Source organism: Pseudarthrobacter sp. TE9888, assembly GCF_056279345.1.
Genome location: NZ_JBWBRD010000002.1, coordinates 1,012,477 through 1,068,721, shown reverse-complemented (window position 1 = coordinate 1,068,721; position 56,245 = coordinate 1,012,477). Strand labels below are relative to the sequence as shown.

The 56,245-nt window shown below is 67.1% G+C and carries 50 protein-coding genes, 1 pseudogene and 2 riboswitches (2 of these 53 running past the window's edge); of the genes and pseudogenes, 24 read left to right on the top strand and 27 right to left on the bottom strand.

Features of this window, described 5'->3' with window-relative positions:
- Positions 1-1,381 carry the 5' portion of an MFS transporter gene (locus ACZ9J7_RS05600; protein ID WP_476207739.1) on the bottom strand. It extends 20 nt beyond the left edge of the window, so 1,381 of the gene's 1,401 nt are visible here — the first part of the coding sequence; the start codon lies at positions 1,379-1,381; its stop codon lies beyond the left edge, outside the window.
- A gap of 195 nt (positions 1,382-1,576) precedes the next feature.
- On the opposite strand from ACZ9J7_RS05600, the gene ACZ9J7_RS05595 reads away from it, so the two are divergent.
- The 6 genes from ACZ9J7_RS05595 to mnhG are packed head-to-tail and all read left to right on the top strand — an operon-like array spanning position 1,577 to position 8,077.
- Positions 1,577-4,663: a Na+/H+ antiporter subunit A gene (locus ACZ9J7_RS05595; RefSeq protein WP_476207737.1), complete on the top strand. Its 3,087-nt coding sequence runs from the start codon at positions 1,577-1,579 to the stop codon at positions 4,661-4,663.
- Positions 4,660-5,262, top strand: coding sequence for a Na(+)/H(+) antiporter subunit C (locus ACZ9J7_RS05590; protein ID WP_476207736.1), 603 nt, complete (start codon positions 4,660-4,662; stop codon positions 5,260-5,262). Before ACZ9J7_RS05595 ends, ACZ9J7_RS05590 begins: the two co-directional genes overlap by 4 nt.
- Entirely contained in the window at positions 5,259-6,866 is a 1,608-nt protein-coding gene (locus ACZ9J7_RS05585) for a Na+/H+ antiporter subunit D (protein WP_476207734.1), read from the top strand. The genes ACZ9J7_RS05590 and ACZ9J7_RS05585 overlap by 4 nt, the downstream gene beginning before the upstream one ends.
- The gene (locus ACZ9J7_RS05580) at positions 6,863-7,408 is read left to right on the top strand and encodes a Na+/H+ antiporter subunit E (RefSeq protein ID WP_476207733.1); all 546 of its coding nucleotides are present in this window, start codon (positions 6,863-6,865) and stop codon (positions 7,406-7,408) included. Before ACZ9J7_RS05585 ends, ACZ9J7_RS05580 begins: the two co-directional genes overlap by 4 nt.
- Positions 7,405-7,683, top strand: a complete 279-nt coding sequence (locus ACZ9J7_RS05575) for an MrpF/PhaF family protein (RefSeq protein ID WP_387561462.1) — start codon at positions 7,405-7,407, stop codon at positions 7,681-7,683. Before ACZ9J7_RS05580 ends, ACZ9J7_RS05575 begins: the two co-directional genes overlap by 4 nt.
- Entirely contained in the window at positions 7,673-8,077 is a 405-nt protein-coding gene (mnhG, locus tag ACZ9J7_RS05570; RefSeq protein WP_476207731.1) for a monovalent cation/H(+) antiporter subunit G, read from the top strand. Before ACZ9J7_RS05575 ends, mnhG begins: the two co-directional genes overlap by 11 nt.
- Positions 8,078-8,093: 16 nt before the next feature.
- Here mnhG and ACZ9J7_RS05565 read toward each other — a convergent pair whose 3' ends face one another.
- Complete coding sequence (locus ACZ9J7_RS05565; protein ID WP_476207729.1) at positions 8,094-8,357, bottom strand: DUF4235 domain-containing protein; 264 nt, start codon at positions 8,355-8,357, stop codon at positions 8,094-8,096.
- Between the two features lie 160 nt (positions 8,358-8,517).
- Positions 8,518-8,658, top strand: a riboswitch (TPP riboswitch).
- A 67-nt stretch (positions 8,659-8,725) separates the two neighbouring features.
- On the opposite strand from ACZ9J7_RS05565, the gene ACZ9J7_RS05560 reads away from it, so the two are divergent.
- The 4 genes from ACZ9J7_RS05560 to ACZ9J7_RS05545 all read left to right on the top strand — a co-directional run bounded on the left by ACZ9J7_RS05560 (position 8,726) and on the right by ACZ9J7_RS05545 (position 13,332).
- Positions 8,726-9,349, top strand: coding sequence for an ECF transporter S component (locus ACZ9J7_RS05560; protein ID WP_476207727.1), 624 nt, complete (start codon positions 8,726-8,728; stop codon positions 9,347-9,349).
- A complete protein-coding gene (locus ACZ9J7_RS05555) occupies positions 9,349-10,893 on the top strand; it encodes an ABC transporter ATP-binding protein (RefSeq protein ID WP_476207726.1) in 1,545 nt (514 codons plus the stop codon). Before ACZ9J7_RS05560 ends, ACZ9J7_RS05555 begins: the two co-directional genes overlap by 1 nt.
- Positions 10,890-11,690, top strand: coding sequence for an energy-coupling factor transporter transmembrane component T family protein (locus tag ACZ9J7_RS05550; RefSeq protein WP_476207724.1), 801 nt, complete (start codon positions 10,890-10,892; stop codon positions 11,688-11,690). Before ACZ9J7_RS05555 ends, ACZ9J7_RS05550 begins: the two co-directional genes overlap by 4 nt.
- Before the next feature lie 118 nt (positions 11,691-11,808).
- On the top strand, positions 11,809-13,332 hold the full coding sequence (locus ACZ9J7_RS05545) for a UDP-N-acetylglucosamine 1-carboxyvinyltransferase (RefSeq protein ID WP_476207722.1): 1,524 nt from the start codon (positions 11,809-11,811) through the stop codon (positions 13,330-13,332).
- 187 nt (positions 13,333-13,519) lie between these two features.
- Here the strand turns inward: ACZ9J7_RS05545 and ACZ9J7_RS05540 are convergent, their stop codons facing one another.
- Positions 13,520-15,079 carry an IS1182 family transposase gene (locus tag ACZ9J7_RS05540; protein ID WP_476207720.1) on the bottom strand — a complete coding sequence of 520 codons (1,560 nt, stop codon included), beginning with the start codon at positions 15,077-15,079 and terminating at the stop codon, positions 13,520-13,522.
- 145 nt (positions 15,080-15,224) lie between these two features.
- Here ACZ9J7_RS05540 and ACZ9J7_RS05535 point away from each other — a divergent pair.
- A pseudogene (locus tag ACZ9J7_RS05535) lies at positions 15,225-16,453 on the top strand (glutamate--cysteine ligase 2).
- A 103-nt stretch (positions 16,454-16,556) separates the two neighbouring features.
- On the opposite strand, the gene ACZ9J7_RS05530 reads toward ACZ9J7_RS05535, so the two are convergent.
- Genes ACZ9J7_RS05530 through ACZ9J7_RS05520 form a run of 3 tightly spaced genes read right to left on the bottom strand, consistent with a single transcriptional unit; the run spans position 16,557 to position 18,448 of the window.
- The gene (locus ACZ9J7_RS05530; RefSeq protein WP_476207719.1) at positions 16,557-17,765 is read right to left on the bottom strand and encodes an O-succinylhomoserine sulfhydrylase; all 1,209 of its coding nucleotides are present in this window, start codon (positions 17,763-17,765) and stop codon (positions 16,557-16,559) included.
- A complete protein-coding gene (locus ACZ9J7_RS05525) occupies positions 17,766-18,176 on the bottom strand; it encodes a rhodanese-like domain-containing protein (protein ID WP_476207717.1) in 411 nt (136 codons plus the stop codon). It abuts the gene before it with no gap.
- Complete coding sequence (locus ACZ9J7_RS05520; protein ID WP_476207715.1) at positions 18,173-18,448, bottom strand: DUF1737 domain-containing protein; 276 nt, start codon at positions 18,446-18,448, stop codon at positions 18,173-18,175. The genes ACZ9J7_RS05525 and ACZ9J7_RS05520 overlap by 4 nt, the downstream gene beginning before the upstream one ends.
- A gap of 13 nt (positions 18,449-18,461) precedes the next feature.
- Positions 18,462-18,577: riboswitch (SAM riboswitch) on the bottom strand.
- A gap of 167 nt (positions 18,578-18,744) precedes the next feature.
- On the opposite strand from ACZ9J7_RS05520, the gene opgC reads away from it, so the two are divergent.
- Positions 18,745-21,213: an OpgC domain-containing protein gene (opgC, locus tag ACZ9J7_RS05515; protein WP_476207713.1), complete on the top strand. Its 2,469-nt coding sequence runs from the start codon at positions 18,745-18,747 to the stop codon at positions 21,211-21,213.
- Between the two features lie 122 nt (positions 21,214-21,335).
- Here opgC and ACZ9J7_RS05510 read toward each other — a convergent pair whose 3' ends face one another.
- The gene (locus ACZ9J7_RS05510; RefSeq protein WP_476207711.1) at positions 21,336-21,590 is read right to left on the bottom strand and encodes a hypothetical protein; all 255 of its coding nucleotides are present in this window, start codon (positions 21,588-21,590) and stop codon (positions 21,336-21,338) included.
- Between the two features lie 224 nt (positions 21,591-21,814).
- On the opposite strand from ACZ9J7_RS05510, the gene ACZ9J7_RS05505 reads away from it, so the two are divergent.
- On the top strand, positions 21,815-22,519 hold the full coding sequence (locus ACZ9J7_RS05505; RefSeq protein ID WP_476207709.1) for a TetR/AcrR family transcriptional regulator C-terminal domain-containing protein: 705 nt from the start codon (positions 21,815-21,817) through the stop codon (positions 22,517-22,519).
- Between the two features lie 38 nt (positions 22,520-22,557).
- Here ACZ9J7_RS05505 and ACZ9J7_RS05500 read toward each other — a convergent pair whose 3' ends face one another.
- Together ACZ9J7_RS05500 and ACZ9J7_RS05495 are read right to left on the bottom strand one after the other, a co-directional pair.
- Complete coding sequence (locus ACZ9J7_RS05500; RefSeq protein WP_476207707.1) at positions 22,558-23,022, bottom strand: pyridoxamine 5'-phosphate oxidase family protein; 465 nt, start codon at positions 23,020-23,022, stop codon at positions 22,558-22,560.
- Between the two features lie 60 nt (positions 23,023-23,082).
- Positions 23,083-24,012 carry an aminodeoxychorismate lyase gene (locus ACZ9J7_RS05495; RefSeq protein WP_476207705.1) on the bottom strand — a complete coding sequence of 310 codons (930 nt, stop codon included), beginning with the start codon at positions 24,010-24,012 and terminating at the stop codon, positions 23,083-23,085.
- Between the two features lie 94 nt (positions 24,013-24,106).
- Between ACZ9J7_RS05495 and cls the strand changes: the two genes are divergently transcribed.
- The gene (gene cls, locus ACZ9J7_RS05490) at positions 24,107-25,582 is read left to right on the top strand and encodes a cardiolipin synthase (protein ID WP_476207704.1); all 1,476 of its coding nucleotides are present in this window, start codon (positions 24,107-24,109) and stop codon (positions 25,580-25,582) included.
- 22 nt (positions 25,583-25,604) lie between these two features.
- On the opposite strand, the gene ACZ9J7_RS05485 is transcribed toward cls, so the two are convergent.
- The 7 genes from ACZ9J7_RS05485 to ACZ9J7_RS05455 all read right to left on the bottom strand — a co-directional run bounded on the left by ACZ9J7_RS05485 (position 25,605) and on the right by ACZ9J7_RS05455 (position 32,461).
- Positions 25,605-26,873 carry a multidrug effflux MFS transporter gene (locus ACZ9J7_RS05485; protein WP_476207702.1) on the bottom strand — a complete coding sequence of 423 codons (1,269 nt, stop codon included), beginning with the start codon at positions 26,871-26,873 and terminating at the stop codon, positions 25,605-25,607.
- Positions 26,874-27,016: 143 nt separating this feature from the next.
- Positions 27,017-29,128 carry an aminodeoxychorismate synthase component I gene (gene pabB / locus ACZ9J7_RS05480; RefSeq protein WP_476207700.1) on the bottom strand — a complete coding sequence of 704 codons (2,112 nt, stop codon included), beginning with the start codon at positions 29,126-29,128 and terminating at the stop codon, positions 27,017-27,019.
- A 33-nt stretch (positions 29,129-29,161) separates the two neighbouring features.
- Positions 29,162-29,713 (bottom strand): DUF2231 domain-containing protein, encoded by a 552-nt coding sequence (locus ACZ9J7_RS05475; protein WP_476211805.1) that lies wholly within the window; start codon positions 29,711-29,713, stop codon positions 29,162-29,164.
- A 74-nt stretch (positions 29,714-29,787) separates the two neighbouring features.
- Positions 29,788-30,321 carry a low molecular weight protein-tyrosine-phosphatase gene (locus tag ACZ9J7_RS05470; RefSeq protein ID WP_476207698.1) on the bottom strand — a complete coding sequence of 178 codons (534 nt, stop codon included), beginning with the start codon at positions 30,319-30,321 and terminating at the stop codon, positions 29,788-29,790.
- A gap of 136 nt (positions 30,322-30,457) precedes the next feature.
- Positions 30,458-31,081 (bottom strand): LysE family transporter, encoded by a 624-nt coding sequence (locus ACZ9J7_RS05465; protein WP_476207696.1) that lies wholly within the window; start codon positions 31,079-31,081, stop codon positions 30,458-30,460.
- 30 nt (positions 31,082-31,111) lie between these two features.
- Positions 31,112-31,930 carry a methyltransferase domain-containing protein gene (locus tag ACZ9J7_RS05460; RefSeq protein WP_476207694.1) on the bottom strand — a complete coding sequence of 273 codons (819 nt, stop codon included), beginning with the start codon at positions 31,928-31,930 and terminating at the stop codon, positions 31,112-31,114.
- A 30-nt stretch (positions 31,931-31,960) separates the two neighbouring features.
- A complete protein-coding gene (locus tag ACZ9J7_RS05455; RefSeq protein WP_476207692.1) occupies positions 31,961-32,461 on the bottom strand; it encodes a MarR family winged helix-turn-helix transcriptional regulator in 501 nt (166 codons plus the stop codon).
- 206 nt (positions 32,462-32,667) lie between these two features.
- Between ACZ9J7_RS05455 and ACZ9J7_RS05450 the strand changes: the two genes are divergently transcribed.
- On the top strand, positions 32,668-34,869 hold the full coding sequence (locus tag ACZ9J7_RS05450) for an MMPL family transporter (RefSeq protein WP_476207690.1): 2,202 nt from the start codon (positions 32,668-32,670) through the stop codon (positions 34,867-34,869).
- 19 nt (positions 34,870-34,888) lie between these two features.
- Here the strand turns inward: ACZ9J7_RS05450 and ACZ9J7_RS05445 are convergent, their stop codons facing one another.
- Positions 34,889-35,818, bottom strand: coding sequence for an NAD-dependent epimerase/dehydratase family protein (locus tag ACZ9J7_RS05445; RefSeq protein ID WP_476207688.1), 930 nt, complete (start codon positions 35,816-35,818; stop codon positions 34,889-34,891).
- Between the two features lie 125 nt (positions 35,819-35,943).
- On the opposite strand from ACZ9J7_RS05445, the gene ACZ9J7_RS05440 reads away from it, so the two are divergent.
- A complete protein-coding gene (locus ACZ9J7_RS05440) occupies positions 35,944-36,690 on the top strand; it encodes a TetR/AcrR family transcriptional regulator (protein WP_476207686.1) in 747 nt (248 codons plus the stop codon).
- Positions 36,691-36,783: 93 nt separating this feature from the next.
- A complete protein-coding gene (locus ACZ9J7_RS05435) occupies positions 36,784-37,080 on the top strand; it encodes a hypothetical protein (RefSeq protein ID WP_476207684.1) in 297 nt (98 codons plus the stop codon).
- Between the two features lie 18 nt (positions 37,081-37,098).
- On the opposite strand, the gene ACZ9J7_RS05430 is transcribed toward ACZ9J7_RS05435, so the two are convergent.
- Positions 37,099-38,346 (bottom strand): MFS transporter, encoded by a 1,248-nt coding sequence (locus tag ACZ9J7_RS05430; protein WP_476207682.1) that lies wholly within the window; start codon positions 38,344-38,346, stop codon positions 37,099-37,101.
- Positions 38,347-38,443: 97 nt separating this feature from the next.
- Here ACZ9J7_RS05430 and ACZ9J7_RS05425 point away from each other — a divergent pair, with 97 nt between their 5' ends.
- The 6 genes from ACZ9J7_RS05425 to ACZ9J7_RS05400 all read left to right on the top strand — a co-directional run bounded on the left by ACZ9J7_RS05425 (position 38,444) and on the right by ACZ9J7_RS05400 (position 43,827).
- Positions 38,444-38,767 carry an ArsR/SmtB family transcription factor gene (locus ACZ9J7_RS05425; RefSeq protein ID WP_043453649.1) on the top strand — a complete coding sequence of 108 codons (324 nt, stop codon included), beginning with the start codon at positions 38,444-38,446 and terminating at the stop codon, positions 38,765-38,767.
- Between the two features lie 173 nt (positions 38,768-38,940).
- Positions 38,941-40,809 (top strand): molecular chaperone DnaK, encoded by a 1,869-nt coding sequence (gene dnaK / locus ACZ9J7_RS05420; protein ID WP_476207679.1) that lies wholly within the window; start codon positions 38,941-38,943, stop codon positions 40,807-40,809.
- A gap of 3 nt (positions 40,810-40,812) precedes the next feature.
- On the top strand, positions 40,813-41,514 hold the full coding sequence (locus tag ACZ9J7_RS05415; protein ID WP_476207677.1) for a nucleotide exchange factor GrpE: 702 nt from the start codon (positions 40,813-40,815) through the stop codon (positions 41,512-41,514).
- A 315-nt stretch (positions 41,515-41,829) separates the two neighbouring features.
- Complete coding sequence (locus ACZ9J7_RS05410) at positions 41,830-42,801, top strand: DnaJ C-terminal domain-containing protein (protein WP_476207675.1); 972 nt, start codon at positions 41,830-41,832, stop codon at positions 42,799-42,801.
- A gap of 75 nt (positions 42,802-42,876) precedes the next feature.
- Positions 42,877-43,329: a heat shock protein transcriptional repressor HspR gene (locus ACZ9J7_RS05405; RefSeq protein ID WP_476211804.1), complete on the top strand. Its 453-nt coding sequence runs from the start codon at positions 42,877-42,879 to the stop codon at positions 43,327-43,329.
- A gap of 111 nt (positions 43,330-43,440) precedes the next feature.
- Positions 43,441-43,827, top strand: a complete 387-nt coding sequence (locus ACZ9J7_RS05400) for a hypothetical protein (protein ID WP_476211803.1) — start codon at positions 43,441-43,443, stop codon at positions 43,825-43,827.
- A gap of 34 nt (positions 43,828-43,861) precedes the next feature.
- Here the strand turns inward: ACZ9J7_RS05400 and ACZ9J7_RS05395 are convergent, their stop codons facing one another.
- Positions 43,862-45,271, bottom strand: coding sequence for an aldehyde dehydrogenase family protein (locus ACZ9J7_RS05395; protein WP_476207674.1), 1,410 nt, complete (start codon positions 45,269-45,271; stop codon positions 43,862-43,864).
- A 381-nt stretch (positions 45,272-45,652) separates the two neighbouring features.
- Between ACZ9J7_RS05395 and ACZ9J7_RS05390 the strand changes: the two genes are divergently transcribed.
- Positions 45,653-47,218: a right-handed parallel beta-helix repeat-containing protein gene (locus tag ACZ9J7_RS05390; protein ID WP_476207672.1), complete on the top strand. Its 1,566-nt coding sequence runs from the start codon at positions 45,653-45,655 to the stop codon at positions 47,216-47,218.
- Between the two features lie 83 nt (positions 47,219-47,301).
- On the opposite strand, the gene ACZ9J7_RS05385 is transcribed toward ACZ9J7_RS05390, so the two are convergent.
- The 8 genes in view from ACZ9J7_RS05385 to ACZ9J7_RS05350 are tightly spaced (at most 55 nt apart) and all read right to left on the bottom strand, a layout consistent with a single transcriptional unit that may run on beyond the window.
- On the bottom strand, positions 47,302-48,702 hold the full coding sequence (locus ACZ9J7_RS05385; protein WP_476207670.1) for an MFS transporter: 1,401 nt from the start codon (positions 48,700-48,702) through the stop codon (positions 47,302-47,304).
- 32 nt (positions 48,703-48,734) lie between these two features.
- The gene (locus ACZ9J7_RS05380) at positions 48,735-50,240 is read right to left on the bottom strand and encodes an NAD-dependent succinate-semialdehyde dehydrogenase (RefSeq protein WP_476207668.1); all 1,506 of its coding nucleotides are present in this window, start codon (positions 50,238-50,240) and stop codon (positions 48,735-48,737) included.
- Positions 50,241-50,263: 23 nt separating this feature from the next.
- Positions 50,264-51,067, bottom strand: a complete 804-nt coding sequence (locus tag ACZ9J7_RS05375) for an HpcH/HpaI aldolase family protein (protein ID WP_476207666.1) — start codon at positions 51,065-51,067, stop codon at positions 50,264-50,266.
- A complete protein-coding gene (hpaH, locus tag ACZ9J7_RS05370; RefSeq protein WP_476207664.1) occupies positions 51,052-51,837 on the bottom strand; it encodes a 2-oxo-hept-4-ene-1,7-dioate hydratase in 786 nt (261 codons plus the stop codon). Before hpaH ends, ACZ9J7_RS05375 begins: the two co-directional genes overlap by 16 nt.
- A 2-nt stretch (positions 51,838-51,839) precedes the next feature.
- Positions 51,840-52,925 carry a 3,4-dihydroxyphenylacetate 2,3-dioxygenase gene (gene hpaD, locus ACZ9J7_RS05365; protein WP_476207662.1) on the bottom strand — a complete coding sequence of 362 codons (1,086 nt, stop codon included), beginning with the start codon at positions 52,923-52,925 and terminating at the stop codon, positions 51,840-51,842.
- A 55-nt stretch (positions 52,926-52,980) separates the two neighbouring features.
- Entirely contained in the window at positions 52,981-54,492 is a 1,512-nt protein-coding gene (hpaE, locus tag ACZ9J7_RS05360; protein WP_476207660.1) for a 5-carboxymethyl-2-hydroxymuconate semialdehyde dehydrogenase, read from the bottom strand.
- An 11-nt stretch (positions 54,493-54,503) separates the two neighbouring features.
- Entirely contained in the window at positions 54,504-55,169 is a 666-nt protein-coding gene (locus tag ACZ9J7_RS05355; RefSeq protein ID WP_476207658.1) for a GntR family transcriptional regulator, read from the bottom strand.
- Positions 55,162-56,245 carry the 3' portion of a fumarylacetoacetate hydrolase family protein gene (locus tag ACZ9J7_RS05350; RefSeq protein ID WP_476211802.1) on the bottom strand. The gene runs 389 nt beyond the window's last position, so 1,084 of the gene's 1,473 nt are visible here — the last part of the coding sequence; the start codon falls outside the window, past its right edge — the gene reads right to left on this strand; it ends in the stop codon at positions 55,162-55,164. Before ACZ9J7_RS05350 ends, ACZ9J7_RS05355 begins: the two co-directional genes overlap by 8 nt.

Genomic DNA, 56,245 nt, shown 5'->3' with positions numbered 1-56,245 from the left:
CGATGGGTGCCCGCTCCGGCGCCTTCACCGGCAGCAGCACCAAAAGCCCTGCGAGGAGGACCACCATGATGCCCAGGATGCCCCAGCGCTGTGCCTGCCCGGCCGGCACCAGTGGAGTTGCCACCGTGATGCAGAGCGTGAACAGGGCAGGCGCCAGGAAGCTGACGGCCCGCCCCGTGGTGGCGTACAGGCCGAAGAGCTCACCGGACTCACCGTGCGGTGCGAGCCTAGCCAGGTAGGCGCGGGAGGAAGACTGGGCGGGACCGACGAACAGGCAGAGGAACAGTCCGAAGACCCAGAACGTAGTGCTGCCGGCCCATTCCATGCCGAAGAAGGAATAGTTGCCGTTTCCCAGGGCCAGGATGGCGCTCCCGGCAATCAGGAGGCCCACTAGGGAACCGGTGATAACGGTCTTGGGGCCAACCTTGTCGTCCAGGAAGCCTCCGAGGACAGCACCGACGGCGGCCACCACATTCCCGAAGATGGCGAAGAAGATGACCTGGGACAGGGCAAACCCGAACGTTCCGGCCGCGATGATGCCGCCGAAGGTGAAGACCGCCGCGAGGCCGTCCCGGAACACGGCGCTGGCCAGGAGGAAGTAGATGGTGTGCGGGCTGGTGGCGTAGATCGCCTTGATCCGCCGGAACAGCAGCCCGTAGCTGGCGAGGAATCCCAGCCGTGCGGCCGGCCCGGAGCGCGGCACCTCCGGGACGGCGAACAGGACGGGGAGGGCGAAGACGAAGAACCACAGGGCGGAGAAGACGGCCACGAGCCTGATGTTGAGGCTGTCCTGCGTGGAGGCGCCGAACCATTCGAAGGCAGGCTGGACGAACAGCTGCAGGACGATCAGGAGCGCCACGATGCCGCCCAGGTAGCCGGCGCCCCAGCCGAAACCGCTGACCTTTCCAATGTTCCGCGGTGTGGATACCTGGGCGAGCATGGCGTTGTAGTTGACGCCGGCGAATTCGAAGAAGACGTTGCCCAGTGCAATCAGCGAGACGCCGAGGAGCAGGAATTCCGGGTGGGGGAACACGAAGAAGCACAGTGCGGTGAGGATGGCGACGGCGGCGGAGTTGACTCCCAGCCACAGCTTGCGCCGCCCCCCGGCATCCGAACGCTGGCCGGTGACCGGTGCCAGCAGTGCGATGGCGAACCCGGCGGCCGCCAACGCTCCGCCCAGCACGGCCGAGGCGCTGTCCTCGCCGCCGAAGGCGTGGGACGTCAGGTAGACCGTGAAGACGAATGTCGTCATGACGGCGTTAAAGGCCGCGGAGCCCCAGTCCCAGGAAGCCCAGGCCAGGACCTGCCCTTTGGAGGAGCCGGTTCCGGCAACAAGATCCGAGGCGGGCTGCATCGCCCCCGGAGCGCTGGCGCTGTTCATAGGATGCATCGTATCCGCCCGTGGCGAACACGCAGGGGAGCGCGGGCCGTTGTCGCCAGGGATTCAGGCTGCTGCGGCCCGCAAAACCGGAAATGATACCGGACGCACCTTGGTAAACTATCCACTCCCGAACCTTACTTTTTGCCGCCTGCTCCAACTTTTGACAATCGAATCCCTGACGTTGCGGAGAATACAGTGATCACAGTCCTTGCCGTGCAGTTTTCGGTGGCTGTCCTCGCGCCCTTCCTTTTCCGGCTTTGGGGCCGCAACGCCTTCTATGCCTTGGCGGCTGTTCCGGCGGCTTCCTTCGGCTGGCTGATGTTGCAGCACAACCCCATCTACTCAGGCCCCGGCGCCATCACCGAGTCCTTCGAGTGGATCCCCGGGCTCCATCTGGAACTGGCCTTCCGAATGGACGCCCTGGCGTGGGTCATGTCCCTCCTGGTGCTCGGCGTCGGCTCCCTGGTGCTGGTCTACTGTGCGCGGTACTTCAAGCGGACGGACCAGGACCTCGGCGGCTTCGGCGCCCAGCTGCTGGCGTTCGCCGGTGCCATGTTCGGCCTGGTCACAGCGGATGACCTCCTGCTGCTGTTCATTTTCTGGGAACTGACCACCATCCTGTCCTACCTGCTGATCGGCTTCGCCCGGACCCGGCTTGCCGCCCGCCGCTCCGCCCTCCAGGCGCTGATGGTCACCACCGCCGGCGGCCTGGCCATGCTGGTGGGCCTGATCATGCTGGGCACGGCCGCCGGCACCTACCGTCTCTCCGGCATCCTGGAGCAGGCCCCCGCGCTGGCCGCCGGGACGTCCGAGGCCATGGTGAGCGCCGCCGTCGTACTCATCCTGGTGGGTGCAATCACCAAGTCGGCGCTGGTCCCGTTTCACTTCTGGCTGCCGGGCGCCATGGCCGCGCCCACCCCGGTCAGCGCCTACCTGCACGCCGCGGCGATGGTGAAGGCAGGCATCTACCTGGTGGCGCGGCTTGCCCCGGGATTCGCGGAGACTGCCTACTGGCAGCCCGTGGTCATGGGGCTGGGGCTGGCCACCATGCTGGTGGGCGGCTACCGTGCGCTGCGCCAGTCCGACATCAAGCTGATCCTGGCCTACGGCACCGTCAGCCAGCTGGGCTTCCTGACCATGGTGGTGGGCCTGGGAACGCCCGACGCCGCCCTGGCCGGCCTGGCCATGCTGCTGGCGCACGGGCTGTTCAAGGCCACGCTGTTCCTGGTGGTGGGCATCATCGACCACCAGTCCGGGACACGCGACGTCCGCAAACTGTCCGGCGTCTTCCGCTCCTCGCGCGCCCTCGGCATCGTGGCCGGCATCGGCGCCGCGTCCATGGCCGGCGTGCCATTGCTGGCAGGGTTCGTAGCCAAGGAATCGGTGCTGGAAGCCTTCGTGCACCACGCCACGGACCCGCATTCCGGTCCGTGGGGCATGGTGGTCCTGGTGGGGCTCGTGGTGGGCTCCATCCTTACCTTCGCCTACAGCGCCCGCTTCATGTGGGGTGCGTTCGCGGTCAAACCCGGGGTGGACCCCACGCCGTTCAAGGCCATCAGGCCTTCCTTCCTGGCCGCGCCCGCCATCCTCAGCATCCTGACCATCGCCTACGGGCTCTGGCCGGTTCCGGTGGACGCCTGGATCCAGCCGTACGCCGCGCTGTTCGCGTCCACAGCGCCCGACGCCGGCGCTCCCGCAGCGCAGGCAGGCCACCTTGCGCTGTGGCATGGGTTCACTCCGGCACTTGGGCTGACGGCCATCACCTTCGTTCTCGGTGCTGCCATGTACGTTGGCCGCACCGCGGTGGCCCGCGTCCAGTCCCTGGTCCCGGCCTGGGTGGACGGCGACCGCGGCTACCAGCTGACTATCGGAGCACTGGATGACGCTGCCGTCTGGATCACCGGCCGGACCCAGCGCGGTTCACTGTACTTCTACCTCGCAGTAATCCTGAGCGTGGCATTCGTCCTGCCGCTGGTGGCAATGCTCCTGGGCGGCAACGCACTCCCGCAGGACGTCTACCTGGTGGACCCGAATTCGCCGCTGCAGCTGGTTGCCGGCGTGGGCATCGTCATCGGCGCACTGGCAGCGGTCAAGGCCAACAAACGATTCCTTGCCGTGCTGATGGTCTCCGTGACCGGCTACGGCATCGCGCTGGTGTTCGCCCTGCAGGGCGCCCCGGACCTGGCCCTGACCCAGATGCTGGTGGAAACCATCATCCTGGTGGCCTTCGTCCTGGCCTTGCGCAGGCTGCCCCCCGAACTGCGCGACCGCACGGGCGGCAAATACCGGGTGCTGCGCGTCATCATCGGCGCCGGCTTCGGCATCACCATGGTTTTTGCAGCCATTTTCGCCATGGGTGCCCGGACGTCCATTCCCGTGTCACTGCAGTTCCCGCAGCTCGCCTATGAAGGCGGCGGGGGCCTGAACGTGGTCAACGTGACCCTGGTGGATATCCGCGCCTGGGACACGTTCGGTGAGATCAGCGTCCTGGCGCTGGCCGCCACCGGCGTGGCAAGCCTGATCTTCGTGCGCGGACGGGGAGACCGGCTGCAGGCGTCCGCGAGCGTTGCGGCGGGCACAGTGGGCCGGCACCCCGGTGTCGACCCCGGCTCCCGAGACGCTGCGGCGCTGGCCATCAGCCGGAGGTTTGCGGCCTCCACCCGGGACCCCTGGATTGTGGCCGGGCGGACCCTGGCCCCTGAACGCCGCTCGATCATCTTCGAGGTGGTCACGCGGCTGATCTTCCACTCGATGATCATCTTCTCGCTCTACCTGCTGCTGGCAGGGCACAACCTGCCCGGCGGCGGATTCGCCGGTGGCCTCACCGCCGGCCTGGCCCTGACCATCCGCTACCTGGCAGGCGGCCGCTTCGAGCTGCGGGAAGCTGCTCCGTTGAGCCCGGGCGCCCTCCTGGGCATCGGCCTGGCCCTCGCAGCCGCTTCCGGCATGGCGCCGCTGCTGCTGGGCGGGCAGGTGTTCCAGTCCGCCATCATCCAGGTATGGCTGCCCGTGTTCGGGGACATCAAGTTCGTCACCTCCACCATCTTCGATATCGGCGTGTACATCGTGGTGGTGGGCCTGGTGCTTGACGTGCTGCGCAGCCTCGGGGCCGAGATCGATGAACACCTCGAGGACCAGTCCGGGCCCGTCGGACAGGCGCCGGAACCGGGCCAGGAAGCCGACCAGGAGCGTGGCCTTGCCGGGGACGTGCAGGGCGCCGGGGAGCTGGAACAGGAACCGGACGGGATTCCTGCCGAGACCACCGCGAAGGGCCACGCATGAGCGTCAACCTGACCCTGCTGATTGTCATGGGAGCCCTGTACGCCTGCGGCATCTACCTGATCCTGGAACGCAGCCTCACAAGGGTGCTGCTGGGACTGATGCTGCTGGCCAACGCCACCAACCTGCTGATCCTGGCCACCGGGGGATACGCGGGACTGGCGCCGCTCTTCAGCAAGGACACGCCCGCCCAGGAATACAACGATCCGCTGCCGCAGGCCCTGATCCTGACATCGATCGTGATTTCCTTCGCGGTCACCGCCTTCATGCTGGGCATCATCTACCGCACCTGGGTGCTGGCCCGCCAGGACGACATCCAGGACGACGCCGAGGACCTCCGGGTGGCCGAGACCCCCAGCTTCGATGCTGAGGATGACGCCGAAGTCCCCGCGGAAACATCGGAGTTCCCGCTCACCATGCTCGGTTCCGACGGCCGGGATGTCACGGACCGCGGTGCTTCCGGCGGCGAGGCGGACCAGGACGCGGACCGGGTGGCCACGCTTGTGGCCGGCGGCCGGGAAATGCCCGCCGAACATGCTGCCGCGGAGGAAAAGCCCGGTTCCCTCAACGTTGACCACAGCCCGGAAGGAGGCGGAAAGTGAGCATCGCAAGCTTTGCCCCGCTCGCCGTCGTACTTCCCATCCTGGGCGCCGCCCTGACCTTCCTGCTGATCCGGCACTCCCGGGCCCAGCGCGCGGTGAGCATCGGCCTGCTGTCACTGACGCTGGCACTCGAATGCCTCCTGCTGGCGTCGGCATGGAACGGCGGCACCGCCGCGGTGACCATCGGCGGCTGGATCCCTCCGTTTGGCATCGTCATGGTGGTGGACCAGTTCACGTCCCTGATGCTGGTGGTGTCCTCCGCCGTCAGCCTTGCAGTGCTGGTGTACGCCACAGGCCAGGGCATGGCCGACGGCGACCACGACGCGCCGGTATCGATCTTCCACCCCACCTACCTGATCCTGGTGGCCGGGGTGTCCAACGCGTTCCTGTCCGGGGACCTCTTCAACCTCTATGTCGGCTTCGAGATCCTGCTGACTGCAAGCTACGTGCTGATGACCCTGGGCGGCACGGGGCCCCGGATCCGGGCCGGCGTCACCTACGTGGTGGTGTCCGTCGTGTCCTCGGTGCTGTTCCTGATTGCCATCGCCATGGTCTACGGGGCCACCGGAACCGTGAACATGGCAGACCTGGCCGTCAAGCTGGGTGAACTGGACCAAGGCACCAAAACCCTGCTGCACGTGATGCTCCTGGTGGCCTTCGGCATCAAGGCCGCCGTCTTTCCCCTGTCCTTCTGGCTCCCCGACTCCTACCCCACCGCCCCGGCGCCGGTCACTGCCGTGTTCGCAGGCCTGCTGACCAAGGTGGGTGTCTACGCGATGGTCCGCACCGAAACACTGCTCTTCCCCGGCGATACGTTGAACACGCCGTTGATGGTGGTGGCATTGCTGACCATGCTGGTGGGCATCCTGGGCGCCCTCGCCCAAAGCGACATCAAGCGCCTCCTCTCGTTCACCCTGGTCAGCCACATCGGCTACATGGTGTTCGGGCTGGCCATGTCCTCGGCCGTGGGACTGGCGGCGGCAGTCTTCTACGTGGCCCACCACATCACCATCCAGACCAGCCTCTTCATGGTCACCGGCCTCATCGAACGGCGCGGCGGCAGCTCGTCCGTGGACCGGCTGGGCGGACTCGCCAAGCTCTCACCCATGCTGGCGCTGCTGTTCTTCATCCCCGGCATGAACCTGGCCGGCATCCCGCCGTTCTCCGGGTTCCTGGGCAAGGTGGGCCTGCTGCAGGCCGGCGTGGAGCTGGGCACTCCGCTGGCCTACGCGCTGGTGATCGGCGGCGTGGTGACCAGCCTCCTGACGCTGCTGGCCATCGCCAGGGTGTGGAACCGCGCGTTCTGGCGGAAGCCGGAGGACGCCGAGCACCCGGACCCTGTGCTCCTTGCCCCTCCTGCCGCGAGGGTTTCCGGTCCGGGAGCCAAGGTGAACAACACCGTGACCCTCCTGCCGCGGACCATGGTGGGTTCCACGGCCGGCCTCGTGGTGCTCGGTGTCGCCCTGACCGTCTTCGCCGGACCATTGTTCGCTCTTTCCGACCGGGCAGCCCGGGACATGCTTGACCGGACGCCGTACATCCAGGCGGTGCTGGGCGAGGCTACCGCCGTTCCCGGCGCCACCGCCGCGGGAGGAGGACGATGAGCCGCAAACGCATTTCGCTGCGCCAGGAACTGCCGCTCCTGGTCTGGCTGGTGGTTGTGTGGGGCGCCCTGTGGCAGGATTTCAGCCCCGGCAACCTCCTCTTCGGGGCCCTGCTGGCCGTGGGCGTGGCCCGGCTCTTCTACCTCCCGCCAGTGGAACTCAGTGGCCGGTTCAATATCCTCTACGCCGTGCCTTTTGCCCTGGCCTTCGTGGGCAAGGTGGTGGTGGCCAGCGCCCAGGTCCTGTACCTGGCAGCGGTCCGCGGCCCCAAGGTGACCAATGCCGTGGTCGCGGTCAAGCTGCGCAGCCACCAGGACCTGATCGTCACTGCCACGGGACACGTGATTTCCCTGATCCCGGGCTCCCTGGTGGTTGAGGTGGACCGTTCCACGTCCACCCTGTACCTGCACGCACTCAACATCACCTCCGAGAAGGACGTGGAGGGCCTCCGGAACGAGGTCCGTTCCATTGAAGCGGGCCTGATCCGCATCATGGGCACCGCGGATGAACTCGAAGAGGTCCGTATGGAGGCCAGCGCATGATGCACGTTGTCCTGGCTGTCACAGCCGTCATTTTTTCGCTGGCGGCCGCCGGTGCCATTATCCGGATCGCCCGTGGCCCGTCGCTGCTGGACCGGGTGCTGGCTGCGGATGTGCTGCTCGCCATCCTGGCCGGGGCGCTGTGCATCGATATGGCAGTGAACCGGCACCTGAACAACCTGATGCTGGTGGTGGCCATCTCCATCATCGGGTTCATTGGGTCCGTGACCGTGGCCAGGTTCGTGGCCGACAGGAGGGTCAAACCCAATGAATCCTGACTTCTCCGGCCCGGACGCCTGGATCGACCTCGTCTCCGCTGTGTTCATGGTGGTGGGCGCCCTCATGTCCCTGGGTGCCTCGATAGGCCTGCTGCGGTTCCCGGACCTCCTGAGCCGCATGCACGCCGCCACGAAGCCCCAGGTCCTGGGCCTCTTCCTGCTGCTGGCGGCCATCGTGCTGCAGATGCGGACGTGGTGGGTGTGGCCGGTCCTGGTGGTGGCGTGGATCTTCCAGTTGCTCACGGTGCCTGTGTCCGCCCACATGGTGGGCCGTGCCGGCTACCGCACCAAGCACCTGCACCGGGAACTGCTCACCGCCGATGAACTCGAAGCCGTGGTGCAAAAAGCCGCCGCCGAGACTGCCCGGAAGGACAGCTCCGACGACGGCCGGTAACGCCAAGGGCAGGACGCTAGACGATGTCCTGGGTCTTCGCGAAGCGGGTGATGGCGCGCTGGGTTCCGCGGTTGGCCAGGACCTGGATGATGGCACTGACCGACGCCGAGATCAGCGCAAAGGTCAGCGCGGAACGCAGGCTGGTGGGTACGTCCTCGTGCTTGCCGGTGGGCGGCTTCTGTCCGGTGGTCTTTTCCCAGATGGCATTGACCAGCTTGGTGCCGGCGAGGCCTGCGCCGAGGCTCACGGCTGTCCCGAGCAGTTTGATGAGAAGGTTCATTCCAGGTACTCCTTGCGGGCGGAAAACGGACTGCCCCCAGCCTAGCCGGTCATATCCGGGGGATTGGCGCCCGCAGCCCGCAATCCAGCCCTGCCAGGTGTAAACTTGACCACGCCCAACAGGGCACAACAACAAGCGTTACCCACACGAAAAGCAACACTAAAAACGACAGGGGAGCGCCGCCGTCGGGCAACCTGGCATTAGCCGGGCACCGCAGGTGGGCGCTGAGAGTGCGGACAGCCGCAGACCCTCGAACCTGATCCGGTTAGTACCGGCGCAAGGGAGTCGAGTTCTCAAAGTGTCGCGGTTCCACGGCCACAGGCCGCCGGCCGGGTCCACTTTCCCCTCCTGTTTCCCAGGAGGATCACATGAGTACTGCAGCAATCAAGAAGACCACCAGCAAGTCCTGGCGCGTCGTGGACATCGTCGTCGCCGCGCTGGTGGCCATCGCGGGCGGCGTCATTTTCTGGGCCTGGGACCAGGGTGCCGCCGCCCTGTCCGCCCCCATGAACGCCGCCTACCCGCCCCTGACCGGCCTGCTCGCCGGCGGCTGGATGATTCCCGGCGTGCTGGGGATGCTCATCATCCGCAAGCCCGGGGCCGCCCTGTTCTGCGAGACCGTCGCAGCCACCGGCGAGCTGCTGATGGGTTCCCAGTACGGCGCCTCGGTCCTCTTCTCCGGTTTCATCCAGGGGCTGGGCGCGGAAATCATCTTCGCAATCTTCGTGTACCGGAAGTTCAACCTGCCCGTATCGCTGCTGGCCGGCGCCGCGGCCGGATTCTTCTGCGGCCTGAATGATTCGTTCGCACCGTGGGGCTGGAACATCGCCTACTCCGGCGCCGACAAGCTGGCCTACATCGTCCTCACCACCGTTTCCGGCGCCATCCTTGCCGGCGCCCTGGCCTGGCTGGCCACCCGCGGCCTGGCACGCACCGGCGTGCTGAGCTCCTTCGCATCCCGCAAGGCCGCAACGGAGCCCGTCTTCTCCTGATGGCACCCTCCCAGGACTCCGGCGCGGTCCGCCCCGCCGCCGTCACCGCCCGTGGCTGGGGCTGGCGGCATGCCGGCCGGCCCAAACCCGCCGTCCACGGCCTTGACCTGGACATCGCCCCCGGGGAGCGGGTGCTCCTGCTCGGCCCCTCCGGCGCCGGGAAGTCCACGCTGCTGCATGCGCTGGCCGGCGTCCTGGGAGACATCAACGACGACGGAGAGGCAGGCGACGCCGACGAGTCCGGTTCGCTCTTGGTGGACGGAGCAGCGCCCCGTGCCCGGCGCGGCCGCGCCGGGCTGATGCAGCAGGACCCCGAAACGCAGGTGGTCCTTTCCCGGGTGGGGGACGACGTCGCCTTCGGCGCCGAAAACCTCGCGGTGCCCCGCGACGCGATCTGGCCGCGCGTGCACGCGGCGCTTGCCGACGTCGGACTCTCCCACCTCCCGCTGGACCACCCGACGTCGGCCCTGTCCGGCGGCCAAAAGCAGCGCCTGGCGCTCGCCGGCATCCTGGCGATGCGCCCCGGCCTGATCCTGCTGGACGAGCCCACCGCCAACCTGGACCCGGATGGCGTGCTGGAGGTCCGCGACGCAGTGGCCCGCTCCCTGGACAAAACCGGCGCCACGCTGGTGGTGGTGGAGCACCGGGTATCCGTGTGGAAGGACCTGGTGGACCGGATCATTGTCCTGCAGCCCGGCTCCGCCAGCGATCCTGCGGTGCTCCTGGACGGGCCCCCGGACCGCGTGCTCGGTGAGGCGCGGACCATGCTGGCCGCTGCCGGCGTGTGGGTGCCCGGGTATGTGCCCGCGACCCGTCCCCGCGCCGCCGTCCCGGCCGCGGGAACGGGGAACCTGTTGCTGGCCGCAGAGCAGCTGGCCGTATCCCGCGAACGCGCCCGCCGGCAGGGCTTTCGGAAAATTCCGCCGGTGCCGGTCCAGGAGGACGTGGCTGCACAGGTCCGCGCCGGGCAGGCCCTGGCCATCACCGGTCCCAACGGCGCCGGCAAGTCCACCTTCGCGTTGACCCTGGCCGGGCTGCTGGAGCCGGTGGCCGGAAAGGTGTCCGCCACGCTGGACCTCAGCCGCGGCGCCGGCATCGACCCCTACAAGTGGAAGGCCGAGCAGCTGATCTCGCGGGTGGGCACGGTGTTCCAGGAGCCGGAGCACCAGTTCGTCACCGGGAAGGTGCTGGACGAACTGCAGTTCGGCCCGCGGCACCTGGGCCACGGCGGGGACAAGGTGGACGAACTGCTGGAGCGGCTGCGGCTCACCCAGTTGGTGGACGCCAACCCGTATACGCTCTCCGGCGGGGAGAAGCGGCGCCTCTCGGTGGCCACCGTCCTTGCCGCCAGCCCCCAGGTACTGATCCTCGACGAGCCCACGTTTGGGCAGGACGCCAATACCTGGGCCGAGCTCGCATCATTCCTGTCCGAGCTTTTGGATGCCGGCACGGCGGTGGTTTCCGTGACCCATGACGCCGAGTTCACCGGGGCCCTGGGCGGGACGGAACTGCGGATGGCTGCCGCGGAAGCGGTGGCACCATGAGGCAGCAACTCACCCTGAGCGGCAACCGCGCCCTCCTGGCCCGCGCCAATCCACTCAGCAAGTTCGCGGCGGTCCTGCTCATCACCGCGGTCCTGGCATTGTCCATCGACTGGGTGTCCGCCTCAGTGGCCCTGGTCTTCGAACTGATGCTCTTTCCCCTGGCCGGGCTCACCCTGTCCCTTCTGTGGCAGCGCGGATGGCCGCTGATCCTCGCGGCGGCCATCGGAGGCTGGAGTACCGCCATCCTGGCGCCGGACAGCGGAAGGATCCTGCTCGACGTCGGCATCTGGAGCATGAGCGAAGGTTCCCTGCAGCTGGGCATAGGCTTCCTCCTGCGCGGCTTCGCGATCGCCCTGCCGGCAGTGCTCCTGATGAGCTGCACCGATCCCACGGATCTCGCGGATGCACTGGCGCAGAAGGCCCGCCTGCCACACCGGTTCGTCCTGGGCACCCTCGCCGCGATGCGCCTGGTGGGGCTCATGGCAGAGGAGTGGCAGACCATCGGGATGGCGCGCCGTGCCCGGGGCGTGGGCGCCCGCGGCAGCCTCGGCCAGCGGGTGAAGGCGACGCTGGGCCAGAGCTTCGGTCTGCTGGTGCAGGCCATCCGCCGTGCGTCCAGGCTCGCCGTGACCATGGAAGCGCGGGGATTCGGCGGCGGCCGGCGGACGTGGGCCAGGGAATCGACCTTCAGCCCGCTGGACTCCTGGGTGGTTGCCGGCGGTGTGCTGGTGGCCGGGCTTGCCCTGGCAGCAGCTGTCTCGGCAGGCACGTGGAACATGGTGTGGCTGGGCAGCTAACGTCCGCCAAAAACGCTACGCATACTTCCCTATCGCACCGAATGGGTAGGGCAGGGGTGACGTCCCCCACTAATCCCTAGCAAGGGGGGTGATAACTCATTTATGATATATTTGTGGTATGACTCAGGAAACCGCTGAACACGTTGCCGCCATGCTGAGGGACGCCCGGAGCGAGAAGGGGTGGACCCAGGGCCAGCTGGCCGCCGAACTCGGTACCAGCCAAAGCGCCGTGGCCCGGATGGAACAGGGCAAGCAGAACCTGAGCCTGAAAATGATCCAGCGGCTGGAAAACATATTTGACCGCAGCATCGTGAACGTGGGCAAGCCGAAGATGACGCACCTGCGGGTGGAGGGTGGCCGCACCCTCTCCGGCGCCGTGGACGTCAACAGCAGCAAGAACGCCGGCGTGGCCCTGCTGTGCGCCAGCCTGATCAACCGGGGCACCACCGTGCTCCGCCGGCTGGCCCGGATCGAGGAAGTCAACCGCATCGTCGAGGTGCTCACCAGCATCGGGGTGGAGTGCACCTGGCTTAACGACACCGATCTCCGCCTGCGCCGGCCCGCCGTCCTGGACCTGGATGCCATGGACGTGGACGCTGCCCGCCGGACCCGCAGCGTCATCATGCTGCTCGGCCCCATGCTGGACGAGTCGCGGGAGTACCGCCTGCCGTATGCCGGCGGCTGCGACCTGGGCACCCGCACCGTGGAGCCCCACATGCAGGCTTTGCGTGAGTTCGGCCTGTCGGTGGAGGCCACCGCCGGTTTCTACACCGTCCAGGCCCCGGCCGCGGACGCCGAGGACCGTTCCTTCGTCCTCACCGAACGGGGGGACACCGTCACCGAGAACGCGATCATGGCCGCGGCGCACCGGTCGGGAACCACAGTGATCCGCAACGCCAGCCCCAACTACATGGTGCAGGACCTGTGCTTCTACCTGCAGATGCTCGGCGTCACCATCGAGGGTGTGGGCACCACCACCCTGAAGATCACGGGCCGGCCGGAAATCGACGCGGAGATCGAGTACTTCCCCTCCGAGGACCCCATTGAGGCCATGAGCCTTATCACGGCAGGCATCGTCACCAACTCCGAGGTCACGGTCCGCCGGGTCCCCATCGAGTTCATGGAAATCGAACTGGCCACGCTGGAACAGATGGGCCAGAACCTTGAAGTCTCGGGCGAATACATGGCCCGCAACGGCCGCACCCGCCTGGTGGACGTCACCACCAAGCCCTCTGAGCTGCGTGCCCCCGAGGACAAGATCCACCCCATGCCGTTCCCCGGGCTGAACATCGACAACCTGCCGTTCTTCGCCGTGATCGCTGCGAACGCCCACGGCCAGACCATGATCCACGACTGGGTCTACGAAAACCGGGCCATCTACCTGACGGAGCTGAACCGGCTCGGCGCGCAGGTGCAGCTCCTGGACCCGCACCGGATCTATGTCAACGGGCCCACCAAGTGGCGCGCCGCGGAGGTCGGCTGCCCGCCGGCACTGCGCCCCGCCGCCTGCCTGCTGCTGGCCATGCTGGCCGCGCGGGGCGTGTCCGAGCTGCGCAACATCTATGTCATCGAGCGTGGTTACGAGGACCTGGCGGAGCGCCTGAACACCATTGGCGCCAAGGTGGAATACTTCCAGGACTAGGAGACTGCTGAACTAAGTGCTTTGTAGGGCTGGTCCGTGGCGTTCGCTGTCGGGCCAGCCCTTCCTTTTGTGGGTTGGGGTTTCTGGGGTTGAAGTATTTTGGGTGGTTCCGGGCTTTTGGTGCCTGTGGCCGGGTAGTGGGTGTTGTTTTGGCTGGCTGTGAGAGGCCTGGTCCTGGTTTCCGGGTTCAAGCGATGGCCCAGGATCCCTGTTCCGCGGTGAGTCCGAGCTTCAGGAGGCGGCGGAGGTTCAGTCCCGCGATCCGTAGCTGGAGCCAGGCGTTGTTCCGGTTGATGCCGCGATGGGGAACGCGTCGGTTGCCGCGGGTGAGCCATGCGATGGACCGCTCGACCATGGGCCGGTGGGTGCGGTAGTCGTCCTGGAAGGCCGGGTTCTTGGCGCGTTGGCGGTGTTGCCGTTGCAGCGCGTCATGTTCGTGGAGAACGATTTTGCGTCCTCGCGGTGAGGTGGTGCATCGGTGCCGGAGGGGGCAGCCTGTGCAGGCGGCGCCGAACGTGACCCGTCGTTTGGTGGTGATGTTGCGGGTGAGTCCGTGCGGGCAGGTCATGGTGCCGGCTGCTTCGTCGACGGTGAAGTCATCGAGGGTGAATCCGCCTTCGACTGCTGGGCGGAGGGGCCATGGTTTGATCACCGGGGTGTGGCCGGCACGGGTGAGGGCGGCGAGCATGTCCCCCGTGCCGTAGGCCGAGTCGGCCAGGACGTCCAGGCTGGTGCCGGCGATCGTGGAATCCATGCCGATCAGCCGGGCACCGACGGCCCCGTCGCTGTTTTCCGGGCCGGAGGCCTTGGTCAGTTCCGCGGCGGTGATCAGCCCGGTGTCGGGTTCGATCACGATGTGGGCCTTGTATCCGTCCTGCTGCCTGGACTGGGTCTTGTGCGCATGCCGGGTGTCGGGGTCAACGGTGGAGATCATCCGGTCCGGGGCGACCTTCCGGGCGATCCGCCATCGCCCGTCGGTCCCGTCGGAGTCCTCGGCCGGTTCCACGTCCTGCCCGGCGACCAGGGCCAGCAGAGCGTAGGCATCAGCAGCCTTTCCGTCCAGCGTTTCGGGGTCGACCGCGGCCAGCAACGCCAGGGCGTCGGTGACCAGCGCGGAGATCAGCCCGTCTTTGGCGTCCTGGTCATCCCAGGCGATGTCCGGCTTACCGGTGCGGATGTAGTCATAGCCCGTGGCGTGGGCGGTCACGAGTTCTTGTCCGCCCGGGATGTCCCGGCCGAAGCGGCGGACCGCGGCGATCAGCTGCGTGATCGTGTCCTGCCTGGCGACCGCGTCGTTAAGGACCGTTGAATCCACCGCTCTGCGGCGCTTGCCCGTCAAAGCCCCGGTTTCCGCGACGACTTTGGCGATGGCTTCCATGATCCGGTGCGGATCCGACGAGGCGGCCAGCCGCTTTCGCCAGTACGTCAGCGTGCTCGGATGGAACGCGGTATCGGTCAGCCCGTAGCCGCAAGCGGCCTTCCACCTCAGATCAAAAGTCAACGCCTCGGCGGTTTCCCGGTCAGAGAGGCCCTGCAATGCCTGCAGCACCAGCACCGACCCGATGACCGGCGCCGGAACCGACGGCCTGCCCCGCCGCGACGGAAACAAATCCTCCATCATCGAATCCGGAAACAACCGCCCCCGATGTTTGGCCAGAAAAGCGAAAACACTGCCCGGAGCCAACAACTCCCCGGCCAGTGCCTCCACATCCAAATACCCTCGTTGCGCGTCCTCGCGTCCCTGCATATGACAAGTCTTAACCACCAGACCCACCAGTCCAGTCGACGCGCCCCACATCCGCCGATTAGTTCAGCAGTCTCCTAGGCATTCATCCTTCGTCATGAAGTGCGGCGCCCCTTCGAATGCCAGGCGGGCGCGGCAGAATATTCGTATGCGTACATTCGGCGTCGAGGAAGAACTCCTGATTGTTGATCCGGAGTCCGGGGAGCGCCGCTTGCCCTGGCCGACGCCCTCCTCGCCAGCCACCGCGTGGCAGCGGACGATGCTCCCGCGGAGCTGGACGGCAGGCATGCCGGCAACCAGGCGGATTACGACGACGAAATGGGCCTCAGTGCCGAGCTCAAGCTTGAGCAGATCGAGACACAGACCCGGCCGTGCACCGATTACGGAAGCCTGCTGGAGCAGATCCGGGCCGGCCGGGCGCTGGCGGACCAGGCAGCCCAAAAGCACGGGGCCCGGGTTGCGGCACTCGCCACCTCTCCTGTGGCGTCGCCCAGCCACACCACGCCGGACCCGCGCTACGCCAGGATGCTGGAACGCTTTGGCCTCACCGCGCAGGAACAGCTGACCTGCGGTTTCCACGTCCACACCTTCATTGAATCGCCGGAAGAAGGCGTGGCCGTCCTGGACCGCATCCGCGACAAGCTGGCGGTGCTCACGGCGCTGAGTGCGAACTCGCCGTTCTGGAATGGCGTCCCCACCGGCTTCGAAAGCTACCGCACCCAGGCCTGGAACCGCTGGCCCACGGCGGGCCCGGCAGGCATTTACGGAACGTACCCTGCGTACCGCCGGGTGGTGACACGGCTGCTGGACAGCGGCGTCATGCTCGATGAGGGCATGCTGTATTTCGACGCCCGGCTCTCCCGGAACCATCCCACGGTGGAAGTGCGGGTGGCGGACGTATGCCTCCGTGCCGAGGACGCAGCCCTCATCGCCGTGCTGGTCCGCGCCCTGGTGGAATCCGCCGGCCGGGAATGGCGCGACGACGTGGATCCTGCTCCCGCACCCACCGTCCTGCTGCGGATGGCGTCCTGGCAGGCCAGCAGTGCCGGGCTGAGCGGCGAACTCCTGGACTTCGGCAACTTCAGGCCCGCGCCGGCCGCGGATGTGGTCCGTTCCCTGGTGGACTACCTGGCGCCCGTCCTGGCTGAACAGGGCGAGCTGGCCCTGGCCCGGCAGGGGGTGGAGGACATCATTGCCCGCGGGACAGGGGCCGCTGAACAGCGCCGCGCCCGTGATAAGGCCCTGGCCGGGCAGCCGCCCGAGGACATGGGATTCGGTGCCGTGGTGCGGCAGGCCGTCCACCTGACGATGCGCGACGCGCTGGACCTGTCAGACGTGGCGGACACCCCCGAGTTGCTGCGCGTGCGGCAGGCCTAGCGGAGCAAGGATCGAGGCGCCGTTTCCGCTTCGACGCGCAGATTCCATCCCGCTGCGCGCATACGGGGCGCGCCATGGAATCTGCGCGTCATGAACAAAGAGCCTAGATCTGCTTCAGCGCCTGCTCGAGGTCGCGGAGGAGGTCTTCCGGGTCCTCGAGCCCCACCGAGAGCCTGACCACCCCGTCACTCAGGCCGATCGCGGCACGCCCCTCCGGGCCCATGGCGCGGTGGGTCGTGGTGGCCGGGTGCGTGATCAGGGATTTGGCATCACCGAGGTTGTTGGAAATATCGATGATCCGCAGCCCGTCCAGGAGGGCGAATGCCGCTTCCTTGCCCGAGCGCCCGCCGGTCGGGGCCAGTTCGAAGGTCAGGACCGTTCCGCCGGCACTCATCTGCTTCGCGGCCAGCCCGTACTGCGGGTGCGACTTCAGGAGCGGATATTTCACCCAGCCCACCGCCGGTTGTTCCTCCAGCCACTCGGCGAGGCGCAGCGCGGTGGCAGACGAGTGGTTGACGCGCAGGCCCATGGTCTCCAGGCCCTTGGTCAGGACCCAGGCGTTGAAAGCGGAAAGCGCGGGGCCTGTGTGCCGCATCAGCTGCTTCACCGGTCCGTCGATGAATTCCTTGGTGCCCAGGATGGCGCCGCCCATTACCCGGCCCTGCCCGTCGATGTGCTTGGTACCCGAGTAGACGATGACGTCGGCGCCGAGGTCCCCGCAGCGCTGCAGCAGGGGAGTGGCAAAGACGTTGTCCGCCACCACGGTGGCACCGGCCGCATGGGCCAGTTCGCTGACGGCGGCGATGTCCACGATCTCCTGCATGGGGTTCGACGGCGACTCGAAGAACACGGCAGTGGTGGGCTTGGACAGGGCTTCGCGCCACTGGTCCAGGTCCGGGCCGTCCACAAAGACCGTCTCCACACCCCAACGGGGCAGGATCTCGTTCAGGACCACGAAGCACGAACCGAACAGTGACCGGGCGGCCACTACGCGGTCGCCGGCAGCCAGCAGGGCACCCAGCGCGGTGAACACGGCGGACATGCCCGACGCCGTCGCAAAGCAGGCTTCGGTGCCTTCCAGCAGCCTGAGCCGCTCCTGGAAGGTGGCCACGGACGGGTTGCCGTAGCGGGAGTAGACAAAGCGCTCGTCCTCGCCCGTGAAGGCGCGTTCGGCTGCCGCAGCGGATTCGTAGACGAACCCGGAGTTCAGGAAGATGGCCTCGGACGTTTCCTGGAAGTTGGAGCGGTCCAGTCCTCCGCGGACTGCCTGGGTATCGGGGTTCCAACCGGGGGCGTCTGGGTTGAAGGTCACTTAGTTCTTTCCGAGGTTGGTGGGGAGGCCGCGGTTCTTCCAGCCGTTGACGGTGCGTTCGCCGTAGCGGTCCGGCTCGCCTTCGAAGCCCTCCAGCACGCTGTACGCGGTGAAGCCGGCCTGGGTGGCGGCCGTTGCCGCCGCGATGGACCGCTGGCCGGAGCGGCACAGGAAGAGCAGTTCCGCCTGGGGATTCTCCGGCGCCTGCGCCTGGAGGTCCTTGACGAAGTCGGGGTTGGGGATGCCGCCGGGGAAGGTCCACTGGATGAACAGTGGATCGTTGTCAGTGGCCTTGGTGTCCGGGATGCCGATGTGGGCCCATTCGCCCTCGGTGCGGACGTCAACCAGGATGGCGCCCTCCTCCAGCTTGGCCCATGCTTCCTGCGGCGTCAGGTCTCCTGCGTAGCTCATGCGTGGCCCTCGCCGTCGAAGTCGCCCTCAAGGTCGGCGTCGAGCCGGTCCACCGCGGTGGCGACGGCGGCATCGGCTGAGGCGATCGCGGCCGGAAGGACGATTGCCTGCGCCACGATGACGCTGGTGCCGTTGAAGGTTGCCGCCGGGCTGCCGTGCAGGACGTAGCCGTCGGCGAGTGCGGCGGAGATCCGCTCGCAGAATTCACGGGTGTCCGCGCCGGTAATCAGGCGGTAGGACAGTCTTTCGTCAGGGGCGGGTGCGTCGGACACGACGGATCTCCTTCTTTCACGCTTGCAGCTCGAATCGGTCGATATGCCGAGTATTCACCTGAGGCACCCCGCCGCGAAAGGGAGGGTTGCCGACCGGCAAGTCAGGGCTTGGCGCCGGTACTCATTACTCCCCAAAAACGTAACACCTGCCGCGCCCAGCCGCATCGCCGCCGTCGTCATGTTCCGTCATTGAGCTGCCCGCCACGCGGCGCGGGGACTGCCGCGGACCGATAAAGTTCTTACGGGGGGCGCCGCCCCGTATCCAGAGCAATGAGTACCGGGGGGTCCTTGTCAGCATGCGGGCACACGTATCGCACCACCACGCCGCCATCCGGCGTCACCGTCCGCGTTCCGCTGCGGCCTTCCTGGCCGCCGTTTTCATCGCCCTCCTGGCAGTGGTGGCCCCGGCGTCCCCGGCGCAGGCGGCCGGACCGACACCGGACAAGGGCAAACCCTGGCTGGGGGCGGTCCTCGAATGGGGTGAGGACACGGCCACGGGCTTCAGCGACCGGCTGGGCGCAAGCCCGGCGCTCTTCGGCCACGACATCACCATTCCGTACCGCGAATCCGAGCGGAATGACATCGAGGGCTTCCTGCAGCAGACCGCAGCCAAGGGCGCCCACGCCTTGCTCACGGTCAAGCCGTCGGTGCCGCTGGACCAGCTCGGCACCGCGGAGGCGGAAGCGTTCGCAGCGCAGGTGCATGACCTGACCTCGGGATTCAAGGGCCAACTCCTGGTCCGCTTCGCCCCTGACATGAATGCCAGCTGGGTGGCCTGGGGCCAGCAGCCGGCCACGTACCGGCAGGCCTTCCAGGCCGTGGCGGCAGCCTTCAAGAAGGACGACGGCGGCCGGGCCACCATGGTGTGGGCGCCGTACGTGGGGAAGGACTACCCCTTCGACCGGAACCGGAATGCGCCGCAGCCGGGAAGCGACGGGTTTGCCCTTTTGGACACGAACGGGGACGGAACCTGGAACGGAAGCGACAGCGCCTACGCTCCCTACTACCCGGGCGACGACGCCGTCGACTGGGTGGGGCTGGCGTCCTACCATGACGACACTGCCGGAGCGGCGGCCGTCAACTCCCTTCCGCATGCGGGCGAACTTGAAGACATGCTGACGGCCTCCGGCAGCGAAAACTTCTACGGCACCTACGCCGAAGGACGCAATAAGCCCTTCCTGCTCCAGACCTCGGCGTTCTACAGCCCGGCGTCCGGCGGGGCGCCCGAGCGGGACATCAAGACGGGCTGGTGGGACCAGGTAGTGTCAACTGCCACCTCTCCCGCTTTCGCCGGGACGGCCGCCGTGGTGTGGGACGAACGGACCAGCACGCGGGACACCGGCGTTGCAAGCATCAGCTGGCTGCTCACGGGAAGCCCGGACATCGCCAAGGCCGCCCTGGACCGGCTGAAGGCATCGCCCATGGTCACCGGCCCGGTCACGGACGTGACGTCCGTAGGCACGTACGTCCGCGCCAACACACTTACGGGGGTGGCCGCGTGGACTGTCGCTGCCGCCATGGTCATCCTCCTGGTGGCACTGTGGCAGGTCCCGCGCCGGATCACCGCCGCCACGTCCTGGAGCTACCACGATCCTTCCGCCAGGGATTCCCGGGTGGACCTGCTGCGCGGAATGGCCATTGTCTTCGTGGTGGTCAACCACCTGGGCTTAGCCTCGCTGTTCCAGCTGCTCACCCAGGAGGCGGTGGGTTTCGTGTCAGGCGCTGAGTTGTTTGTCCTGTTCTCCGGCCTGGTGGTGGGAATGGTGTACGGGCCCAAGGCCAAGGAGGATTTCGGCCGGGTGGTGGACCTGACGTCCCGCCGGGCCGGGAAGCTCTATGTCACTGCCCTGGCGGTGCTGGTCGGCGTCTTCCTGCTGTCCCTGCTCCCGTTCTTCCACACCGAGGCCCTGACCACGTTCGTGGACCAGGGAACCGGCGGCGCCGGACACAGCGGCGCGGGACGGACCTACGACCTCTACGCGGGCATGTCCTCGCTGTTCCAGTTCCCCGTGCCGCCCCAGGTGCTTCCGGCCATCGTGCTGCTGCAGTTCGGGCCCTGGCAGTTCAACGTCATGGGCCTTTACGTGGTGCTGCTGCTGGTCAGCCCCCTGATCCTCGCCGCCCTCAACCGCGGTAAGGCCATCTGGGTGTTGCTGGCGTCCTTCGCTGTGTATGCGGCCGGGGCGGTGACCAGGTTCCGGCTCCTGCCGTCGCAGTTCGAGGACTCGTTCCCCCTGCTGGTGTGGCAGGTACTTTTCGTCCTAGGCCTGGTTGCCGGCTACCACCGCCGCAGCATCGTCGCGTGGCTCGCGGCGCACACTTGGGTGGTGGCCGCCTGCACCGCGGCGGCATTCGCACTGGCCTTCCTGTCCTGGGGCAACCCGTACCTGGCCAACAACTACGACGTCCGGCTGGCGCTCATGCCGGATGCCACCTACCGGGCCATGTATGACGCGCTGTTCGGCCGGACCTACCTGGCGCCCGGCCGCCTGCTCAACGTCCTGGTCCTGGTGGTAGCGGCCTACGCCTTCCTCAGCGCCTACTGGAAACCCGTACAGCGGGCCCTGGGCTGGTTCCTGATCCCGCTGGGCCGCGCCACGCTCTACGTGTTCATCATGCACGTGGTGCTGATCGCCGTCGTAGCCAACATCCCGGCGCTGCAGCAGCAGAGCATCTTCCTCAACACCGCTGCCTACGCCGTGGTGCTGGGCCTCCTGTGGGTGATGGTCCGGACCAGGTTCCTATTCCGGATCATCCCCACCTAGGCGGAGCAGCCACGTCGGCAGGAGGGGCTGCCCGGGCATGAAAAATGCTGCGGCACAAAAGTGCCACAGCATGTAATCCTGGGGGACCGGGTGCCCGGCGCCGCACTGGCAAGCCGTCGGGCTTAGACCAGCCGGGGATAGCTGCTCATGATGTAGTCCGCCGCGGCGGGTCCCTTCATGCGCAGCCCGTTGCGACGGGCCGAGACCCGGTGCTTCATGGCAGCCCAGAAGCTGGACTCGGTGCCGGCCCGCTGTTCGTTGACGTAGCACCAGCTGGTGTACAGCCCATACAGGCGGTCGCGGTCGAGGCTCGATTCGGAGGCCTGGTCGGCGTAGGTGGCTTCTTGGAGGAAAAGGTCAAACTGCGAATTGGCCATGTCGGCGTCCCTTCGCTCGGTGCGTGGTGCCGCCGGTAGGCTACAGCGGCGAACCTCGATGCCCTGCACAAGGTGGCAAAGGATTATGTAGTCGCCTTCCCGGAATTCCGGGGGAAGCACAGGTGCTGTCACCACAATGTCTACGATGTAGACTTTACCTGTAGACCAGATATGAGGCAACCGTCCCGTTTACCTCGGGAGGGGGCCGCAGTGAGGACCTCCACATGACTTCCACCAATACTTCCGGCCCCGGCTCGCCCAAGCCGAGGCTGAGCCGGGAGATCGTGCTGGCCAAGGCCCTGGAACTTGTGGACGCCGAGGGCCTGGACGCGCTGACCATGCGCCGCCTTGGGCAGGAGCTTGGCCGGGACCCCATGAGCCTGTACCGCTACGCCCAGAACCGTGCAGCCTTGCTGGATGGAGTTACGGAGTTGGTGCTCAACCAGCTCCGCATCCATCCGGAAGACCCGGACTGGAAGGCCCAGTTGCGCAAGATTGCCCATGGCCTGCGAACACTGGCCCTCCAGCACCCCAACATTGTGCCGCTGCTGGTCACCCGGCCCCTGTCCACGCCCCTCGGCCTCCGGCCGCTGGGCACGCTGCGCCCCTTGGAGCAGATCCTGTCCCTTCTCGGCACTGCCGGATTCGCTGCGGCCGATGCCCTCCACGTCTACCGCGCCTACTACGGCTTCCTCTACGGACACATCCTGAACGAACTGCAGGAGTACGTGGTGGACCCGGAAGAGAACGAGGCACTGCTGAGGCTGGGCCTCCACCGGCTGCCCGCGAAGGAGTTCCCCAAGCTCCGTGCACTGGCGCCGGCACTGGCTGAATACGACGGCGCCTCGGAGCTTGAACAAGGGCTCGGCATCCTGCTGTCCGGGCTGGAAACCCAGCTGTCACGCCAGGCGGCAGGCCCAGCCGCCTGACCTTCGGGTGGCGTCCGGCAGTTGGCTATGCCGGCACCTTATTCGAAGGAGGCCCGACGACGGTCCTGCAGGCGCGTGTTCCAGATGTCCGGCCGGTTGACGCGGAACCGGCGCCCCGTCAGGGCTTTCGCGTTGAGCCGGACGTAGTTGGCCTTTTCGCCGGGCTGCCACGGTTCCAGGCCCAGTCCGTCCACGGCATCCTTCACGCCCTTGTCCTCGATGATCTCCGTTTCACCGCGCACCACCACGCTCCAGGCCTGCTCCGAGGCGGGGTCGTAGCCGTCGATCTCCAGCGCTGCCGGACGTTCCATCCGGGCGCCCCACAGCTTTGAACCGGGTGCGGTGCGGAAGACGATGCTGCGCAGGTGGACAGCGTAGTTCACGGGGAAGATCTCGGGATGTTCGTCCACCACGATGGCCAGCCTGCCCACCGTGTCGTTGTCGAGGAGTTCCCAGCAGTCGTCGAAGGACAGGTTTTCAATCGGCAGGTTTCGCGAGTCCATGGTCCACACCTTACGGGTGATGCGGGAGCGGGAAAAGGGATTGCGTCCCTTGTTGCGCCGCTACTGGATGCCGGCGAAAAGCTCACCCAACTCGGCGGTCAGTTCCTTCTGGAGGGCAGGGGTGCCGATCTCCTTGCCATCGATCCGGTTCACGGGGGCAAGCAGGCGGACGCTCGAAATCAGCCAGACCGCGTCAGCGTCCATAAGGTCCCTGGGTTCCAGCGGGCCGTAGCCCAGTTCCCAGCCCGCTGCCTTGGCAGCCGCGAAAAGGGCACCCTGGGAGGTCCCGGCCAGGATGCCGCTGTCCAGCTGCGGGGTGATGAGGCGCTTCACCGTTGTGCCGTCGTCGGACTTTTCCACATGCGCGAGCAGCACCGTTGAGGTGGGGCCTTCCAGCACACGGCCATCGGAGGAGAAGAAGATGACGTCGTCGGCGCCCTGTTTGTGCGCGTGGCGCAAGGCTGCCATGTTGACGGCGTAGGAAAGCGTCTTGGCGCCGAGGAGCAGCCAGGGTGCCCGGTCGGCCACGTCGCTGTCATAGCCACGGTCCAGGAGGATGACGTCGATGCCCGTTTCACGCTGGCGCCGGCCCGCCGCTCCGGCCGGAGTGGCCTGCACCCAGGCTGTGGGGGCAGGCGCGCCTTCCACGCCCCGGGTGACCACCAGTTTGACCACCAGTTCATCAGCGGCCGGGTCTGCAGGCGGGTTCTCCAGCCGGTGCCGGGCCACCGCCGCCGCAATGACGCGCCGCCAGGCTTCCTGGTCCGGGATGTCCAGGTCCAGTGCGGCGGCGGAGCCGGCAAGGCGGTCCAGGTGGGCCTGCATTTTCCGTACCGTTCCGCCCACGGCCAGCATGGTTTCGAAGACGCCGTCGCCGCGCGTGACCCCCAGGTCGGTGACCAGCAGTTGGGGCTTGGAGGCATCGGCCACCCGGCCATCAGGGTAAGCGGGATCGAGGAAGGCGAGAACCACGGGGGCTGGAGAGGTCATGGCACCAGCTTAGTGCGGTACCGCGGATAAGCTGGGCAGAGTGCACCGGCCGGAAGCCGTCCTCCGGAGCCCGATCTCCCCGGGGGTTTAAGACGTGTTGTGGCCTTTTTCGCTTGCCGGCACCGCTCCGACGTGGGTGGTGGTGCTCCTGGGTTTCGCCGACCTGGTGATCAGGGTGCTCGCGCTGGGTATCATCCCCGGCAACCGGCGCCCCACCACAGCCATGGCCTGGCTGCTGGGCATCTTCTTCATTCCGTTCCTGGGCATCGTCCTGTTCCTGCTCTTCGGCAACTTCAGGTTGTCCAGCCGCAGGCGGGCGCAGCAGCAGCTGGTCAACGAACGCGTGCAGGCAGGCATCACCGCTCTCTCGGACGCGGAAAGCGACTACCCCGGCCCGGAATGGGTGAAGTCCGCGGCTGAACTCAACCGCACCCTCGGTTCCCTGCCGATGGTGGACGGCAACTCGGTGGACCTCATTCCCGGCTACCCCGACTCCATCCTGGAAATGACCCAGGCCGTGCGGAAGGCGAAGAAGTTCGTCAACGCCGAGTTCTACATCATGAGTTCGGACCATGTCACCAATGACCTGCTGACCGCCATGGAGGAGGCCGCGGAACGGGGAGTGGAGGTGCGGCTCCTGTTCGACCACATCGGAACCCTCCGCATCAAGGGGTACCGGAAGCTGCTCAATCGCCTCCGCGCGGGCAAGATCCAGTGGAAGCGGATGCTGCCGCTGCTGCCCATCCACGGGCAGTGGCGCCGCCCAGACCTGCGGAACCACCGCAAGATCATGGTGATCGACGGCGAGATCGCCTTCACGGGTTCGCAGAACCTGATCGAGCCCTCCTACAACAACCCGCGGCACCGCAAGGCAGGCCGCGAATGGGTTGAACTGATGGCACGCCTGCGCGGACCGATCGTGACCACCCTGAACGTCGTCTTCGCCACCGACTGGCTGAGCGAGACCGACGAGTCGCTGGAACACCAGCTGCAGCTCCCGCCGAACCCCGAGCCAGGGAACGTCACAGCCCAGGTGGTGCCCAGCGGCCCCGGGTTCATCACGGAAAACAACCTGCGGCTCTTCAACACCCTCATCTACTCCGCCCAGCACCGCATCTCCATCTGCAGCCCGTACTTCGTTCCGGACGACTCCCTGCTCTACGCCATCACCACCGCGGCCCAGCGGGGCGTTGACGTGGAACTGTTCGTCTCGGAGAAGGGCGACCAGTTCCTGGTCCACCACGCCCAGCGGTCCTACTACGAGGCGCTCCTGGAAGCCGGTGTGCGGATCTACCTGTACAAGGCCCCGTTCGTGCTGCACGCCAAGCACTTCACCATCGATGACGAGGTCGCGGTCCTCGGGTCCAGCAACATGGACATGCGGTCCTTCTCGCTGAACCTGGAAGTGTCCGTGATGCTGCTTGGCGAGGACATCGTGAACAAGATGCGGGCCGTGGAGGACACGTACCGGGACATTTCCCATGAGCTCAAGCTCGCGGACTGGCTCACCCGGCCCCTCGCCGCACGGTACGTCGACAACGTGGCCCGGCTGACGGCCACGGTCCAGTAGAAAAGCGTCGGTCCAGAAGTGGTCAGTCGGCACTGACGCGGGGGACGTCGTCGTGCCCTACGTGCCCGGGCCAGCCGCCCTTACGGTAAGCGGGCGTTCCCAGGGCAAGTACCACCACACCCGCGGTGCAGCTGCCGATCATGACGGTGACCATCGAGAGCGAGTTTCCACCCAGGAGGCCCACCAGCGGGCTGACCAATCCCGCGACACCCGACTGCAGGGCGCCGATGACCGCCGCCGCCGTCCCCGCCATGTGGCCGTAGTCGTGGAGGGCCAGGACCGACGCGTTCGCCGGAATCATTCCCTGGGCCGACAGGACCAGCCACAGGCCTGCCACCAGCCCCACCGGTCCGAGGGCGCCCGTTGCCACCACGCCGAGCAGCACGATGGCCAGGCCCAGCTGGACAAGGAGGGCGGTGCGCAGGAGTCGGACCGGCGGAAACTTCCGGACCAGGGCGGCGTTGAGCTGCGCCGAGAGGACAAGGGCTGCACCGTTGAGGGCGAACACCAGGGCGAACTGCTGGGCGGTGAAGCCGTACTCGTTCTGGAAAACGAAGGGCGAGCCCACCACGTAGCTCATGATCAGGGCCAGCCCCAGTCCGGGGATCACGGCCAGGGCCATGAAATGCCTGTCCCGCAGCAGCGACCAGTACGCGCCTGCCACATACCGGGGGTGTCCCGGGCTGCGCCTGTCCGGCGGCAGGGTTTCCGGCATGAACCGCCAGACGATTGCCACCAGGGCCACCCCGATGAGCGCCAATGCGTAGAAGACGGCACGCCAGTCCCAGAGCCCGGCAATGGCCTGGCCCACGGTGGGGGCCAGCAGCGGGGCAACGCCAACGACCAGCATCAGCCGGGACAGCAGCTGGGCGGCGGCGGAACCGACGAACCGGTCCCGGATCACGGCCAGTGCCACCACGGCAGCGGCGGCGTTGAAGAACCCCTGCAGTACCCGCAGCCCGGTCAGTGTTTCGATGTTCGGCGTCACCGAACACAGCAGCGAGATGGCCACATGCAGGGAGATGCCGATGACCAGCGGCAGCCGCCGTCCGAACCGGTCCGAGAACGGGCCGATGACCAGCTGCCCGATGCCGGCCCCCACCAGTGTCCCGGACAACGTCAGCTGGACGGCGGCCTGGGTGGTGTGGAGATCGGCCTCCACGGTGGGCAGCGACGGCAGGTACATGTCCGTGGTGAGGGCGGGAAGCGCGGCGAGGGCGCCAAGCATGAGGATGTACTTGACGCTGCGCGGAGCCTTGCTGGTGCTGTGGATTGGGGACGGATCCGTCACGCGGCATACCTAACTTGTGGGGAAGCAGCCAGGGACGTGCCAGCCGCCCGGGTCAGCGCTTCGGCTAAGGTCAGGGGCGTACCCCCGGCGCCGGCATCCCAAACAGGTGTCCGCAGGCTGGATGCCCCCGGCTTCGGTGTGCGTCAGTCGCCGGGAAAGACCGCGCCGAGGGTGGAGAGCACCCCGTAGGCCTTGGTCCGGATTTCCTCGTATTCGTCGTCGGGCACGGAGTCCGAGGTGATGGCGCCGCCGACGCCGAGGGACAGTTCAGCGGTGCCGTCACCTTCGGTGCTGACCACCAGGGTCCGGATGGCGACGGCGAGGTCGGCGGCGGCATTGAGCGAGAAGTAGCCGATGGCCCCCGAATAGAGCCCGCGCGGCCCGGCCTCCAGCCGGTCCAGGATGGCCATGGTGCTGATCTTGGGGGCTCCGGTCATGGAGCCGGCCGGGAAGCAGGCAGCCACAGCCTCGGCCCGGGGTGCGCCCGGGAGGAGCCGGGCGTCGATGGTGCTGACCATCTGGTGGACCGTGGCGTAGCTCTCGATAGCGCAGAGCCGGCTCACCGTGACGGAACCGGGCTCGGCAAAATGGCTGAGGTCGTTGCGCAGCAGGTCCACGATCATGATGTTCTCGGCCCGGTCCTTCAGGGATGTGGCCAGGTCCTCGCGCAGCCCCTGGTCCTCCTGCGGGTCGGCAGCCCGGCGGCGGGTGCCCTTGATCGGCTCGGCGCGCATGCCGCCGTCGGACGCGATCTTCAGGAACCGCTCAGGCGAGGTGCTGGCAACTGCGAGGTTTCCCAGCCGGAGGTAGCTGGCGAACGGCGCCGGGTTCCGGCGGCGGAGCGCCAGGTAGGTGGTCCACGGATCCAGCATGCGGCCCTGCACCTTGGCTTCGAGCGTGGTGGTCAGGCAGACCTCATAGGTGTTGCCCTGGGCGATCTGGTGCTGGGCCGCCGTGATTTTCTCCCGGTACTGCGCACCCGTGTCCCGGCTGCGGAAAGCAGGCGGCGGGGGAAGGACGACGTCGGTGCTGCCGCCGGCCTGCGGTGCCGGGCCACGCAGGGGCGGCTGGGCGCCGCTGCCCGCGGCTTCGACTGCAGTCCTGGCCCGGGCCAGCCACTCACCGGCGTCGGGGGCCTCCAGCGCGAGGAGCCACGCCGCGCCGTCAGCGTGGTCAAGGACCACAGCCCGGCCGGCAAAGATCAGGGCAGCGTCCGGAGTGGGTGCGGACAGGTCGCTGCCGCCGGTTTCGCGCTTCAGTTCGTAGCCCAGGCAGCCGAGCCAGCCGAGCGTGAACTCGCCGGGATAGCCATCGGGTGTGCGGACGGCACGGCGTCCCCAGACGGTATCCAGCCAGCGGAAAAAGGGGCCCGGTACTTTGGCCGTTGCGGAACCGGTGCTGACCTGGCTTATCCCCGCACGGTGCGTCACGAACTGTCCGAACGTGCCGGCGTCGTCCGCCATGATGCTGAACCGGCTGCGCTCGGCGGCCGTGCGGGCCTCCGGGTCCGTGCCGTCCTCCCGCTGCCCGGCGGCAACCGCCGCGGCGTCCGCATTGGAGGAATCCAGCCACACCGCGTTGGGTGAAGTTCCGTACAGCGCCTGGAACAGGGCCGGCGCGTCCGGGAGGGCGTCGATGCGCTCGGCGTGGAGCCGGAGGCCCCGGCGTGCGGACAGTTCGGGGGCCAGCACGGGCGCCAGCGCCGGCAGGCAGGGGAGGAGGTGCAGCAGGTCCGCGGGGGCCGAGCCGTCAGCCAGGTTCTGCACACGGAGGTCCGCGTTCCCGGGAACGTCGTCCCGGCCAAGCCACTCTTCCTCCTGGGCGGCCCACTGGTCCCAGAACGGCTCATAGGTGGCGCCGTCGCGGTTCAGCGCCCGGGTGCGGCGGACGTCGTCCGGAGACTCGGCCCAGATCACGGCGCCCAGCATGGGCCGGGCAGCTTCGGCGGCGGCCCCCACTCCCTCCACGATGACGATCTCGGCGGGCAGCGTGACCCGGGCTTCGCCGTCGTAATGGTTGTCCCAGTCCCAGCTGGTCCAGGTGGCCGCCTCGCCACGGCTCAGCGGGGTAAGCACCGTGGCGACATAGCGCTCCACGCCGGCCGCCAGGCCGTCCCACCCGGGGTAGATGTCTTCAAGATGGAACAGTGAGACCTTGTGGTGGGCGCGGAGCCGGGCCGCAAGTTCGACGGCGAGGGTGGTCTTCCCTGCGCCGGAACGCCCGTCCACGGCGATGATGACGGGGGCTGGGCTCATGGACTAGAGCGTACCGTTTTCCGTTGTCCGCTTTCAGACATGAAGTGCGCCCTGCCGCGACGCATGGCGGCCGCTGCTGAGGTGGCCGCCCAGGAAACCGCTCACCAGCAGCAGGACTGCTCCGGCCCGCCCCAGCCGGACGCCCAGCCGATGGTTGCCGCGGGAACGGGCCCGCCAGGAGGCGAAGTACACGGTGGTGGCTGCAACATTGGCTCCCGCGTGCACGATGCCTACGCGCTTCAAGGGCCGGTCCTTGCCGGACCAGGTCGCCCAGCCGGACAGGGCAGTGGGAACGGCGGCAATGACGCCGAGGGCCACCAGCCGCTGGGAGGAGCGGCGGGAACCGTCGTCATCAAAGAAATCCAGGAATACTGCCGACCACCAGGCGCCGAAGGGCCCGTCGGTGAGGATGGTGTGCAGCGGTATGCCGGTGGTGTCGCCGCGGACAATCGACCGGATCCGGGGCTGCGACATCAGCCGGGACGCCAGTGGTTCCGCTGCTTCGACAGCTGCGTCCAATGGTGTGGCATCTTCAAGGCTGCCAAGGAGGCGGGTGTACCTGCCGGAGCTGGAAGCGGCGTGCATGAGCACAAAATACTCCTGGTGCTGCCGTACCGCACCCGTTTTTTGCGCCCGGAGCGTTTCCCGGGCGCTTTCGGCTAGTGCGGCTGGAGCTGGGTGTTTTGCAGGACTGCTGATTTGATGTGCTGGACCAGGCCCGGCAGCGCCGTGTGGATCTGGTGCCAGACGGCGTCGAAGTCTGCGTGGCCGCCGTACCAGGGATCCTCAATGCCCTGGTCCAGCCGGTCCCGGTCCGCCATGGCGGGATCGAAACTGCGGAGCATCCGGATTTTGTCCAGGCAATCCTGGTCCGGTGCCGCTTCACTCAGCCAGGCATAGTGGTCGATGTCGAGCGCCAGGATCAGGTCGCGCTCGCGGAACCACTCCGGCTCCCACTCGCGGGCTACGTGGTGCTCCGAGGCCAGCTGGGTCACCGCCAGCCGGCGGGCAGCGCGGGGATCGATGGGCCGGCCGGCCTCGTACCCCGTGATGCCCGCGGAATCCACTTCCACCAGCCTGTCGAGGCCCTCGCGTTCAAGTGCTGCCTGGAGCATCAGCTCGGCCATGGGGGACCGGCAGATGTTGCCCGTGCAGACAGTGATGACGCGGTAGGCGCTCGACGTTGAGGTCATGGAACTAAGCATGCGCGCTCCGGCCACCTTTGGCCAGCCGCCTGTTCACAAAGTTTTACTGGGTTGTAAAGATGCATTACTCGGTATGAAAACGGGTACGGCCCACCTCGTCTGATCGGCGGAACCCCGCCGGACACTAGTGGATCAGGGCCAGCAGAATGCCCACACCCACGAAGAGGACACCAAACACCCTGCTGAGGACCAGCTGGCCCCGTTCGGTGCTGGTGAAGCGTTGGAATGACCTGGCTGCCGCGGCAAAGAAGAACCACATCACCAGGATGTCGATGACCACAATGGTGGCCGTCAGCACGGCGTACTGCGTAAACAGGGGCTGTTCGGGCCGGATGAACTGGGGTGTGAACGCGAGGAAGAACACGATCGCCTTCGGGTTCAGCAGGTTGACCCAGAAGCCGCGCCGGAAGATGGACCATGCGGGTTCGTTGCGAAGGGTGGCAGCCTGCTCCTGGGCTGCGGAGGGCTTGCTGAGGAACTGGCGGACACCCAGGTACACCAGGTAGGCCGCACCGGCGTAGCGGATCACGTTGAAGGCAACCGGCGAGCTGGCCACCAAGACGCCGACACCGAGCGCGACGATCAGGACATGCACTACCAGGGCCGCCTGCTGCCCCAGGATTCCCCAGATGGAGCGGCGGAACCCGGCGTTCAGCGAGTTGCTCATGGTGTTGATGGCCCCGGCACCCGGGGTGAAGCTGATCAGGGCGCCGGCACCCGCCAGGGCCAGCCACAGGGAAAATTGCACTTGACAATCTTACGGTGCGGGGTCCTGCGGCTAGGCCCGCGCGATGACTTCACCGTTGGGGATCAGGAACCAGCCGTCGTCCGAGGATCCCCAGCGGTGCCAGCCGGCAGAGATCCGGGCGAGGCCTGCCGCGTCGGCGAATCCGTACTCCAGCGCCTGCTCGGCAAAGGCCGAATGCAGTACCCGCTCTCCCCAGACGCGCGCCTGCCAGCGGCGCTGCTGCGCCGTGGCGTACAGCCAGTTGCTGCTGGTGGGCGCGACATCGGTGAAACCTGCGGCCTGGGCCCAGCTGACCAGCCGCCGCCCGGCGTCGGGCTCTGCTCCGTTGCGCCGCGCGATCCTCTGGTACAGGTCCATCCACTCATCCAGCTCGGGGACGTCCGGATACCAGCTCATGCCATGGAAGTCGGCGTCGCGCACGGCCACGATGCCACCTGGCTTCGCGACGCGCCGCATTTCGCGGAGCGCCTCGACGGGGTCGGTCAGATGCTGAAGGACCTGGTGGGCGTGGACCACGTCGAACGTTTCATCGGCGAAGTCCAGGTCGTAGATGTTTCCTGCCACGAATTCGACGTTGGACACCTCGCGTTCGACGGCGAGCGCCTGGGCCTGGGCCACGATGTCCGGCGCGCGGTCCAGGCCGGTGACCTTGCCGGGGCTGACCAGGGCCGCGAAGTCGCAGGTGATGGTGCCCGGTCCGCAGCCGACGTCGAGCAGGGTGGACCCGGGAGTCAAATAGGGAAGGACGAAGGCCGCGGAATTTTCGGCGGTCCTGGCGGCATGGGCACGGACCACCGACTCGTGGTGGCCGTGCGTGTAAACGTCGTCTTCCGGCTGCTGCGCACTCATAAGCAAACGCTACCCCCACCGGTGGCGCATTTACCCGGATTCTGTCCTTGCCGCAATGGTGGCTTCGATCATGGCGGTCATGAAGCGCGTGACAGTATCCAGCTCGGCTTCGGAGAAGCCGGCCAGGGCGTCCCCCATGTGCTTGGCCAGCGGGGCGAAGATGGCTCCACCCTCCCGGAAAGCCTTGGGGGTCATCTTCAGCTGGACCTGCCGCCGGTCCGTGCTGTGGCGTTCCCGGACCACATGGCCGGCGCTGTCCAGGCGGTCTATCAGGGCGGTCGTGGCGGGGGAACTCAGGTTCAGTTCCTTCCGCAGCAGCCCCGGCGTCACCACGTTGCCCCTGGCAGTGTGGCGCATGATCACCGCGAGGGCATTCATGTCCGTGCGGTGCATGTCCTTGCGGTCCCCGGCTGCATCCACGTAACGGTTCGCTTCGAGAGTGAACTCCTGCAGGATCCGGAGCAGCGGATGGCCGAACTCCGGTCCCGTCGGGGCGGAAGGGGATGTGCCGGTCGCACTGTTCCCTGCCATCTCCACCTCCAGCTGCTAGCGCCTGGACCGCGGATTGGCCCAAGCGTACTGACGGATATTACTCCAGGCCCGGCTGGCCCGTGGGGACGCTGCCCGACTCCCGAAGAGGATACGAGCAAAAAAAGCTTGACTGGCACTTATCTCCGTCATGGAGATAATCTATGCTGGAATAAATACTACTCCCCCTGCTCACTACGGAAGGCATCATGAAACACACAAAAGTTGGCCGGGAACGGGTTCCGTTCTGGCTGCGCTGGCTGGTCCCCGTTGTCCTGGTGCTGGCCTGGCTGGGGCTGGCCGGGGTTGGCGGCCCTACGTTCGGCCGCCTGGACGAAGTCTCGTCCAACGACCAGGCATCCTTCCTGCCCGCCAGCGCCGAGGCAACCGAAGCGCAGGACTGGCAGGTTAAGTTCCGCGACTCCGACGAGGTGCCCGGCATCATCGTCATCGAGAAGAATGAAGCCTTCACGCCCCAGCAGCTGGGCGGACTGGCCACCCTGAAGACAGACCTCGAGAACCTCAAGCTGGGCAGCACGGTCATCGGGCCGATCCCGTCCAAGGACGCCAAGGCCGTCCAGTTCGTTGTCCCCATCGGCTCGTCAGCGGAGATCAAGGATGCCGTCAAGGAACTCCGTGAAACGGTGAAGGGCGCGGCGCCGGAGGGTGCCCAGACCTTCGTGACCGGTCCGGCCGGGCTTGCGGCGGACCTCACCGCGGCATTTGGCGGCATCGACGGGATCCTCCTGCTCGTGGCCCTGTCCGCCGTTTTCGTGATCCTCCTGGTCGTCTACCGGTCCCTGCTGCTGCCCATCATGGTGCTGCTGACCTCGGTGTTTGCCCTGTGCGCAGCCATCCTGCTGGTGTTCGGCATGGCCAAGGCCGGCTGGATCCAGCTCAACGGCCAAAGCCAGGGCATCCTCTCCATCCTGGTGATCGGCGCTGCCACGGACTATGCCCTGCTGTTCGTGGCCCGCTTCCGCGAAGCGCTGACCCACACCACCAACCGCACGGCCGCCGTCCTGACCGCCTGGAAAGCATCCTTCGAGCCCATCCTGGCTTCCGGCGCCACCGTGATCATTGCGCTCCTGTGCCTGCTCTTCTCCGACCTGAACTCCAACAAGGCCCTGGGCCCGGTGGCCGCGGCAGGCATCCTGTGCGCCCTGTTCGCCGCCCTGACCCTGCTGCCCGCCCTGATGGCCCTGTTCGGCCGGGCCGCGTTCTGGCCTTTCCGGCCCAAGCTCCTGCCAGCAGACCAGCGCGAGCCCGAGCTGGTCACCGGCCTGGAAGGCCAGAAGGGCCTGTGGCGCGCCACCGGTTCGCTCGTCTCGCGGCGCCCCAGGACCGTCTGGGTTGCCTCGGTCCTCCTGCTGCTCGTTGCCGCGGGCGGCCTGTTCCAGTTGAAGGCCAACGGCGTGCCGCAAACGGACGTTATCCTCACGGCCTCCAACGCGGTGGACGGCCAGGACGCGCTGGCCCGCCACTTCGATGCCGGCAGCGGCAGCCCCGCCGTCGTGGTTGCGGACCAGGGCAAGGCAGCAGAGGTGCTGGACAAGGTGAAAGCCGACGACGGCGTGGGTGAGGCCTACCTGCTGGGCCGCGGCAGCGTGCCGGTCACCGGAGCCCCGGGTGCCCCCACCGCGCCGGACGTCCGGGACGGGAAGGTCCTGATCAACGCGACCCTGAAGAATGCCGCGGACTCGCTGGAAGCGGAAGAGACCATCAAGGCCCTGCGCACCGAAGTGAAGGCCATTGATCCCAGCGCCCTGGTTGGCGGCGTGACTGCCACCGCCCTGGACACCAACACCACCGCCCAGCGCGACCTGCTGGTCATCATCCCGGTGGTCCTGGCAGTGATCCTCTTCATCCTGATGCTGCTCCTGCGCTCCATCGTGGCCCCGGTGCTGCTGGTGCTCTCGGTGGTGCTGTCCTACGCGGCCGCGCTGGGTGTGTCGGCCTTCGTGTTCAACAACCTCTTCGGGTTCCCGGGAGCCGACGCCACCGTTCCGCTGTTCGGCTTCGTCTTCCTGGTGGCACTGGGCGTGGACTACAACATCTTCCTGATGAGCCGCGTCCGGGAGGAATCGCTTAAGCACGGCACCCGGCCCGGCATCCTTCGCGGCCTGGTGGTAACCGGCGGCGTCATTACCTCGGCCGGCGTGGTGCTCGCGGCAACATTTGCCGCCCTTGGCGTCATCCCCATCATGTTCCTCGTGCAGCTGGCCTTCATCGTGGCCTTCGGCGTCCTGCTCGACACCGTGCTGGTGCGCTCGCTGCTGGTGCCGGCGCTGGCCTACGACATCGGGCCAAAGATCTGGTGGCCCAGCAAGCTGGGGCGGACCGATGGCCTGGACGCCGTGAAGCCGCGGGAGCCCGGCGTCGAGCCCCGGGAAGAGGTTCCCGCCCGCTGACCCCAGCGTCCCGCGCGGACTAGCGCTGCTGCCGCCACCACTCCACGGTGGCGGCAGCAGCCGTTTCCAGGGGCGTCTGGCTGACTCCAAGTGCTGCTTCGGAAGCTGCGGAGTCCATGACGAAGGGCCGCTCAAACTGGTACAGCATCTCCGCCAGCTCGCGGGCGTCGGCGGAAACCAGTCCGGCCACACGGAGCGCCCAGCCGGGGAGGGCCCGCACCTTCGGGGCGGACCGTCCCGCCGCCGCAGCGAAGGCCGCTGCAAGTTCCTTTTGCGTGAGGGCCGGCCCGGTAGGGGCGTGCCACACGGCATTCCAGGCGGACGGCTGGTCAGCTGCCGCGATCATGGCGGAGGCCAGATCGGCTATGTAGGTGAACGAGTGCGGCTGGCTGGCACTTCCCACCACGCTGACGTTCTTTCCCGCAAGGACCGCCGCGACCATGCGCTCGCCGGCGTGCGTCATCCGGACGCGCGGCCCAAAGAAGTCGCCGGCCACCACGCTTGCCGTGGGCGTGGCCGAGGCCTCGCGGGCCTTCAGGAGGTCCGTTCGCACGCCACGCTTGCCCCCTGTTGCGAGGCGGGGGCTGCCCTCCATCATCACGCTGTCCGGTTCGCTGTACGAGTAGAGGCTTTCCGGGAAGACGACGACGGCGCCCACCTCCTGCGCGGCGCTGAGTACTGCCTGTTCGGCGGCAGGCAGCTCGGCCCGCCACGCGGCCGCGGTATATGACGAGCCGTGGATGCAGTGGAAGACGGCTTTGGCGCCGGCAACTGCAGTGCGCAGAACCGCCGGGTCCTTCGCGTCCCCGCTGATGCGCTCGATGAGCGGGTGGTCCGGTCCGCTGCCGGACCGGGTCAGGATGCGCACCTGCCGTCCCCGGTCCGCCAATTGTTCCGCTACCGTCCACCCCACCGGTCCGGCCCCGGTCACCACATATACGTCAGGCACGCTGGTCTCCGTTTCTGTAAGTGAGAGCAGTGCTCTCGAAGACAAGGATGCTTATGCAGGGCCGCAAAGTCAAGAGCGGTGCTCTCTTTAGCTTCCGGCGCTCTCGATTATGGCATGCTGGGGACATGGACGACGCCCACGAAACAGGTGCTGACCGGTCGCAAACCTTGACGCCCCGGCAGCGCGCACGGTCCCAAACCGTGGCGGACATTGTCCGCTTGGGCAGGCGGCACCTGGCCACCGATGGCGCTGCCGCCCTCTCCCTGCGGGCCGTGGCGAGGGACTTAGGAGTGGTGTCCTCCGCCGTCTACCGCTACGTGGAAAGCCGGGACGAGCTCCTCACGCTGCTGCTGATCGATGCCTTCGGGGAGTTGGGCGATGAAGTGGACGCGGCCGTTGCGGCGGTGCCGGAAGGCGGCCATATTGGCCGGTTCCTGGCCCTCTGCAGGGCCGTCAGGGAGTGGGCCCTGCGCGAACCTGCCAGCTATGCACTCCTGTTCGGCAGTCCGGTTCCCGGCTACAACGCCCCGGCCGAACGCACCACAGGCCCCGGCACGCGCGTCATCGTCAGCCTCATTGGCGTCCTGGACGCCGCCTCCCGGGCGGGGCAGTTGGCGGCTGCGGGACCATCCCCGCAGCTTCCGCCCACCCTGGCCGCCGATCTGGAGGCCTTCCGCCGGGAATTCGGGCTGGCCATTCCGGACGAGCTGGTGGCGCGGGGCGTCCTGGTGTGGAGCTCCCTGTTTGGTGCGGTCAGCTTCGAGGTGTTCAACCAGTACGGCCCGGACACCTTCCGGGCACCGCAGGAACTCTTCGAACACCACCTCGCCGTCCTGGCGGGGATTGCGGGACTGCCGGTGCAGCCCTGCTGACGCAGCCCGCGCGGGCCCTGTTGGTGCGCCCGCCCCGTCGGTAGACTGCCAGTGCGCCCGGACGGACGCGGAGCCTCGAAGGAGAGATGCACCATGACCGAGAATCCTGAAGTTGCAGCCGAGGAACCCCGCAAGGGCGGCAGCGCCCCCGGACTGGAGGGGGAAGGCGGGCAGTACGTCGACGGGGATTACGGAGACGCCGGGACCCTCAACGAGCCCGACCGTGACGTTTTGGATGGCGAATACGAGGAAGGCGACTACGGCGACGCCGGCACCACCGGAGGCGCCCGGACCGAGCGTGCCGTCCGCGAGGGCCTCACCGACGGCCAGGTCCAGGCGACCGATGAGGAGCGCGGACCGCTCCATGGGCGCCCCGGCTCCGGCCGGTAGGCACCCGCGGGGGTCCCCTTACCCGACGGCGTCCGCCGCCACCAGACTGTCCTCCTTGGTGGGTTGGACGTCCTTGCTGCGGGCGCGGCTGATAGCTGCCACCGCAGCCAGGACCGTCACCAGGCCGCCATAGGCGTAGGTGGTGACCGGGAGGGACAGGATGGGGGCCAGCAGGCCTGCCAGCACCGCCGGAACGCCGAAGGCCGTGTAGGCCACGACGAAGAGCGAGGCAAAAGTCCCGGCGCGTTCATGATCCTCCACAAGGGGGCTGATGGACCGGATGACGCCCATGAAGGCAGTGCCGAAACCGGCGCCTGCCACCACCACAGCGGCCAGGAACAGGCCAAACGAATTCAGGCCGAGGGCCAGCAGCGACAGTGCAGTCCCCGCGGCCAGCGCCGTCGTGCCGAAAATAGTGATGGTGCGGGCTCCAAAGCGGTGCAGGCAGGCCGCCGACGCGGCTCCCGTCCCCGCGAGGATGGTGATCACCATGCCCTGCCACAGATGCTCCCGGATGCCGAAAGTGGTGTGCACGATCGCAGCGCCAAGGGAGAGGTACAGCCCGCCCGTGGCCCAACCGGCAAAAACGGCCGGGGCGCCGGTGATGAATGCGCGGCGTGCGGCCGGCGGCAGGGTCAGGTGCGGCTTGAGTGACGCCGCCGCCCCGTGCGTGCGGGGTGAGGTTTCCGGGCAGGCCCACACCAGTGCGGCGAACACCACGTACAGGACCGAAAGCGAGATGAACACCAGCACGCGGGGCTCCGCCAGGAGGTCCAGCAGCAGGCCCGATGCCAGCGCGCCCAGGGCCAGGCCGCCCAGGGGTGCCACCGTGTTCCAGGCGGCGCTGGAGCCCGGGTCATCCTCCGGTTCCAGATCGGCGATCGCCGCGGAGAGCGTGGTGAGGAGGATGCCGCTGGCCACCCCCTGGAGGACGCGGGCCGCCAGCAGCATCGCCAGCGAATCCGCCGCCAGGAAGGTCACGACGCTGCCGGCGAGCAGGAGGAATGCCACGCTGATGACCGGTCGGCGGCCGAGGTGGTCGGAGATAGAGCCGAAGACCAGCAGGGCCGCCAGGAGGGCCACGGCGTAGACGGCGAAGATCCCGGTGGTGGCCACCGGCAGCAGGTGCAGCTGCTCCTGCAGGGTGGGGTAGAACGGGGACGGCGCGCTGGCTCCGGCCATCATCGCTGCCGTGGCGGCGGCAATGAGGACGAAACCCAGCCGCCGGTGCGACTCTCGGGGCCGGACTGCGGGTGGGTGCGTCACAACATGCCGCCTTCTGCATTGGGGGTGTGGTTGGTTCGAAAATAATCGAAACCTCAGACTACTGGCATGTCCGCAACGGTTCAACTAAAGTCGAACCGTGGCTACACCGGCGAACCTCACCCATCCCGAACGCGCGGACCTCCACTTGCCCAGTGTGCTCTTCGCCCTGAGCGATCCCGACCGGCTGGAAATCGCACGCCAGCTCCGTGCCGGCCCCCTCGATATGGCCGAATGCACCCTCGGCAACCCGGAGATGCCCAAGTCCACCAAGTCCCACCTGATGAAGGTGCTCCGCGAGGCAGGCATCATCCGGAACGAGGCCAACGGGCGCGGCCGCCGGCTGACCCTGCGCGCCGAGGACCTTGACGCCCGGTTCCCCGGATTGCTCGCCGCGGTCCTGGACGCGCCCGGCGCGGACTGACGCCTCCGCCCCGCCGGCGCTTGCCGCCGTCGTGCGCTGGTGTACGCCCTGAGCAAAGTTGAGCGTAGTTCACTCAACTTGTGTTGACATCCTTTGGTGGCTGAGTAAAGTTGAGTGCAGAACGCTCAATCATTGGGCGCCAGCCAGTTTCCAAGGAAAGAAGGAAGCAACACATGTCACGTGCAGTAGGTATCGACCTCGGAACCACCAACTCCGTCGTCTCCGTTCTCGAAGGTGGCGAGCCCACCGTTATTGCCAACGCCGAGGGTGGCCGCACCACGCCGTCGGTCGTTGCATTCTCCAAGTCCGGCGAAGTCCTGGTTGGCGAAATCGCCAAGCGCCAGGCCGTCAACAACATCGACCGCACCATCGCCTCCGTCAAGCGCCACATGGGCACCGACTGGACCGTCGCGATCGACGACAAGAAGTACACCCCGCAGGAAATCTCCGCCCGTATCCTCATGAAGCTGAAGAACGACGCCGAGTCCTACCTGGGTGAAAAGGTCACCGACGCAGTCATCACCGTCCCGGCCTACTTCAACGACGCCGAACGCCAGGCCACGAAGGAAGCCGGCGAAATCGCCGGCCTCAACGTCCTGCGCATCGTCAACGAGCCCACCGCAGCAGCCCTCGCCTACGGCCTGGACAAGGGCAAGGAAGACGAACTCATCCTGGTCTTCGACCTCGGCGGCGGCACCTTCGACGTGTCCCTGCTGGAAGTCGGCAAGGACGAAGACAACTTCTCCACCATCCAGGTCCGCGCCACTGCCGGCGACAACCGCCTGGGCGGCGACGACTGGGACCAGCGCGTTGTCGACTACCTGCTGAACCAGCTCAAGGTGAAGGGCATCGACCTCTCCAAGGACAAGATCGCCCTGCAGCGCCTCCGCGAAGCAGCCGAGCAGGCCAAGAAGGAACTCTCCTCCTCCTCCAGCACCAACGTCTCCCTCCAGTACCTGTCCGTCACCCCCGACGGCCCGGTCCACCTGGACGAGCAGCTCACCCGCGCCAAGTTCCAGGACCTCACCAAGGACCTGCTGGAGCGCACCAAGAAGCCGTTCCACGACGTCATCAAGGAAGCGGGCATCAAGCTCTCCGACATCAACCACATCGTGCTGGTCGGTGGCTCCACCCGTATGCCCGCCGTCTCCGAGCTGGTCAAGGAACTGGCCGGCGGCAAGGAGCCCAACAAGGGCGTCAACCCGGACGAGGTCGTGGCCGTCGGTGCCGCACTGCAGGCCGGCGTGCTGAAGGGTGAGCGCAAGGACGTCCTCCTGATCGACGTCACCCCGCTGTCCCTCGGCATCGAGACCAAGGGTGGCGTCATGACGCACCTGATCGAGCGCAACACCGCCATCCCCACCAAGCGGTCCGAGACCTTCACCACGGCAGACGACAACCAGCCGTCCGTGGCCATCCAGGTCTTCCAGGGCGAGCGCGAGTTCACCCGCGACAACAAACCGCTGGGCACGTTCGAGCTGACCGGCATCGCCCCGGCACCGCGCGGCGTTCCCCAGGTTGAGGTCACCTTCGACATCGACGCCAACGGCATCGTGCACGTCTCCGCAAAGGACAAGGGCACCGGCAAGGAACAGTCCATGACCATCACCGGCGGCTCCAGCCTCTCCAAGGAAGACATTGACCGCATGGTCAAGGACGCCGAGGAGCACGCAGCCGAGGACAAGGCCCGCCGCGAGGCGACCGACACCCGCAACACCGCCGAGCAGCTGGCCTACTCCGTGGACAAGCTGATCGCCGACAACGCCGACAAGCTGCCCGAAGAGGTCAAGACCGAGGTCCAGGCCGACGTCGACGCCCTCAAGAAGGCCCTCGAAGGCACCGACGACGCCGCCGTGAAGTCCGCATTCGAGAAGCTGCAGGCTTCCCAGACCAAGCTGGGCGAGGCCATCTACTCCCAGGCCGGTTCCCCGGACGGCGCAGCCGCTCCCGGCGCTGAGGGTGCCGCCGGAGCTTCGGCAGGTTCCTCGGACGAGGACATCGTCGACGCCGAGATCATCGACGAAGACGAAGCGAAGAAGTAACCCATGCCGCACCACGGTAACGAGGAAGAGCACAACGCATCCGCCGGCCAGCACAACGCGCACGGCAACGGCCAGGAGCCGGTCATCCGGGATAACCGCAAGGTTGACCCGGTGACCGGGCAGGCCCGGCATCCCGAGGGCGGCCAGTCCGCCCCCGGGGCCGGGTCCCAGGCCGGGGCCGCGGATTCCGACGGCGACGCGCTGGCCCAGGCCGAAGAGATCCTCAACGGCGTGGACGTGCCGGCCGAGGACTCCGTGGCCCAGGGGGCTCCGGCAGGATCAGCCGGCAACGCCGAGGCAGCCGAACTGCGCAACGACCTGCTCCGCCTGCAGGCCGAGTACGTCAACTACCGCAAGCGGGTTGAACGCGACCGCGCCGTGGCAGGGGAAATGGCCGTCATCGGCGTCCTGAACTCCCTGCTCCCGGTCCTGGACGACGTCGACGCCGCCCGGCAGCACGGCGACCTGGCCGACGGCCCCTTCGCGGCTATCGCCACCAAACTGGAGAACGCGCTGAAGACGTACGGCCTGGTCCGCATCAACGAGACCGGCGTGGAGTTCGATCCCACGATCCACGAGGCCCTGATCCAGCAGCCCGGCGAGGACATCGAGGTTGACACCGTCAGCCAGGTCCTCCGCTCAGGCTACAAATCAGGAGACCGCGTACTCCGCGCAGCCCAAGTGATTGTGGCTGTTCCGGCCTAGTCGGCGTTTACCTCCACGCCTCCGCGGATGAGGGGGCCCCGCCCCTACGCGTGGCGGCTTGGTCCTGCGGACCTAAGCCGCCACGCTTCGGCAGGCCCGAAGCCACTCCCGGGCCCCCTCATCCGCTCCGGCCTTCGGCGTTCGTGTCACCTAAGGTGAGATGACCACAAGCTCGGAGCGCTGCATGGGCCCCGGGAGTGGCATCGGGCCTATCGGAGCCGGGTGGCTGGGGATCGCAGATCCTGGCCACCCGGCGTAGGGGCGGGGGCCCATGCAGCGTGTAGAGCTTTAGTAAGTACAAGAAAGGAAACGCCATTGGCTAGCCAGGATTGGGTGGACAAGGACTTTTACAAGATCCTTGGTGTTGCCAAGGACGCTTCCGAAGCCGATATCAAGAAGGCCTACCGGAAGCTTGCGCGGCAGCACCACCCTGATACGAATGCGGGGAACGCTGCTTCCGAGAAGAAGTTCAAGGACATCTCCGAGGCTTATTCGGTGCTCTCGGATCCCGACGAGCGCCAGCAGTACGACGCCATCCGGGCCATGGGCAGCGGTGCCCGGTTTGCTCCGGGCGGTGCCGCGGGCGGCAACGGCGGGTTCGAGGACATGTTCGGCGGCCTGTTCACCGGCAACACCGGACGCCACGCGGGCGGGTTCAACCCCGCAGGCGGCGGCATCCCGCCCGAGTTCGCTGACCTCTTCGGCGGCTTCGGCGGTGCTCCCGGCTTCCAGCGCACCCCGCAAAAAGGTGCCGACCGTACGGCGTCCACCAGCATTTCCTTTGCCGGCTCCATCCGCGGGACCACCATCGGACTGCGCGAGCCCAGCGGCGAGGTCATCGACGTCCGTGTCCCGGCCGGCATCAAAGACGGCCAGAAGGTCCGCGTCCGCGGCAAGGGCCAGCCCGGGGCTGCCGGCAACGGCGACCTGGTGGTGTCCGTCTCGGTCCAGCCCCACGCCTTCTACACGCGCGACGGCGACAACCTCCGCATCCACGTACCCGTCACCTTCCCGGAAGCTGCTTTGGGAGCGGACATAGAAGTTCCCACCGTCGACGGCGAGAAGGTCAAGGTCCGCGTTCCGGCGGGAACGCCGTCGGGCCGTACCCTGCGGGTCAAGGGCAAAGGCGTGAAGACGTCCAAGGCCACGGGCGACCTCCTGGTGACCATCGACGTGGCGGTTCCCAAGAATCTCAACAAGGATGCCGAAGCTGCGGTCAAGGCGTTCGCCGAGGCCACGTCGTCGGCGGATGTCCGAGAGGGCCTGGCAGCCAAGGCCCGGCTCTAGGACCGGAGGTGAGCCGTGGACATCAGTGCTGACCAGCCGATCTTCGTGATCTCCGTGGCGGCCGAGCTGGCGGACATGCACCCGCAGACGCTGCGGCAGTATGACAGGCTCGGCATCGTCAAGCCCAGCCGTGCCCCGGGCAAGTCCCGGCGCTACTCGCAGCGTGACGTGAACATGCTGCGCGAAGTCCAGCGACTGTCCCATGAAGGTGTGTCGCTGGAGGGGATCAAGCGCATCCTGGAACTCGAAAACCAGGTGGCCGCGCTGCAAAGCCGGATCTCGGAACTCACCGAGGAACTCGGGCGCCGGCCGCGCACCGTGGACTCCCGGATCTTTGCCGCCGGCGCCGCCGGTGACGTGGTGAGCCTGGCGCGCGGGCAGCGGCCACGGCCCAGGTCCCAGGCCGTGGTGGTGTGGGCGGCCGCGGGCCATCGGGCAGTAGAAGCCAGACCGGCAGGTACCGCCTCCCCGCGTCCCGCGAAAATAGAGTACCCACTACTCGTGACGGAAAAGCCCCCCGAAACTTGAATGGAACCATCGCCGGATCAGCGGCGATGGTTCCGCTAGTTCTGGGGGTTTTTCCGTGTATAAGGTTCTCAGCAAAGCTCATAACAGCAAGGCCCGGCCGTGAGCCCGGGGATGGAAGCGGTCACTGCCTTCAGCGGCTCCATGCCGGGGCAGATCCTGCTGTCCATCGGGCAGGCCATCGTGGTGGTCTGCGTCTGCGTCGACATGGTCCGCGAGTTGTCCGTCCCAAGGTCGCACCGGCGCTTCGTGGCCAGCACCGTGTTCCGGACCCTGGCCATCCCGTCCGTCATGGCCAACGCGCTGACGGTCTTCATCGCGCTGGTGGTCTCGTCCTGGGTGGATGTGGTGATGGGCATGTTCGTGCTGGTGGCCATCGTTTTCCGCTTCCACTACAACAAGGACGAGGACAACTGGTGGAAGGGCAAGGGAAAGAAGCTCGCCCGCTGGGCCCGCCGGCAGTTCGCCGGCCGGACGTCCACCGCCCCGGCCATGGGCTAGCCATCCCAGGACCGGGGCAGTTTCAGGACCAACCTTAGCCGTTGATGATCTGCGGGACGCCGAGCGCCTTGAGGCCTTCGATGCCGAACTCCACCCCATAGCCGGACTGCTTGGCGCCGCCGAACGGGATGCGCGGGTCCACGGCGCCGTGCCGGTTGATCCACACGGTGCCGGCCTGGATGCGGGCTGCGACGTCGCGGGCGGCCTTCAGGTCGGGGGACCAGACGGAGGCGCCGAGGCCGACGTCTAGGCCGTTTGCCTTCTCCACTGCTTCGTCGATGGTGCTGTAGCGGATGATCGGCAGCGCCGGGCCGAACTGTTCCTCGGCCACCAGCGGGTTGTCGTTGTCGATGTCCGCCACGAGGGTGGTGGGGTAAAAGTATCCGGGCTGGCTGGTGTCCGGGTTGCCGCCGAGGAGGACGCGGGCGCCCGAAGCCTTCGCTGCCTCCACGAGGTTCGCCACGACGTCGTACTGGGCTTTGTTCTGGAGGGGTCCCAGCACGTTGTTCTCGTCCAGGCCGTTGCCCATCGGCATGGCCTTGGCCACGGCGGTGAGCTCTTCGCAGACGGCGTCGTAGATGCTGTCGTGGACGTAGAGGCGCTTGAGTGCTGCGCAGGTCTGGCCGGTGTTCAGGAAAGCACCCCAGAAGACGTCCTGGGCAATGGCCTTGGGGTCGGCGTCCGGCAGGACGATGCCGGCGTCGTTGCCGCCCAGCTCCAAGGTGAGCCGCTTGACGGTGTCAGCGGAGGATTTGATGATGGCCCGGCCGCCTGCGGTGGAACCGGTGAACATGATCTTGCCGATCGCCGGGTGGTCGGTGAGCCGGGCGCCCACTTCGCGGCCGCAGGAAACCACCGAGAGGATGCCCTCGGGAAGTTCCTCGTTGAGGACCTTGACCAGGGCCAGCACGGACAGCGGGGTGTTGCCGGAGGGCTTGACCACCACGGCATTACCCATCCGCAGGGCCGGGGCGAGCTGCCAGACGGCGATCATCATGGGCCAGTTCCAGGGCCCGATCGCGCCTACGACGCCGATGGGCCGGTAGTGCAGTTCGGCGCGGGTTTCGCCGTCGTCGACGATGGTTTCCGGTTCCAGCGGCAGGCCTGCGGTGGCGCGGAGCCACGCAACGCAGGCACCGACTTCGAAGCGGGCGTTGGGGCCGTTCAGCGGTTTGCCCTGCTCGCGGGAGAGCAGTTGGGCCAGTTCCTCGGCCGAGCGCTCGACGGCGTCGGCTGCTTTGAGGAGGGCGGCCGACCGGGCGTCGTGGCCGAGGGCAGCCCACTCGGGCTGGGCGGCGACGGCAGCTGCCACGGCATTTTCCAGGTAGTCGAGTCCGTGGACGGGGGCCTCGCCCACGGCTTCGCCGGTGGCCGGGTCAAAGATGGTCCGGCCGGTGCCGGCGGCGGGGGCAATGGACGCGAGAAGCGCATCATAGGTTTCCAAGGGATACTCCACTTCGAGTAGGCAAGGACGCCAGCCGGTCGGCGTAGCGGGTTACTGCCAGTGTGATTGGCGCCCCGGTCCAGGCTCTTGTCTTTGTGCGCAGGACAGTTGTGCGGGAGCGAACGCTGCCGCGCCCACACTGGCCCACTTTTCACCGACATCTCCAATTCGGGGTCGCATGAGGATGGTCGCGCGCCTCCAAAAGTGGGCCACTCTGGCAGGCGGGCACCGTCCCAAGTCTTGTGAAAGCGTTTTCTATCTGCTTGAATCGATTCATCTTCGGGTTGGCGCCCAACCCTGTGTTCCACCAATGCTGGGGTGGCTGGGGCGCGAGGGAACCCGCAGGTGCGCCATGAATCGACATACAAAGGAGTCATGTCCGTGAAAAACTCGAAGCGTGCAGCAATGGCCGTCGCCGGTGCCTGCGTGTTGGGGGCCCTGGGCGTCACAGCCCCTGCCCATGCGGCCCCCGTGGATCAAACGCAGGATTCTGCCCTGTCAGTGCTGGGTGCGCTGAAGGCGGCGCCGCCTGCGGGTGCCCACGCCTATTTCATCTCACCAACCGGAAATGACAGCAATCCTGGAACGAAGGATGCCCCCTTCAGGACCTTGATGAAGGCGCAGTCGGCGGCGGCTGCGGGAGACGTGGTCTACATCCGCGGCGGCACCTACAGCCAGTTCGACATCCCCGAAACCAACAACCCGTTCGAAGATGTTTACCACTACGTCAATGACATCAATAAGAGCGGGATCACTTATGCCGCATACCCTGGGGATCCCCGGCCCGTCTTTGATTTCAGCAACGTACCCACCGACCAGCGCGTTGCCGCGTTCTATGTGGAAACACAGGTCACCGACGTGAACTTCGTCGGATTCGATGTCACGGGCGTCAAGGTGGGCGACCAGAAGCAATCCGAGGCGTTCAGAATCGCCGGTGGTGCCAACTTCGTCAACATGGCTGCCCACGACAACGAGGCGATCGGGTTCTACTACACGCTGGACGGAACCGGGGTGGTACTGAACAGCGATGCGTACAACAACATCGGTCCCACCGCGAAGTCAGCCGGCAACACGGACGGGTTCGGTGCCCACGGAAAGAACGTCTGGTTCATTGGTGACAGGGCCTGGCACAACAGCGATGACGGCTTCGACAGCATCACTTCGCAAGGGCGGGTTACCTACGTCAATGACTGGTCTTTCGGCCACCACGGCAACCAGAACGGGGTGGGTGACCAGAACGGATTCAAGGTTGGGGGATATGCCTACCGCACCGACGGACTGCCCCAGCCCATCCCGCTGCACACCGTCATCAACTCCCTGGCCGCCGACAATGGCGCCAACAACTTCTATGCCAACCACCAGCCGGGCCAGTCGGCCTATTGGCTCAACAACACCGCCTACAAACCGGGCTACGGCGCCAACTTCAACATGCTGGAACGCGTAAGCCCCACAAGTGCGGACAACATTGCCGGGTACCGGGAAGTGCTGCACAACAATGTGGCCTACACCGGGGCGCTGACGTCCAACGACAACACTCCGGCAGAGAACGAAACGAACAATTCGTGGACGGTCAACGGTGGTCTTGCCATGGCTGCGGAAGACTTCCAAAGCCTCGACATGCAGCAACTCACCGCTCCCCGCACCCCGGACGGCGCCCTTCCCGATGTGTCGTTCCTGAAGCCGGTGGCCGGAAGCGAGCTTCAGAAGTATGGCCTGGGCTACCTTGCCGACAAGGGTGACAACTACGCAACCCTGCAGAAGCTCGTAGGTGTTTATGCCACTTCGGGTGACATCGACAACCAGGGCCTCAGGGACAGCCTCGTGAGCAAGCTCGAGGACCACGCCCTGGCAGCCTTCATCCAGGAGCTCAATGCCCAGTCGCAAAAGCAGATCAGCCGCTATGCCGCCGATACGTTGATTCTGGTGGCGAACGCCTTGACCAGCTAGGAGCTGCTCCACCGCTTGCGTTAAACAGCTGGCCGGGGCGCACTGTGCAAGTGCGCCCCGGCCAGCGGGCATCCTTGGCAGCCCTAGACCCGGCTGGTTGCCTCCACAACGCTTGCGGCCCCGGCCCGGCGCTTGTCGAACACCGTGGCGCCCACCTCCTGCTCCGCCTGGTTGTTGATGCCAAGGTCGATGCCTTTGCGCTCCCGGATGGCCAGGACGGCGCCCAGGGACACGACGGCCACAATCAGCAGGTAGACCGAGACGGACACCGTGGTGCCTGTGGCCTGGACCAGGGCGGTGGCGATCATCGGTGCGAAAGCCCCGCCAATGATGGCACCCAGAGCGTAGGAAATGGCCACACCGGAGAACCTGATGGATGCGGGGAAGAGCTCACTGTACAGGGCAGCCTGCGGGCCGTAGGTCAGGCCCAGGCCCACGGTGAACAGCGCCAGGCCCAGGAACAGCGCCCAGATGTTGCCGGTGTTGACCAGCCAGAAGAGCGGGAAGACCGTGGCGATCAGGCTGCCGTAACCGATGACGTAGGTCTTCTTCCGGCCGATGCTGTCTGCAAGGAAGCCGGCTGCCAGGGTGAAGATGAACCACAGGACGCCGGAGGCCGTGACGGCAAGCAGCACCTCGGTACGGTCCATGGCCAGGCCCTTCGGATTGGTGGCGTAGCTGAGGATGTACCCTCCGGTGGTCATGTAGCCGGCAGCATTGTTGCCGGCGAAAACCAGTGCGGCGATGATCACCAGCAGCCAGTGCTTCTTGAACAGTTCCACCACGGGCACCCGGGTCTGCTGCTTCTTCTGCGCGATTTCCTCGAACACCGGGCTTTCCTCCACGCTGCGGCGCACCACGAAGCCCACGATGATCAGCACGAAGCTGAGCAGGAACGGGATCCGCCAGCCCCACTGGACAAAGGCGGCACCGGGGGAGACGACGCCGGACATCAGCGCCAGGACTCCCGATGCGAGCAGCATGCCCAGGGGAACGCCGAGCTGCGGGAAGGAGCCGAACAGGCCGCGTTTGTTCCGCGGTGCGTGTTCCACCGCCATGAGGACGGCGCCGCCCCATTCGCCGCCCGCGGAGATGCCCTGCAGGATGCGCAGGAGCAGCAGGAGGATGGGAGCCACGATGCCCGCCGTCTCGAACGTGGGCAGGACGCCAATCAACGTCGTGGCGGCACCCATCATGATCAGGGTCAGGACCAGCATGGCGCGCCGGCCCAGCCGGTCGCCGAAGTGGCCCGCAAGGAAGGCCCCGAGCGGCCGGAAGAGGAAGCTCAGGCCCACGGACGCGAACGAGATCAGGATGCCGATGTCGTTGCCGGCGGGCTCGAAGAAGAGCTTGGCGAACACCAGGCCTGCGGCGTTGGCGTAGATGAAGAAGTCATACCACTCGATGGTGGTGCCGATGATCGTGGCGAATGCCACGCGGCGGTCCGTTGCCCGGCTGCGCTGCTGAAGCGGCAATGCACTCATGGTGTTTCCTTACTATGGGACACGTCGGTGTGTCAGTTGGCGTAGGGGTCTGCGATGCCGATGTATTGGGTGGTGGTGTATTCGGTGATGCCTTCGGAGCCGCCTTCGCGTCCCAGGCCTGAGTGTTTGACGCCGCCGAAGGGAGCTGCGGCGTTGGAAATGACGCCGGCGTTGAACCCGACCATGCCGAATTCGATCTGCTCGGCGACGCGGAGGAGTTTGTTGAAGTCGCGGCTGTAGAGGTAGGACGCCAGCCCGTACTCGGTGTTGTTGGCGAGCTTGATCGCGTCTTCCTCGGTGGTGAAGGTGGTGATGGGGGCGACGGGGCCGAAGATTTCCTGGCCCAGGATCGCGGCGTCGTTGGGGACGTTGGCCAGGACGGTGGGCTGGTAGAAGTAGCCGGGCCCGTCCACGGGGGCCCCGCCGGTGACGGCGACGGCACCGGCCTGGACGGCGTCGGTGACGAGGGTGTGGACGTCGTCGCGGGCGCCGGCGTCGATGAGGGGCCCGACGGTGGTGCCGGGGTCGGTGCCGCGGCCGGTGGTGAGGGCGCCCATGGCGGCGGCGAACTTGGCGGTGAACTCCTGCGCGACGGTTTCGTGGACGAGGAACCGGTTGGCGGCGGTGCAGGCCTCGCCCATGTTCCGCATCTTCGCCGCCATGGCACCGTCGACGGCGGCGTCGAGGTCTGCGTCCTCGAAGACAATGAACGGTGCATTGCCGCCGAGTTCCATCGAGGTCCGCAGGACGTTCTGGGCGGCGTCGGCCATCAGGCGTTTGCCGACCGGGGTGGACCCGGTGAAGGAGACCTTCCGCAGGCGGGAGTCCTTGAGCAGGGGCCCGGAGATCCCGGAGGCGGAGGAGGACGCGACGACGTTGAGGACCCCTGCGGGGAGGCCGGCGTCGAGCATTGTTTGCGCGAAGTACTGCGCGGTGAGCGGGGTGAGTTTGGCGGGTTTGAGGACCATGGTGCAGCCGGCGGCGATGGCGGGGGCGACTTTGCGGGTGGCCATGGCGAGGGGGAAGTTCCACGGGGTGATGAGCAGGCAGGGTCCAACGGGTTTGTGCTGGACGAGGATCTTGTTCTTGCCTTCGGGGGTGGTGAGGTAGCGGCCGTAGTCGTGGACGGCTTCTTCGGCGAACCAGCGCAGGAACTCCGCCCCGTAGGTGACCTCGCCGCGGGCCTCGGGGAGGGGTTTGCCCATTTCCAGGGTCATCAGCAGGGCGAAGTCCTCGGCCCGTTCGGTGACCAGGTCGAAAGCGCGGCGCAGGATCTCGGCCCGCACCCGGGGCGCGGTCCGCGCCCACGAGGCCTGGGCCGCGTCGGCCGCGTCCAAAGCCTTGATGGCGTCGGCGCTGGTGGCGGAGGCGAGGGTGGCGAGGACCTCCCCGGTGGCGGGATCGTGCACATCGAACGTGCCGCCGTCGGACGCCTCCACCCACTCACCATCGATCAAAAGACCAGTGGGCACGGAGGCAAGGAGCGTGGCTTCGCGCTCCGGTGTGAGGGCAGGGGGCAGCTCGGAAGTAACTGTCATGGGAAGTCCTTAGGAAGGGAAGGTCAGTAGCTGGCGGGGGCGTCGCCGCCGGCGGGTTTGATGTATTTTGCGGCGAGGGCTTCGGAGCCGCGGGCCAGGAGAGCGACGTCGGCTCCCACCAGGATGAAGTCGGCGCCGTTCGCGAGGTAGTGCTGGGCGGTGTCCGGGTTGAAGGCGTTCACCCCGGCGGGCTTTCCGGCCGCCCTCGCGGCGGACAGGCAGTGGTCGACGGCGGCACGCACCTCAGGGTGTTCCTGCTGTCCCAGCAGGCCCATGGAGGCGGCGAGGTCAGACGGGCCAATGAACACCGCGTCGACGCCGTCGACCTTGAGGATGTCCTCGACAGCCTCGACGGCAGCCGTGGATTCGATCTGGACGGTGACGCTGATGGTGTCGTTGGCGCGGGCCAGGTAGTCCGGGACCCGGTTCCAGCGGGCGGCGCGGGCCAGGGCTGAGCCCACCCCGCGGACACCCTGCGGCGGGTAGCGGGTGGCCGCCACCGCGGCTTCCGCCTCTGCCACCGAGTTGACCATGGGGACCAGCAGGTTCTGCACGCCGAGGTCCAGGTACTGCTTGATCACCACGGTGTCGTTGACGGGCGGCCGGACCAGGGTGTGGACCGGGTAGCCGTGGACGGCCTGGAGCTGGGCCAGGATGGATTCGAGCCCGTTGGGGCTGTGCTCGGCATCCACCAGGAGCCAGTCCAGGCCGGACCCGGCGCACAGTTCGGCGACCAGCGGGCTGCCGGAGCAGACCCACATGCCGGCGAGCGGGCGGTCCGCCTGGGCCAAGGCGGAGCGGAAGGTGTTCTCTACTCGAAACGGCATGTCACGCTCCCCAGGGGACCGTAGTCGGCGTGGACGGTATCGCCCTTGTAGACCCACATGGGCCGGGTAAAGGACCCGGCCAGGATGATGTCCCCGGCCTTCAGGGCGTCGCCGTGGGCGGCGATCTTGTTTGCGAGCCAGTGGACCCCGTTGGCGGGGTGGTCCAGGACGCCGGCGGCCACGCCGGTTTCCTCCACGGTCTGGTTCTTGTACAGGATGGCGGAGACCCAGCGCAGGTCCACGGCGTCCGGCTTGACGGGGTTGCCGCCGATCACCATGGCGCCCATCGCGGCGTTGTCGGAGATGGTGTCCACGATGGTCCGGCCCTCCATCTCGATCCTGGAATCCAGGATCTCGAGGGCCGGCACCACGTAGTCGGTGGCCTTCAGGACATCGAAGATGGTGACGCCCGGGCCCTTGAGCCCGTCCTTCAGGACGAACGCCAGCTCCACCTCCACGCGCGGGTGCGTGTACTTGTCCCACTCCACGGAACAGCCGGTGTCCAGCACCATGTCATCGAAGATGGCACCGTAGTCAGGTTCCGTTATGCCGGTGGCGGCCTGCATTGCCTTGGACGTGAGGCCGATCTTGCGCCCCACCAGGGTCCGGCCGGCGTCCTCGTTCCGGCGACGCCACAACTGCTGCACCGCGTAGGAGTCCTCCACCGTCATCTCTGGGTACCGGGCGGTCAGGCGGGGGACAGGGGTGCGGGTCCGGCCAGCCTCCACCAGCTCGTCCGCGATGGCCTCAATCGTCTTTGACTCAAGCATGGCTAGACCTGCACTCCCAGCTTGAAGCCGGTCCGGTCGCCCTCGGCGGAGCCTTCCTTGCGGGTGTAGGAGAAGCCGTCGGCGCCCACGGTCACGGCCATCTCGGACTTTTCCTCGCGGACGATGACCGGCTGCGGGTTGCCGTCCAGGTCCAGGACCAGGGAGGCCTCGGTGTACCAGGACGGGACCACGGGGTTGCCCCACCAGTCGCGGCGCTGGTTGTCGTGGACGTCCCAGGTGATGGTGGGGTTGTCGGGGTCACCGGTGTAGTAGTCCTGGGTGTAGATCTCGATGCGGTGGCCGTCCGGGTCGAGGATGTACAGGTAGAAGGCGTTGGAGACGCCGTGCCGGCCGGGGCCGCGTTCGATCCGGTCGCTGATGCGCAGGGCGCCCATTTTGTCGCAGATCTGGATGATGTTGTGCTTCTCGTGCGTGGCGAAGGCTACGTGGTGCATGCGGGGTCCGTTGCCGCCGGTGAGGGCGGTGTCGTGGACGGTCTGCTTGCGGTGCATCCATGCGGCGTACGTGACGCCGTCGGAGTCCTTGATGTCCTCGGAGACGCGGAAGCCCAGGTCCTCCAGGTATTTGCGGCCCTTGGGGACGTCCGGGGTGACCTGGTTGAAGTGGTCAAGGCGGACCAGCTCGCCGGCGGAGTAGAGGTCGTAGCGCTGGGTGAGGCGTTCCACGTGCTCCACCTCGTAGAAGAACTCGTAAGGGAAGCCCAGCGGGTCCTCCACGCGGACCGAGTCGCCGACGCCCTTGGTGAAGCCTTCCTTGCGGCGCTCCACCCGGCAGCCGAGTTCCTTGTAGTAGGCCTCGGCGGCATCCACCTCGGCGGGGGACTTCACGCGATAGGCGAAGGCGGCGACGGCGGCGACCGGTCCCTTGCGCAGCACCAGGTTGTGGTGGATGAACTCCTCAAGGGAGCGCAGGTAGATGTTGTTATCGTCCTCTTCGGTGACATGCAGGCCGAGGACGTCCACGTAGAACTCGCGGGACTTGGCGAGGTCCGTGACCACGATTTCCATGTACGCGCAGCGGACGATGTCCGGTGCCGGGACGGTGGGGGTGGGGACGAAGTTGGTCATTGGAGTCTCTCTTCTTTGAAAGGGGGGCGTGGAAAGTACGACGGCGGCCGGTTGGCTAAGCGCCGAATTTGGGGGTGTGGACGGTGCCGAGCGTGATGTGCACGGCCTGCTGGTCGGTGTAGAAGTCGATGGAGCGGTAACCGCCCTCGTGGCCCAGGCCCGAGGCCTTGACGCCGCCGAACGGGGTGCGCAGGTCGCGGACGTTGTGGCTGTTCAGCCACACCATGCCGGCTTCGACGTTCTGGGAGAAGTTGTGAGCGCGGGTCAGGTTCTGGGTCCAGATGTACGCAGCCAGGCCGTATTTGGTGTTGTTCGCAAGGGTGAGGGCCTCGTCGTCGTTCTCGAACGGGGTGATCGCCACGACCGGTCCGAAGATTTCCTCCTGGAAGATCCGGGCGTCGGGGGCGACGTCGGCAAACACCGTAGGTGCGATGTAGTTGCCTTCGGGCAGGTGGCCGGGGCGGCCGCCGCCGGCCAGGAGCCGGCCCTCGGACTTGCCGATCTCCACGTAGGATGCCACCTTCTCGTAGTGCTCCGGGTGGACCAGGGCGCCCACCTGGGTCTTGGGGTCGTGGGGATCGCCCACCACGATGTTCTTGGCCCGGGCGGCGTACTTTTCGCAGAATTCGTCGTAGATGGCGCGCTCCACCAGGATGCGGGAGCCGGCCGTGCAGCGCTCGCCGTTGAGGGAGAAGACGCCGAACAGGGCGGAATCGATGGCGGCGTCCAGGTCTGCATCGGCAAAAACGACGCAGGGGGACTTGCCGCCGAGCTCCATGGAGAGGCCCTTGAGGTTGGTGGCGGCGTTGCGGAAGATCGTCTGGCCGGTGGTGGTCTCGCCGGTGAAGGAGATCAGCGGGACGTCCGGGTGCTTGACCAGGGCGTCGCCGGCTTCCTCGCCCAGGCCGTTGACCAGGTTGAAGACGCCATCGGGCAGCCCGGCATCCTTGAAGATGGTGGCCCACAGGGAGGCGGAGAGCGGGGTGAACTCGGCCGGCTTGAGGACCACGGTGTTGCCGGTGGCCAGCGCAGGGGCCAGCTTCCAGGACTCGAGCATGAACGGGGTGTTCCACGGGGTGATCAGTCCGGCCACGCCGATCGGCTTGCGGTTCACGTAGTTGATCTGCGAGCCGGGAACCTTCATGGCGTCGTCGAACTGGGCCACGATGAGGTCCGCGAAGAAGCGGAAGTTCTCGGCGGCGCGGAGGGCCTGGCCCTTGGCCTGGGTGATCGGCAGGCCGGTATCGAAGGTTTCCAGTTCTGCCAGGCGTGCTTCCTGGGCTTCGACGGCGTCGGCGATCTTGTTCAGGACGCGGGCACGCTCCCGCGGTTTCATCTTCGGCCAGGGGCCATTCACGAACGCTTCGCGGGCGGCGGCGACGGCGAGGTCGATGTCCTCCTTCTGGCCGGCGGCTGCGGTGGCGTAGTTCCGGTTGGAGACCGGGTCCAGGACGTCGAAGGTCTTGCCGCCCACGGAATCGACGAACTGGCCGTTGATGTAGTGCTGGATGTGGGTGGGCAGGTCCTCGGGGACGTAGTGCTTGGCGGTTTCTACTGAGGTCGTCATCGTTGAAGTCCTTACTGGTGCTTTGCTTGGGCGAGATATGCGTCAAGGGTTGCCGAGCGGTGGAGCCTGGCGGCTTTTTCGATCTGCTCTGCGTCGGCTCCGGTTTCGATGAGCTTCAGCAGGTTTTCGTGCTCGTCCACGGAGTCGCGGGCGCGGCCCGGGACGAAGCGGAACGTGGAGGACCGGATGGCTGCGAGCCGGTTCCAGCCGCGGTGCACCAGATCCAGGATGTGCGGGTTGGGGCAGTGCTCGAACAGGACGCTGTGGAAGTCCTGGTTGAGCTGCGTGAAGCGGACCGGATCGAAGTGGTCCAGGCACGTCCGCATCTCTTCGTTCACGGCCCGGGCCCGGGCCACGGCCGCGGGGTCGATCAGCGGGGCGGACAGTGCGGTGGCTGCGCCTTCCACGATGCTGAGGGTCTGCATGGTGTAGAGGTACTCGGTGGGGTCGATGCCGGCGACGGTGGCGCCCACGTTGCGTTCGAAGGTCACCAGGCCTTCGGCTTCGAGCCGGCGGATGGCTTCGCGGACGGGGACCACGCTGAACCCGAGGTCCTTGGCGATGGAGCCGAGGACCAGCCGGTAGCCGGGGGTGTAGGTGCCTTCGACGATCCGGGCCTTGACGGCCTGGTAGGCCTGCTCGGACTTGCTGCCGGCGACCATGATGGCCTCAGTCATTGTGGTTTCCTGCTTCCCACTCCTGGTACCGGGCCTGCCATTCGGAGTTCATGGGGTAGAGGCCGTCAACGCTGTTGCCCTGCTTGACCATCTCGAAGATGAAGGTTTCTTCCTGCTCCTGCTGGATGCAGTCGGCCACCAGTTCTTCGGCGATGGCCGGGGGGATCACCAGGATGCCGTCGGAGTCGGCCACGATGATGTCGCCGGGCTGGACGGTGGCGCCGCCGCAGGCGATGGTGATGTCGGTGTCCCACGGGATGTGGCGGCGGCCCAGCACGGCGGGATGCGGGTTGGCGAAGTAGGTGGGCATCTCCAGGCCGGCCACGGCGGAGTAGTCGCGGACGCCGCCGTCGGTGATGATGGCCGCGGCGCCACGGACCTGGGCGCGGAGGGCCAGGATGTCGCCCACGGTACCGGTTCCTTTTTCACCGCGGGCTTCCATCACCAGGATTTCGCCTTCATTGACGGAATCGATGGCCTTCTTCTGGGCGTTGAAGCCGCCGCCGTGGGTCTTGAACAGGTCCTCCCGGTTGGGGACGTAGCGGAGGGTGCGGGCCAGGCCCACCACGCGGCGGTCCGGGCGGGTGGCCTGCAGCCCGTCGATGCTGACGTTGTTAAGGCCGCGCTTGCGCATCTGGGAGGACAGGGTGGCGGTGGCGACCGACTCGAGCTTGGCTTTCAGTTCCGGGGTGAGGACGGGTTCGACGGCGGCGAGGCCCGCTGCTTCACGGGAGCCGTAGGCTTCCTCCCGCTGCAGGTCATCGGCCTTGGGCCGGGCACCAAAGTCCGCGAACGCCGTCGTGCCTTCCACCACGGTCGTGGCCAGCCGCCCGGTGGACAGGCCGCCGTCCACCGTCTCCACTTCCACTTCCAGTACGTCGCCCGGCTTTGCGACCGAGGCGCCGGCCGGGGTGCCGGTGAGGATGATGTCGCCCTCCTCGAGGGTGAGGAGCTGGGAGAGGTCCGCCACGAGCCGGGCGAACGGGAAGAGCAGGTCTTCGGTGGTGTCGTCCTGGACCAGATCGCCGTTGTGCCAGGTGCGGATGCGCAGTTTGGCGGGGTCGACGGCGTCTGCC

Bases quoted from the DNA above. Each gene is read 5' to 3' on its own strand.
- ACZ9J7_RS05590 (WP_476207736.1), top strand. From the start codon at position 4,660: ATGAGCGTCAACCTGACCCTGCTGATTGTCATGGGAGCCCTGTACGCC.
- ACZ9J7_RS05580 (WP_476207733.1), top strand. From the start codon at position 6,863: ATGAGCCGCAAACGCATTTCGCTGCGCCAGGAACTGCCGCTCCTGGTC.
- ACZ9J7_RS05575 (WP_387561462.1), top strand. From the start codon at position 7,405: ATGATGCACGTTGTCCTGGCTGTCACAGCCGTCATTTTTTCGCTGGCG.
- mnhG (WP_476207731.1), top strand. From the start codon at position 7,673: ATGAATCCTGACTTCTCCGGCCCGGACGCCTGGATCGACCTCGTCTCC.
- ACZ9J7_RS05565 (WP_476207729.1), bottom strand. From the start codon at position 8,357: ATGAACCTTCTCATCAAACTGCTCGGGACAGCCGTGAGCCTCGGCGCA.
- ACZ9J7_RS05560 (WP_476207727.1), top strand. From the start codon at position 8,726: ATGAGTACTGCAGCAATCAAGAAGACCACCAGCAAGTCCTGGCGCGTC.
- ACZ9J7_RS05555 (WP_476207726.1), top strand. From the start codon at position 9,349: ATGGCACCCTCCCAGGACTCCGGCGCGGTCCGCCCCGCCGCCGTCACC.
- ACZ9J7_RS05550 (WP_476207724.1), top strand. From the start codon at position 10,890: ATGAGGCAGCAACTCACCCTGAGCGGCAACCGCGCCCTCCTGGCCCGC.
- ACZ9J7_RS05545 (WP_476207722.1), top strand. From the start codon at position 11,809: ATGACTCAGGAAACCGCTGAACACGTTGCCGCCATGCTGAGGGACGCC.
- ACZ9J7_RS05540 (WP_476207720.1), bottom strand. From the start codon at position 15,079: ATGCAGGGACGCGAGGACGCGCAACGAGGGTATTTGGATGTGGAGGCA.
- ACZ9J7_RS05525 (WP_476207717.1), bottom strand. From the start codon at position 18,176: ATGAGCTACGCAGGAGACCTGACGCCGCAGGAAGCATGGGCCAAGCTG.
- opgC (WP_476207713.1), top strand. From the start codon at position 18,745: ATGCGGGCACACGTATCGCACCACCACGCCGCCATCCGGCGTCACCGT.
- ACZ9J7_RS05510 (WP_476207711.1), bottom strand. From the start codon at position 21,590: ATGGCCAATTCGCAGTTTGACCTTTTCCTCCAAGAAGCCACCTACGCC.
- ACZ9J7_RS05505 (WP_476207709.1), top strand. From the start codon at position 21,815: ATGACTTCCACCAATACTTCCGGCCCCGGCTCGCCCAAGCCGAGGCTG.
- ACZ9J7_RS05500 (WP_476207707.1), bottom strand. From the start codon at position 23,022: ATGGACTCGCGAAACCTGCCGATTGAAAACCTGTCCTTCGACGACTGC.
- ACZ9J7_RS05495 (WP_476207705.1), bottom strand. From the start codon at position 24,012: ATGACCTCTCCAGCCCCCGTGGTTCTCGCCTTCCTCGATCCCGCTTAC.
- pabB (WP_476207700.1), bottom strand. From the start codon at position 29,128: ATGAGCCCAGCCCCCGTCATCATCGCCGTGGACGGGCGTTCCGGCGCA.
- ACZ9J7_RS05475 (WP_476211805.1), bottom strand. From the start codon at position 29,713: ATGCACGCCGCTTCCAGCTCCGGCAGGTACACCCGCCTCCTTGGCAGC.
- ACZ9J7_RS05470 (WP_476207698.1), bottom strand. From the start codon at position 30,321: ATGACCTCAACGTCGAGCGCCTACCGCGTCATCACTGTCTGCACGGGC.
- ACZ9J7_RS05460 (WP_476207694.1), bottom strand. From the start codon at position 31,930: ATGAGTGCGCAGCAGCCGGAAGACGACGTTTACACGCACGGCCACCAC.
- ACZ9J7_RS05455 (WP_476207692.1), bottom strand. From the start codon at position 32,461: ATGGCAGGGAACAGTGCGACCGGCACATCCCCTTCCGCCCCGACGGGA.
- ACZ9J7_RS05450 (WP_476207690.1), top strand. From the start codon at position 32,668: ATGAAACACACAAAAGTTGGCCGGGAACGGGTTCCGTTCTGGCTGCGC.
- ACZ9J7_RS05440 (WP_476207686.1), top strand. From the start codon at position 35,944: ATGGACGACGCCCACGAAACAGGTGCTGACCGGTCGCAAACCTTGACG.
- ACZ9J7_RS05435 (WP_476207684.1), top strand. From the start codon at position 36,784: ATGACCGAGAATCCTGAAGTTGCAGCCGAGGAACCCCGCAAGGGCGGC.
- dnaK (WP_476207679.1), top strand. From the start codon at position 38,941: ATGTCACGTGCAGTAGGTATCGACCTCGGAACCACCAACTCCGTCGTC.
- ACZ9J7_RS05415 (WP_476207677.1), top strand. From the start codon at position 40,813: ATGCCGCACCACGGTAACGAGGAAGAGCACAACGCATCCGCCGGCCAG.
- ACZ9J7_RS05405 (WP_476211804.1), top strand. From the start codon at position 42,877: ATGCACCCGCAGACGCTGCGGCAGTATGACAGGCTCGGCATCGTCAAG.
- ACZ9J7_RS05400 (WP_476211803.1), top strand. From the start codon at position 43,441: ATGGAAGCGGTCACTGCCTTCAGCGGCTCCATGCCGGGGCAGATCCTG.
- ACZ9J7_RS05385 (WP_476207670.1), bottom strand. From the start codon at position 48,702: ATGAGTGCATTGCCGCTTCAGCAGCGCAGCCGGGCAACGGACCGCCGC.
- ACZ9J7_RS05380 (WP_476207668.1), bottom strand. From the start codon at position 50,240: ATGACAGTTACTTCCGAGCTGCCCCCTGCCCTCACACCGGAGCGCGAA.
- ACZ9J7_RS05375 (WP_476207666.1), bottom strand. From the start codon at position 51,067: ATGCCGTTTCGAGTAGAGAACACCTTCCGCTCCGCCTTGGCCCAGGCG.
- hpaH (WP_476207664.1), bottom strand. From the start codon at position 51,837: ATGCTTGAGTCAAAGACGATTGAGGCCATCGCGGACGAGCTGGTGGAG.
- hpaD (WP_476207662.1), bottom strand. From the start codon at position 52,925: ATGACCAACTTCGTCCCCACCCCCACCGTCCCGGCACCGGACATCGTC.
- hpaE (WP_476207660.1), bottom strand. From the start codon at position 54,492: ATGACGACCTCAGTAGAAACCGCCAAGCACTACGTCCCCGAGGACCTG.
- ACZ9J7_RS05355 (WP_476207658.1), bottom strand. From the start codon at position 55,169: ATGACTGAGGCCATCATGGTCGCCGGCAGCAAGTCCGAGCAGGCCTAC.